Here is a 43,755-nt window from a genome sequence, read left to right on the forward strand (position 1 = left end):
CAGATCCGGTGAAGTTGGCGGGGGGGATCAATGGGTACCGGTATGTGCCCAATCCGACGGGATGGGTAGATCCCTTAGGGCTGAGCTGTAAGGTTGGAATTTGTCCTGGCTCAAAAATCGACGCTCCAGCAAAAAAAATACCCAGCGGCGTACTAGACGGGCATGAAAAAGCAGGCGGACATCTGATTAAGAAGCACGTAGAGCGGACTGACTATCAATTGGTAGAAAGGCTTGAGGTGGAGCCACATATACCTGCAGCGTCTACGTTCAAAACTTTAGAAGACGCAGAAGCACTTGTATCCAAAAGCTTGGCTTCGCACAGTCAGGAAATATCCAAATTCCTACAAGGAACGAAGGACAAGCATATTATCAGAGAGCATTCGAGCCAACCCGTAGGGTTGAGCGTTATAAGAGGCACCACAGAATCCATACCTGTTTATAAGTTTATGCTAGTTTTAATTCGAAAACCAAAAATGCCAGACGGCTACCTTTTACTGACAGGATACCCAATAGAAAAATGAACAACCAACTAACTGAACTTCAGCAATTCTTTGGAGCTTACTTCCATCAAGACTGGGTAGATGAGCACGCCACAGCTGACGAGGTCATTGATGCTTTTCTACTAGTCTCATCTACGGATGTAATCACCACCGTAAAAGAAGAAATTCTAGAACTGCTCAAATACTATACAAACGAATCAAATCTTTTGGAGAACCTGCTACACAAACAATATTGCTATTATTATTATCCGCACGAGTGGGCATCAGGGCCGCTTTGGCTGAGCCACATCGTAAGAAAAATTGAGAACTACTTACTCCTCAAACAATAATCGATCGCCCCCCTAAACAAATCAGCACCGCCACTAAAGGAAAAATCCTATGCAGTTAAGTACGCAGTTTAAAAGTCATCGAGCGCAACTCGCTGTACTAAATGAGGTAACCACCAGAGCAGAACGCAACCTACCGCCTTTTACCGGGGAAGATTACTACGGCAACCCAGTTGTCCGAATCGAAATGCAGGGTTGCGGAAGAGGATACATACCAAACCCTTCTGACCGAAACAATCCAATACTTGATGAAAACATGGATGCAGCGATCGCAAAATTTGATCGCGAAACCAAAGAACTTTATACCGTATTCCCTGTGGGTAATGACCAATGCTGAAACACCCTTTTCTAGATATCCCGTACGCACCGAAACTTCGGCACTTACTCAGCCCGTTCGATATTTATGATCGCGAAGAGACTTTAGGTGAAGAGTTTGCACGTTACGACATCAACCTTGACACAGACAGAAGACGACTGATCGAAAAATACATAATTGAGAAATCTTCAGATCTAAGCTATCGACATCGCAAGGTTTTATGCGACAAATTGGGGGCTGCACTTAGCGACGAAACCTTTGATTTTTCGCACTTATTGAGACAGGCTCCCGGCTATTATTGCACCCTGCCGTGGGGATGGAGTGAAATGGACAATCCAAAAGGTTTTTTCGAAGAAATTTATAGATTAACTAATGAATGGTGGAAAGAAGACCTCCAAAAAGCCAGCCTCGAAGACCCTGCCACATGGTGACTTCCACATTGAATACACCGAGTACTCAATGTGGGACGGGGCAAGCCCTAATGCCAATCAGTCAAGCGAACACAACGCTCAAATCAACAAATACCAAATGTGGGAGCTGGCTTGCCTGCGAAAGCGGTACTGCAGTAACACATGCAGCGACTGACGCGCCGCCTTCGCGGGCAAGCCCGCTCCCACAGGGGGATCTGCGCTTACCTGGAACTCCTCCCACATTCAAACCCGCTTCGCTTTGCAATTCAATGATCTGTATGGAGAAGTTTATAGGTGAAGGGTATAAAAGGGATAAATCAGAATATGGAAAACAGAGATAAGCCTTTGCGCATTTGAATGAAGACAGAAACCTCTTTACTGCTTACATGGACTTTTAAACATGAAAAGTCAACCACAGCTATCAATACTTAAAGGATTATTATTTACCTACTGCATCGAAAACACCAGAGATGCGGACCGAGAAGAGCTAATTACCTCTATAAACGTGAACCATCACGAGGAACTCACATGGTTATTCAACCAGCTAACCAAGCCTGAATTCATCAAATATAAGCAAGATGAAAGAGAATGGCACATCAACACACTCCAGCATTTTCTCAGCACGGACGAAAATTTTAAGTCCGTATTTTATCTATTTGACACTTACTTCGAAGATGAAATCGTCGACAACAGAGCCTTTATGAAAACATTGCTTGAATGTCTAATTCGTTATCACGCTCAAGCGACAGCAGACGAATAATCCAACAAAACCAAGCGAACACGATCAAATGTGGGAGCTGGCTTGCCTGCGAAAGCGGTAGTGCAGTAACACATGCAGCGACTGACACACCGCCTTCGCGGGCAAGCCCGCTCCCACAGGGGATCTGCGTTTGCCTGAGGGGCATTCCTCCCCCATTCAAATCTGCTTCGTTCGATCATCCAGTGTTCTGATCAGCGCTTGGACAACTCCATAATCATCCGACTCAACAAATAAACCCGCGGCACCACACTCTCCACCTCGGCATATTCCTCCGGGGTGTGGATATTGCCCCCCACTATCCCAAACCCATCCAACGTCGGCGTGCCTACCCCGGCGGACAAGCTGGCATCCGCCGCGCCGCCGCTGCCTTCGATGGTCAACTTGCGTCCCAGTTCGCCATAAATCCCTTGGGCCATCGCCACCAACTTATCCGACTCGGCCGTCTGCGGCATCGGTGGCAGGCCGCGCTGCAGGCTGGTGTTCACTTCGGTTTCCGGGATCAATTTGTTGGCTGAAACCCGGGCCAGGTCTTTCTCGATCCGGTCGAACTCTTCCGGCAAGGCCGCACGCACGTCGGCCTTGGCGGTGGCTTGGTCAGGGATGACGTTGGTGCGGTCACCGGCCTTGAGCACGGTGAAGTTGATGGTGGTTTTCTTGTCTTCATCGCCGAGTTTGCCCAGTTGCAGGATCTGGTGCGCGGCTTCCATGGCGGCGTTGCGTCCCAGTTCCGGGGCGACGCCGGCGTGGGCGGCCTTGCCTTTGACTTCGACCACCGCGGTGGCGCTGCCTTTGCGCCACACCACCAGGCCGTCGGCGGGGCGGCCGGGTTCAAGGTTCAGGGTCACGTCGTGGCCCTTGGCAGTGTTGCGGATCAGTTCGGAGGCGGCGTCGGAGCCGGTTTCTTCGCTGGCGTCGAGCAGGAAGGTGATCTGCGCGTAGTCCTTGAAACCCTGGCTTTTGAGGACTTTGAGCGCATAGATGCCCGCGACGATGCCGCCCTTGTCATCCATCACGCCGGGGCCGTAGGCGCGGCCGTCCTTGATGTGGAAGGGGCGCTCGGCAGCCGAGCCTTCCTTGAATACGGTGTCCATATGGGCCATCAGCAGGATCTTGGCCTTGCCGGTGCCTTTGAGGGTGGCGACCACATGGCTGTTGTTGGCGGCTTTATCCGGCACCAATTCGATGGTGAAACCCAACTGTTTCAACTCGTCCACGGCGATATCGCGCACTTGGGTCAGGCCCGGCTCGTAGCCTGAGCCCGAGTCGATATTCACCAGGCGCTCCAGCAGCTTCAAGGCTTGGGCCTTGTATTGTTCGGCCTGTTGCTGGATCTGTTTATGAGGCTCGGCGCTGTAGGCCGGCAGGCTGAAAGACAAGGCCAGGGTAGCGGCCAACAGGGTACGCGGGAAGGTGAAGAACATGGACCGATCCTTGTTTTTTGTTGGAGGGTGCCCCGCCACCCTACCCCACTAAACTGACCGCAACCAACTGCCCTGTACCGAGCTGACCCGGTTGCGCCCGCTGCTCTTGGCTTCATACAGCGCCTGGTCGGCATCGTTGAGCCAACTGATGGAGTCGGCGTGGCTCGGCTGGTACGGCGCCAGGCCGATGCTCAGGCTCACTCGCAGTGTTGGGTCCTGGGCGTAGGCCAAGGCGTTGAAGCGACCGCGCAAGGCCTCCATCACCTCGGTGGCACGGTTGAGGGGCATATCGGGCAGGATCACGCAGAACTCATCACCGCCATAACGGCCGGCCAGGTCGGTGGTGCGCAGGTTCTGGCGCAGCACCTTGCTCAGTTGGCGCAGGACGATATCGCCGGTCACATGGCCGTAGGTGTCGTTGATGGTCTTGAAGTGGTCGATGTCGATCAACGCGATGGCGGCACCGGCCGGGCCACGGCGGCAACGTTGAAATTCGAGGTCCAGATGGTCCTTCCAGGCGCCGTGGTTGAGCAGGCCCGACAGGCTGTCGGTGCGGCTCAAGGCCAGCAGTTCACGTTTGTGCCGGGCCAAGGTGACGGCCTGGCGATAGCAGATCCATCCCAGGGCCAGGGGATACAGCATCAGGATCGGCAGGCAGGCATACAGCTGGGCTTGGGTGGTCAGGGCGACAAACCCAGGTGTGAACAGCAACAACGCGGTGCCCAGTCCCAGTGCCTGCGCCACCCAACCCGCGAACAGGAAGCGCGGCCCGCCGATGGCGACGTTGTTCATGCTCATCATCGACAGGGTGGTGACGCTGGGCAGCGGGTTGAAGTGCATCGCGCCAACCCAGAACCCACCGCAAAAGGAATCGAACAGCAGGCTGCGGCGTTCGCTGCGCAAGGTATTGGCCGAGCGCAACGAGCATTGAAAAGCCAGGTGCGGCCACGCAAAGGCATTGACCAGCATCCAAGCCCATACCCACAGGGAGGGGTTCAACGGATACATGCCGAACGCCACGCACACAAAGCCGAGCGTCAGCCCCAGCAGGCGAGATTTGTACAAGCGCAAAGCGAGCGGAAGTCCTTTTCCTCCGACGGCTGGCATGGTGGGGGCGATCCTGGGTGAATGCCTGGAGTCTAACAGGGCGACGTCAAATCGCCACTACCGCTTATTGGCTAATACTTCAGTGCGAAAACCCGCGTGCCAGCATCAAGGCGACGCCCAACAGCAAGACGGCCGTGACCCGCTGCAACAACACCCGGCGCTTGGGGTTTTCCAGCACGTGCTTGATGCGCTGGCCGAAATAGCAATACAGGCAGCCGCTGGCAAATTGCAGCAGCAGGAAGGTCAGGCCAAGGATGGCGATGTCCGCCGCCGAACTGTGTTCACCGGCGCCGGCAAACTGCGGGAACACGGCGCTGAACATGATGATGGTCTTGGGGTTGGAAAACCCGGTCAACAGCCCTTTGCCAAACAGGCTGCGCGAACCCTCCACGGCACCTGCGTTGTTGATCGACACGCCGCTGCTGGTCCACTGCTTGTAGGCCAGGTAGAGAATATAGGCCACACCGACAAACTGGATGGTCTGGGTAATGGCAAGGTTGCCCTTGATCAGTTCCGAGAAGCCCACGGCAAAGATCAGGATGGAAATCAGGTAAGACACACTGGCGCCGATCTGCGCGGGGATCGAACTGCGCAGGCCGTCCTTCAGGCCCAGGCTCAACAACAACAAGGTCATGGGGCCGGGGCTGAAGGTCATGGTGGCGCAAAACAGCAAAAAGTAGAGAAACGACGACAGGGTTAACGCACTTGTCATGGCCAGGGACCTTGAATTAAGAGAACAACAGCAACGAGGCGAGCGCCTCAAGCGCCCGCCCCAGGCCGGTCAGGCGACGGCGATTTCAGTCGTCAGGGACTCGCGGTACATCACCGCAAGGTCAGCCAGCGCGGCCTTGGCGGTCTGGTTACGGGTTTCAAACGCCACCAGGCCCTTCCAGTTGGTCTCGACAATGGCCTGCACCACATCGGCGTAATCACAGTTACCGTCATGGATGCCGAAGTGCTGGTCTTGCACGCCGTTGTTGTTGCTGAAGGAAATGCCCTTGATCAGGTGGTGGTATTTGCGCACCACTTCTGCCGGCAGGCCGTTCTCGATGTTGGCGTGGCCGGCATCGAGGAAGAAATACACATTGCTATGGGCTTGCAGGCGCTCGAACACAAAGGCGTATTCGGCTTCATGGGTAAAGATGTAGTGGAACGGCCGATAGTTGACGTAGTTGGACAGGTTCTCCAGGTAGATATCCGTGCCCTTGGCCTCGGCATAGCGCGCCAGTTCCTGCACCGACTTGAGGTAATGCTCCAGGGCGACCTTCTTGGCCATCAGCACCATTTTCGGCTCGACGATGCAACCGCCGTGAATGATCAACGGCGCGCCCAGGCGGCTGGCGATGTCGATTTCCTTTTTCACATACTCCACGGCAGCGCTGCGGAAGGCTTCTACATCACTGCCCAACGGTGCCTTGAAGTTGCCGTGGAAAACCGGCTTGACCCCAGTCGCCGTGATTTGCGCCTGCAGGCTTTCGATACGCGCCTCGGTCCAGTCATCGACCATTTCGCCGAACAGGCTGCCGTCGATGTACCAGTGGGTGCAGTCACCTTCGATGGCGGTTTGCAGGCCCTTTTCGGCGCCCAGGTATTTCTGGTGGGCCACACCGGTGCAGAACGGGACGGTGGCGTTGATCAGTTTGCTTTCCATGGAGCGATTCCTTTCGTTGATGGAGTGTCAGGCGAATTGACGTTCAGGAAGATTGATGGCCATGAAGTCGGCCTTGGTCACGCCGCAATCCGGGCATGTCCAGTCTTCAGGCACCTCTTCCCAAGGGGTGCCTGCGGGAATTCCGTCCTCCGGAATACCCAGTTCTTCTACGTACATAAAACCGCAGGGTGCGCACATATAAGTCTTCATGGAAATGCAGAATCCATTGCTCAGGTGTAGGAAATATCGCCATCTCCAGGCGAGATGCCGCGCAGTCTAGGGGAGTGGCATTGCGCAAGGCAGGTAAAGTGATGCCTAATCCGGCCTCACTTCACCGGTAAAATCACCTGCAAACACAAGGACGCGTCATGTTTGTATCCGCCATCGCTTTCGTAGAAGGCACGCCCAAGGTCCAGCAGATCGTCGAGGCGTTCAGCCACGCCATCGAAAATGGCGAATGGGCACCGGGCAGCAAACTGCCATCCGTGCGTGAGCTGACCCAGATCCTCGGCGTCAGCAAGTTCACCCTCAATGAGGCTCTGGACCGCCTGCGCGGTCGCCACCTGCTGACCTCGAGCCAGGGCCGCGGCTACTTCGTGGCGATGGACAGCACACGCCCTGCTTCGGCGACCTGGGTCGATCTACTGCCCCAAGACCTGCTCAGCGTATTGCGCCGGCCCTTGGCCACCGCCAGTGGCGAACTGCGGCCCGGTGGCGGACACCTGCCGGAGGACTGGCTCAATGGCGAAGCGATCCGCCAGGCCATGCGCAGCGTGGTGCGTGCGCCGTCGCTGCGCATCGCCGGGCTGGGCACGCCGGCGGGGCTGTTGCCGTTGCGCCAGGCGCTGCAACAGAAACTGCATGGCGAAGGCTTGTCGGTGCCGGTGGAGCAAATCATCACCACCCCCAACACCGTGCAGGGCCTGGACATGCTCATGCGCCTGCTTGCACGCCCCGGCGACACGGTGTTGCTCGACGCGCCGTGCTATTTCAACTTCCACGCCAACCTGGCGCTGCATGGGGTCAAGGTCGTTACCATTGAGCGCCGCCCCGATGGGTTCGATTTCGCGGCCCTCGAACAGTTGCTGGCCGAACACCGCCCCAGCCTTTACCTGACCACTAGCGTTCTGCATAACCCCACCGGGCATTCCTTCAGCCCCAGCCAGGCGTTTCGGCTGCTGCAACTGACCCAGCACTATCACTGCCATATCGTCGAGGATGATCTTTATGGCGACCTGCATCCCAACCCTCCTCCACGCCTGGCCGCCGTCGCCGGGCTGGAGCAGGTCACCTACTTGTCGGGGTTCTCCAAGAGCCTCAGCGCCAACACCCGCGTCAGCTACGTCGTGGCCGCGCCGCAACTGGCCGCCAACCTCACCAATATGAAATTGATGAGCGGCGGCGTCACCTCCGAACTGTTCGAACAAATCGTCTACCGTATGCTCAGCGAAGGCAGCTATGCCAAGCATCGCAAGCGCATGGCGCAACGCCTGATGGAGGCCGGAGGGCGCGTCGAACAATGGCTCAAGCGCTGCGGGTGCGAACTGCCGATGGCGTATGAAGGCGGGATGTTCATCTGGGCACGCCTGCCGCCTGGCGTGAACGGCGAACTCCTGGCTCAGCAAGCCCTGAAACGCAGCATGGTGCTGGCGCCCGGTGCGCTGTTTGGCTATGACCCGGCCCATCGCGACTCGATGCGCTTCAATGTGGCCCACAGTGATGAGCCACGGGTGCAGCGGGTATTTGAGGCGCTGTTGTTGCATGGGGTGGCACACAAAAGCAAAAGCGGCCCAACGTAACCACGATGCGAAGCGAGTAGCTCTTGCTCTTGCTCTGATTTTGATCTCGGTATAACTGCGTCGGCTGTCAGGCCGCCTTCGCAGGCAAGCCAGCTCCCACAGTTGGATCGCGGGGCGTCGGGTGGATACGCATCGGCTCGCGCCGTAAGCCTCCCGTCAACCCGGCAACGGAATCACCCGCAACGGCCGCACCGACTTGTAGGAAAAGCTCGAATAGATCTCCTTGACGCAGGGCAACGTCTGCAAAACCTCGCGGGCAAACTCGCCAAACGATTCCAGGTCTTTGGCCACCACTTCCAGCAAAAAGTCATAGCGCCCCGAGACGTTATGGCACGCCACAATCTCCGGAATCGCCAACAGGCGCTGCTCGAACGCGCGGGCGATTTCCTGGGTGTGGCTTTCCATCATGATGCTGACAAACGCGGTCACCCCATAACCCAGCGCCTTGGGAGAAAGGATCGCCTGGTAGCCACTGATCACCCCGCTCTCCTCCAGGGTGCGCACCCGGCGCCAGCACGGTGAGGTGGTGAGGGCCACCCGCTCTGCCAACTCGGCCACGGTCAGGCGGGCGTTGCCTTGCAACGCGTTTAAAAGGGCTTTGTCCGTACGGTCCAGCTTGATGGGCATAACGTGCCTCTAATCATTATTTTTATCGATGTTTGATCCACAAACGCGGGTTTTTGCAGGCTTTTTCGCAAAGTTCATCTGTGGTTATGAGCATAGCATTGTAGGAAATAAGGAGCGCCCGACATGCACACTCAACACACCAGCTTCGGCTTTTGCACCCGTGCCATTCACCATGGCTATGACCCTGTTGACCATCACGGCGCCCTCGTTCCGCCCATCTACTTGTCTGCCACCTTCGCCTTCCCCACCGTCGAATACGGCGCCGCCTGCTTTGCCGGCGAAGCCAGCGGCCACTTCTATACGCGCATTTCCAACCCCACCCTGGCCCTGCTGGAGTCACGCATGGCCAGCCTGGAAAACGGCGAGGCCGCCGTAGCATTCAGCTCCGGCATGGGCGCGATTGCCGCAACGTTCTGGACCCTGTTGCGCCCGGGCGACGAGATCATCGTCAGCCAGACCCTCTATGGCTGTACCTTCGCCCTGTTGCACCATGGCCTGGGCGAATTCGGTATCAAGGTGCGGCATGTCGACCTGACCGACCTGGCCGCCCTGCAAGCAGCATTCTCCCCGGCCACGCGCATGCTCTACTGCGAGACGCCGGCCAACCCCAACCTGCGCCTGATCGACATCGCCGCCGTGGCCGAGTTGGCCCATCAACAGCCGAATGTCACCGTGGTGGTCGATAACACTTATTGCACGCCCTATCTGCAACGCCCCCTGGAACTGGGTGCCGATGTGGTGGTGCACTCGGCCACCAAATACCTCAGCGGCCACGGCGACATCACCGCAGGTGTTGCGGTGAGCAACCAGGCGCTGGCACAGCGCATCCGCCTGCAAGGGCTCAAGGACCTGACCGGCGCAGTGATGTCACCCCAGGACGCGTCGTTGCTGATGCGCGGCCTCAAGACCCTGGCCCTGCGCATGGACCGTCATTGCAGCAATGCCCAGGCGCTGGCCGAAGCCTTGCAGGCGCACCCGGCCGTGGAGAGTGTGATCTACCCCGGGCTGCGTTCCTTCCCCCAGTACGAACTGGCGACCCGGCAAATGAAACTGCCCGGCGGCATGATTGCCTTTGAACTCAAGGGTGGGATCGAGACGGGCCGGCGCTTTATGAACGCACTGCAACTGTTCACCCGTGCGGTCAGCCTGGGAGATGCCGAATCACTGGCCCAACACCCGGCGAGCATGACCCACTCCACCTACACCCCCGAGCAACTTGCGCAGCACGGTATCAGCGAGGGCCTGGTGCGTTTGTCGGTGGGGCTTGAAGACGTTGCCGACCTGCTGACGGATATCCAACAGGCCCTGGCCAAGTGCAGCGGTGCCAACCTGCGGCCAGCCCCCACAGCGGTTTATGCCATGAAATAGCGCATCAAGCCGTACGTTTTGCGGTGCCTGGGCGGCGGTCGGAAGGATCCGACTGCCGTTCTACATGTTTAATGCTTTTTTTCGCAGATTGGATCCCCCTCCTTTAGCCAGCCTGTACTAGCATGTCCGCAGCGGGACGCACTATCACTGCAGGTTATTCACATTCGTTACCTTCTTAACCCCCGTCGCTATAAAACCGAACACCTGCACGAAACTCATGGACGAATTGATGAACTCACACCTGTTCCCACAGATAGGCAAGGTCATCGCCAGCACCGGCAGCCGCCATTTTCCACGCATGCTGCATGACCTGATCCTCACCCAACTGGCAGTGGACGCCACCCATATCACCCAATTGCACGTCAGCCGCGAAGGCCTTGGCCGCCGCAAGATCAGCCCGGTGTACACCGATTCGGTGGCGGCCTTGGGCAGCGAGCAACTCGCCGCACAACTGCACCTCACGGGCCGCAAGGACGATGTGCGCTATGTACTGTCGGTGTATCGCTCGCACCCGTCCGACAGCTTTTCCGCGCAAGAACGCAGCATGCTCCAAGACTTCTCCGCGCTGTTGCTGCCCATGGTGGAAAAACACATCACCGCGCTGCAGCCATCGCTCCCAGACAGCCCGTGCGCAGTGCCCCAACATCAGGGCATCGACACCTTGCACCGACGCATTCAGGAGCGCCTGGTGCAATCGGGGCTGACCCTGTCCAACCGTGAACTGCAAGTGTGCGTAGGCCTGCTGGCCGGGCGCACCGCGCCGGAGTTGGCCGAACAACTGGCGTTGAAGGTCAACACCATCGAGAGCTACCTCAAGCGTGCGGCGATCAAGTTGGGGATCAGCGGGCGGCATTCGTTGTTGCGGTGGATGTACTCGACCGAAGACGGCACCCGTTTCTGAGCTCACGCCAATCAAACTGTAGGAGCATGCTCGCTTCTACACGGGGTATTCGAGCAAGCCCAGCTTTCAGCAAAAAAAACCGCCCTTGCGGGCGGTTCAAGAAAACTCGGCCTTGATCAGAAACCGAGGGAGAAACTCACCGTCACGGCGTGGTCCTTGTCGTTGCGCGAGAGTTGGCCGGAATAGCCCAGGCCCAGTCTGCCGTTCTGGCTGATCTGGTAATCCAGGCCCGCTTCCACCACCGCGCTGTCCTTGGCAATCGGCACGCCCTGGGTGCTGAACGAGCCACCGCCATTGATAAAGCTCAGGTCGGCGTCGGGCTTGGTGTCACCGAAGGCATGGCGCCAGCCGATGCTGCCCCGTGGGGTGATTTTCGAGCCGTTGCCCAGGGTGATGGTCTGGCCAATGCGCACGCCCAAGGTCGAGTAGGTGATGTCCTGGTCGGCATCGCCACGCAGGGCTGCCGAGCCGCCTTTTTCCTTGATGGTGTCGCTGTCGTAGTTGACGTAGGCCAGGCCGGCGAACGGTTCCAGGGCCACGGTAGGGGTTTGAATGGTGTAGCCGACTTCACCGAACACCTGCGCACTGCGTGCCTTGTAATCGGCTTTGAGGCGTTGGCCCTCGCCACCGACGGCCACGTTGCGTTTGCTTTCAACGTCATGCCAGCTGTACGCCACGCCCATGCGTGCGGCGAAGGCTTCTTGCTGGTAGGCGGTGTAGGCCATCAGGTGGTAGCTGTCCACATCAGCGCTGGAGTTGCGGCGCTTGGCGTCCAGGTCGCTGCGGGTATAGCCGGCGGCCACGCCCACGCGCCAGGCGTCGTCCACTTGCTTGTCGGTACCGAGCAGGAAGCCGCTGAGGTTGCGGTCCAGCTTGGCGCTGTTGCTGTCACCGCCCATATGGCCCCAGGTGCCGAGCACGCGCATCCAGCCGACCATTTCGCCGTGGCAACCGGCGCTGCTCAGGTGGTTTTCGCTGGGTGCCAGGGCATTGCGCGGGTCGTCCTCGCGGTAGCAACCGGGTTGGCGCAGGCGCTCGTTGACCGCATCACGCACGTAACGCGAGTCTTCAAGCATGGCGCTGGCGGTGCTGGCGTGGATTTCGCCGGACAAGCTGTCGAAGGCCGCACGTGCCGCCGCTGCATCACCGTTAAGCAGTGCATTTTGCACCGCTGCGCCACCGACTGCGGTGCCTGTGCCCAACGCCGCCGCTACGCCGCGCTGGTTACCGGTGGCCGCCACGCTGGCGTAGCTGACGTCGTTGCGGCTGACCGCCAGGGCCACTTGGGTTGGGCTGTAGTTCAACGCGGTAGTGAGGAATGCCAGGTTCTCCAGGTTGGTGGTGGCAAAGGTGCCGTTGACCGCGCCCGCCGTCAGCAGGGTGTAGGTGGTGGCGCCGGCATAGGGTGCCAGGTTGACCACATTCAAGGTGCCGCCCAGGTTGGCGGTGCCGCCCACGGCCAGGGAGCCGGTGGTGGATGGGGTGATCACCAGGTTCAGCGCACCGGTGCTGGCGTTGGTGAAGTTGCCGGCAACGGTCAGCTTGCCACCGTCGGGCGTCACCGAGCCGTTGTTGACCAGCGAACCGACACTGCCGCTACCGGTCAGCCCCGCACCGTTGGCCACAGTGACTTGGCCGCCAAGCACCGCGCCTGGGTTGGCCGCGTTACCCACTTGCAACACGCCCTCTTCCACCGCCACGGTGCCACTGAACGGCTGGTTGCCGGTCAGCAACAGCGCGCCTGCGCCTTGCTTGATCAGCGCACCGGTGCCGCTCAAGGTGCCGCTGAACTGGCCATTGGTGCGCTGGGTAAACAACAACCGCGCGTTGTTGAGGATCCTGCCACGCAGGCTGGTGGTGGTGCCCGCCAGCGTACCGCCACTGACGGTGGTGCCGCCGGTGTAGGTATTGGCGCCAGTCAGCAGCAAGGTGCCCGCATCCAGCTTGTTGATGCCGCCGGTTCCCACCAGCGGTGCATCAATCTGAGCGGTCACGCCGGAATTGACGCGCACTGGCGCCAGGCTGCCATCGGCCGCATTGGTCGGGCTCAAGCTACCGCCTGCGCCGGCGACCAGCGTGTAGCCGGCGTCCAGCACTTGCAGTCCAGTGAAGCCCTGGTTGCCGACTACGGTCACGGTGCCGCCCTGCCCGCCAAATACCGCGAACTGATTGGTGGACGCCTGCCCTTGAGTGCCGGTGGGGTCGGTCCAGTTGGTGCCTGGGCCCCAGGTACCACTGCCGCCGGTGATGCTGCCATCGGGGTTGGTGGTGCCGCCGTTCCAGAACTGGATCTGCCCTGGGGTGGTTTGCACCACCAGGTTGAGCTGGTTGGCCAGCGCCGTTTGCAGGCTCAGGTTACCCAGTGCCACCGGCAAGGTGCCAAAGGTGAGGCCGTTATCGGTCAAGCTGCCGCCGTAGCGGAACAGCTGGTACACGCCGACACCGAAGCCGCCGGTATCGCTGACGTTGAGGGTGCCGTCCAGGGTCAGGTTGCCCGCCACGTTCACCGCTGTACTGGAGGCACCCGGCGCACCGAGGGCGAAGTCCAGGGTGGTGCCCGATGACAAGGCCAGCGAACCCACCGACAGCGGCGTCGCGGCACCGGCCTGGAGCACCGAGCCGTCAGCCATGTTCACCGCACCGCCCAGGGTACCGCTGCCGCCGAGGGTCGCGCCGCTGGCGACTTGCACTGCGGCGCTGTTCAAGGTGCCGTTGACCAGCAGGCTGCCGGTGTTGACGTTGGTGTTGCCGGTAAAGGTGTTGTTGCCGCTGAGCAACAACGCGCCGGTGCCGGTTTTGTTCAACACACCGGTACCGGTGAGGTTGCCGGTGTAGGTGCCGTCGCTGGCTTGCTCAAAGGTCAACGCCGCGTTGTTGGCGATAGCGCCTTGCAGGCTGATGGTGTTGCCCGTGGTGCTGCCGCCGTTGAGCGTGGTACCGCCACTGTAGGTGTTGGCCGCGGTCAGCAACAAGTCGCCGTTGCCATTTTTCACCAGGCCGCCGCTGCCGCTGACCACGCCGTTGAGGGCCAGGTCGTGGCTGCCGGCCAGGGTCAGCGCGCCACCCAGGTTGAGGGTATTGGCCAGTTGCAGGTCGGTGCTGCCATCCAGTTGCGCCGCGCCGCCGACCGTCAAGGCACCACTGCCCAGGGCAGCATTATTGCCAAGGATCAATTGACCGGCGTTCAGGCCAGTGCCGCCGCTGTAGCTGTTGACGCCATTGAGCGTCAGCGCTGCCGCACCGTTTTTCACCAGGCTGCCGCTGCCGCTGACAACCCCATCAAGGGTCAGCGCGTTGCTGCCTGCCACCGCCAAGGCACCGTTGAGCACGGCCGCATTGGCCAGGCTGACCGCCGCGTTGCTGTCCAGGGTAGTACCACCGGCCGCCGTCAGAGCGCCTGTGCCCAGGGCACTGTTATTACCCACCACCAGGGTGCCGCCATTGAGCGCGGTACCGCCGGTGTAGCCATTATTGCCGTTGAGTACCAGGGTGCCGCTGTCGAGCTTGGCCAGGGTGCCAGCGCCGTTGAGGGTCACGCCCAGGGTCGCGGTGGCGTTGGGGTCGACGCGTACCGCGGTGTTGCCGGTGCCGCCATTGACCAGGTTGAGCACGCCCGCCGTGCCGGAGCCCAGGGTGTAGCCATCAGTGACGAACTGCATGCCGGTGATGTTTTGCGTACCGTCCACCGTCACGTTGCCCGCCGCGCCTTGGAACACCGCGAAGCTGTTGGCCCAGCCTTGGTTGAGGGTGCCGTCGACATTGGTCCAGTTGGTATTGCCGGCGTTCCAGGTGCCGTTGCCGCCGTCAATCGCACCGTTGCCGATCAGGCTGTTGCCATCCCAGAACTGCACGGTGGTGTTGGGCGCAGTCACCAGCAGGTTGACCTTGTTGGTGATCGCGGTCTGCACTTGCAGGTCGCCCGGCACCACGCTGCCTGGCAGTGTGCCAAGAGCCAGGCCGTTATCGGTCAAGGCCCCGGTGTAGTTGATAAGGTTGTAGACGCCGCTGCCAAAGCCGCCGATATCAGTGACATTGAGGTTGCCGTCCAGGGTCAGATTGCCGCCGACATTCAGCAGGCCTGTGCCGCCACCCAGCACCGGAGTGCCGAGACCGACATCCAGGTTCGAGTTGCCACCCAGCACCAACGAGCCCACCGACAGCGTGCTGCCGGTGGCCAAGCCGATGTGCCCACCGTCGGCCACGGTCACCGCGCCAGCCAATGAACCGCTGCCGGCCAGGGTCGCGCCGCTGTTCACTGCCACCGTGCCGCTGGCCAGGGAACCGGTGACATTCAAGGTGCCGCCGTTGACGTTGGCCGCGCCGCTGATGGCATTGGTGCCGCTCAGGTTGAGCACCCCGCTGCCGTTTTTATCCAGATTGCCGGCACCGTTTAGCGCACCGCCAAAGCTGTTATCCAGGTTGCTGCCACCCACCGCCAGCGTGTTGCCGCCAGCCACCTGTACCACGCCGTTGCCGGCCAGGCTGTTGAGGTTGGCGTTGCCACCCAGGTTGAGGCTGGCGCCGCTGCCGACAGTGACGCCGGAGGTGGTGCCTAGCGCACCATTACCCGTCGTGGTCACGCTGCCCGCCGCCACGGTCAGTGGGCCGCTGAAGCTGTTGTTGCCGGTCAGCAGCAGGTCCGCCGCGCCATTCTTGATCAGCGCTGCATTGCCAGCGAGTACACCGGCCAGGGTCAGGTTGTTGCTGCCTGCGACAGTGAGGTCGCCATTGAGGTTGACCGCATTGGCCAACACCAACGGCGTGCTGTTGGCCAGGGTCGCCGTACCGCCGACGGTCAATGCGCCCGAGCCCAGGGCCGTGGTGCTGCCGACGGTCAGCGTGCCGGCATTGAGGGCCGTGCCGCCGCTGTAGGTATTGGTGCCGTTGAGGGTCAGGTTGGCGCCACCGGCCTTGGTCAACGAACCACTGCCGTCCACTACACCGTTGAGGCTCAGATCGTTGCTGCCGCCGACGGTGAGCGCGGCGTTCAGGCTGGTGTTATTGGCCAGGGCCAACGCCGTGTTGGTGTCCAGGGTGGATGCCCCATTGACCGCCAAGGCACCGCTGCCCAGGGCTGTCGCATTGCCTAGGGTCAAGGAACCGGCATTCAATTGCGTGCCACCCAGGTAGGCATTGGCACCGTTGAGCGTCAGGTTGCCCGCACCGGTTTTGGTCAGCCCACCGCTACCGCTGACCAAGCCGTTCAGGCTCAGGTCGGCGGTGCCCAGAATGCCCAGGTTGCCGGCCAGATTCACCGTGTTGGCCAGGGCGACCGCCGTGCTGCTGTCGAGGGTGGTGCCGGCGGCCGCGTTCAGGGCACCACTGCCCAGGGCCGAATTGGAGGCCAGGATCAGGCCGCCTGCGTTGAGTGCGGTTGGGCCAGCATAGGTGTTGTTGCCACTGAGGGTCAGGTTGGCGATGCCATTCTTGATCAGGCTGCCCGTGCCCGCCACCGTGCCGGCCAGGGTCAGGGCATTGCTGCCGCCGAGGGTCAGGCTGCCGTTGACGTTGAGTGCATTGGCCAGGCTGACCGCGGTGTTGCTGTCCAGGGTGGTGCCGTTGGCGGTGGTCAAGAGGCCGCTGCCCAGGGCACTGTTATTGCCGACCACCAGGGTGCCGCCATCCAGGGCAGTGCCGCCGGTGTAGCTGTTGGCGCCGTTGAGCACCAGGGTGCCGGTGTCGAGCTTGGCCAGGGTGCCGCCGCCGTTAAGCGCCACGCCCAAGGTGGCAGTGACGCCTGGATCGACACGTACGGCGGTGTTGCCGCCCACGCCATTGAACAGGGTCAGGGCGCCCGCTGCCCCGCCGGCCAGGTTGTAGCCATCGGTGACGAACTGCAAACCAGTGATGGCTTGCGCGCCGTCAACCGTGACGGTGCCCGCCGTGCCTTGGAACACGGCAAAGCTGTTGGGCGTCCAGGCGGTATTGAATGCACCATTGACGCCGGTCCATTGGCTGCCGCCTGCACTCCAGGTGCCGCTGCCGCCTTCGATGGTGCCATTGCCCGTGGTTTGGCTGCCGTCCCAGAACTGCACGTTGGTGCTGCCGTTGACCAGCAGGTTGATCTGGTTGCCGATCGCAGTTTGCAGGTCCAGGTCGCTGGCCGGGATGTTCACCGGCAGGCTGCCCAATAGCAGGCCGTTGTTGGTCAGGCCACCGGTGTAGTCGATCAGGCGGTAGATACCCGCACCGAAGCCGCCGATATCCGTGACGTTAAGGGTGCCGTCCAGAGTCAGGTTGCCGTTGACCTGCACCAGCGCGGTGCCGCCCGTCGCGGGCGCGCCGAGGCCCGCATCCAGGTTGGCGTTGGCATTGAGCAGCAGCGAACCGGTGGTCAGGGTCGCGCCGGAATTGACGGCCAGGTGGCCGCCGTCGGCGATGCTCACGTTGCCCAACAAAGTACCGGTACCACCGAGGGTGGCACCACTGCCCACCGCCACGTTGGCGCTGGCCAGGGAACCATTGACGAGCAAGCTGCCGGCGTTGACCTGGGCGTCCCCGGTCACCACGCTGAGGCCACCGAGGGTCAAGGCGCCTGTGCCGTCTTTGGCCAGGTTGCCGAGGCCTGCCACGACGCCGTTGAAGGTGCTGTCCAGATTATTGTTGCCGACGCTTAAGGTGCTGCCGGCCCCTACGGTTGCAAGCCCGGTACCCGTGAGTGCGCCCAGGCTGGAGCTACCGCCCAGGTTGAGGGAAGTACCGCTCGCCAGGTTGACCCCGGCGCCGACACCCAGTGCTCCGTTGCCCAGCGTGGTGAGGCTGCCTGATTGCACATCGAACAGGCCGTTGAAGGTGTTAGTACCGGTCAGGCTCACATCCGCCGTGCCGGTTTTGACCAGGCTGCCGCTGCCGGCCAGCACGCCGGCCAGGGTCAGGTTGTTGTTGAGACCGCCCACGGTCAGCCCAGCGTTGAGGTTGACCGCATTGGCCAATACCAGCGGTGTGCTGTTGGCCAGAGTAGCTGCACCGTTTACGTTCAAGGCGCCGGTACCCAGGGCTGCTGCCGTGCCCAGGGTCAGCGTGCCGGCGTTGAGGCTGGTGCCGCCTTGGAAGGTGTTGACGCCATTGAGGGTCAGGTTGGCCGCGCCGTCTTTGCTCAGGCCAGCCGTGCCGGTGACCAGGCCACCCAGGGTCAGGTCGTTGCTGCCGGTGACGGCGAGGTTGGCGTCAAGCACGACGCCATTGCCCACACTCAGCGCTGCCGTGTTATCCAGGGTCGCCGCGCCGCCAACGGTGAGGTTGCCCAGGCCAAGGGCGGTGGCGCTGCCCAAGGTCAGCGTACCGGCGTTCAGGGTGGTGCCACCCAGGTAGGCGTTGGCGCCGCTGAGGATCAGATTGGCCGTGCCCTCCTTGGTCAGGCTGCCTGCACCGTTGATTGCGCCGCCGAGGGTCAGGTCAGCGGTGCCGCCGATGCCCAGGTTGCCCGCCAGATTGATCGCGTTGGTAGTGGTGACCGCCGTGCTCGCGTCCAAGGTGGTACCGCCTGCGGCATTCAACACGCCCGCGCCCAGCGCCGTATTGCTGGCCAGGATCAGCCCGCCTGCGTTCAAGGCCACAGGGCCCAGGAAGGTATTGGTGCCGCCGAGTGTCAGGCCTGCCGTGCCATTCTTGACCAGGCCACCGGTGCCGCTGATGGCGCCATTGAGCGCCAATGCGTTGCTGCCGCCGACCGTCAGGCTGCCGTTGAGTACCGCATCATTGCCCAGGGTTACAGAGGCGTTGCTGTCCAGGGTGGTGCCCGCCGCAGCGGTCAGCGTGCCAGTGCCCAGCGCGGTGTTGCTGCCGACCACCACCGTACCGCCATTGAGCAAGGTGCCGCCGGTGTAGCTGTTGGCGCCATTGAGCACCAGCGTGCCGGTATCGAGTTTGTTCAGCACGCCCGCGCCGGTGATATCGACGCCGAGGGTGGCAGTCGCCAGTGGGTCGACGCGCACGGCGAAGTTGCCGCTGCCGGTGCTCAACTGCCCACCGGTGCCATTGACCAGGCTGTAGCCATCGGTGACGAATTGCAGACCGGTGATGGTTTGCACGCCATTCACGCTGACAGTGCCCGCAGCACCTTGGAACACCGCAAAGCCGCCGCCCCAGGTCTGGTTGGAAAGGCCGTCGGCCGAGGTCCAGTTGGTGCCCCCCGCTGTCCAGGTGCCGTTGCCACCGTCAACAGTGCCGTTGGCAAGGGTGTTGCTGCCGTCCCAGAAACGAATATTCGGCGCCGCTACCACCAGGTTGACCTGGCTGCCCACTGAGGTCTGTACCAGCAGATCACCCAGCCCATAACCCAGCGGCACCGTGTTGACGTTCAATGCGCCGGTCAAGCCGCCGGTGTAGTTGATCAAGCGATACACACCAGCGCCAAAGCCACCGGCATCGCTCACATTAAGGTCGCCGGCCAGATTCACGTTGCCGCCGACATTCATCAGCGAGGTCAGCGACGGTGCGCCGAGGGCCACATCCAGACTGGCCCCGGCACTCATGTTCAGGCCAGCGGCCGACAAGGTCGTGCCACTGCCCAGCGCCAGGTGCCCGCCGCTATTGATATTCGCCGTACCCAAGAGCGAGCCACTGCCGGTGAGGGTGCCGCCGCTGTTCACGTTGACCAACGCGCTGCCCAGAGAACCATCGACATCCAGAGTGCCCGCGTTGATCGCCGTGTTACCGGTGATGCCATTGATTCCGTTGAGCGTGAGCGTGCCGGTACCCACTTTAATCAAGCTGCCCGCGCCGCTGAGGTCACCGTCAAAAGTACTGCTGGTGTTCACCCCTCCCACGGTGAGATTCAAACCGCCGCCGACTGCCACGCCACCCGCACCGCTGAGGCCGGCCAGGCTGGAATCGACGCCCAGGTTCAGTGCGGCGCCGGTGCTGACATTGACGCCAGAGGTGTTGCCCAATGCACCGGTGCTGCCGGTGGTGACGCTGCCGGAGACAATATTCAATGGCCCGGTGAAAGTGTTGTTGCCGCTCAAGGTCAGGTCAGCCAAGCCATTTTTGATCAGCGCACTGGCGCCGCTGAGCACGCCGCTGAGGTTCAGGTCATTGTTGCCCGCGAGCGTCAGGTCGCCATTCAAGGCAATCCCGTTGCCCAGGGTGAAGGTCGCGCTGGTATCCAGAGTTGCCGCACCACCGACCGTCAAGGGGCCTGCGCCCAATGCGCCTGCCGTGCCCAAGGTCAACGTACCGGCGTTGAGGCTGGTGCCACCGGTGAACGTGTTGGTGCCGTTAAGGGTCAGGTTGGCCAGGCCATCCTTGATCAGCGCACCCGCGCCGCTGACCACACCGCCCAGGGTCAGCCCATTGGTGCCGCCGACGGTCAGCCCGGCGTTGAGGGCAATACCATTGCCCAACGCCACCGCCGAGGTGCTGTCCAGGGTGGCGGCGCCGCCGACGGTCAAGTTGCCCAGGCCAAGCGCCGTGTTGCTGCCGACGGTCAGCGTGCCGGCATTCAGCGTGGTGCCACCCAGGAAGTTATTGCTGCCGCTCAGTGTCAGGCCGGCTGTGCCGTTCTTGGTCAGGCTGCCTGCACCGTTGACTGTGCCGCCCAGGGTCAGGTTGGCGCTGCCACCGATTCCAAGGTTACCGGCCAGGTTGATCGCGTTAGTCAGCGTGGCACTGGTGCTGGCGTCCAGGGTCGTGCCTGCAGCTGCATTCAACGTACCCGCACCCAAGGCACCGGTAGCGCCAATCACCAGCTTGCCGCTGTTGAGTGCCGTGTTGCCCAGGTAAGTGTTCGCTTGATTGAGGAGCAGATCCGCCGGGCCGTTCTTGATCAACCCACCAAGGCCCGCCACCACACCGCCAAGGGTCAGCGCGTTGCTGCCGCCAAGGGTCAGGTTACCGCCCAGGTTGAGGTTATTGCCCAGGCTCACTGCTGCACTGGCATCCAACGTGGTACCCGCCGAGGCGTTCAACACACTGGCGCCGAGCGCAGTATTGGAGCCCACCACCAGCGAACCGGCGTTGAGGGCCGTGGCGCCGGTGTAAGTATTGTTGCCCGTAAGCGCCAGGCTCGATACGCCCTCCTTGATCAACCCGGAACCACCGCTGACAACCCCGCCAAGGGTCAGCGGGTTCACGCCGTCTACGGTCAGATTGGCGTTCAAGGTAATCGCATTGCTGGTTGTCAGCGCAGCATTGCTCTGCAAAGTACCTGCACCCGCCACGGTCAAGGCACCGGAACCTAGCGCCGCGGCATTTCCCAATGTAAGCGTGCCGGCGTTCAAGGTGGTACCACCCTGGAAGGTGTTGGTGCCACTGAGGATCAATTCGCCGGTACCCGCTTTGCTCACACCCGCGGCGCCCGAGATCACACCACTCAGGTTCAGCCCGGTCGAGGCGCCCTGTACCGTTAAACCACCGGTACCCAGGGTCATCAGGTTGGCCAGTGTCAGGCCGTTGCCGGTGGCCTCGATAGCGCCGCCGTTGGACGTGAGCACACCGCTGCCAAATGTCGCGTTGTTATTGAATTGCGCCACACCGCCATTGAGCGTAGTGCTGCCGCTGACCAACGGCCCCTGCAACGTCCAGGTGCCACTATTGATGGCCAGGTTGTTGAAGTTGACATAGTTGGCGCTTGAAGCCGTGCCGGTGCCTGTACTGCCACCACCGACGCCCGTCGTGTTTTCAAGGATCAGCGAGTTGCTGCCGCCTGCGCCGCCGTCCACCTGGCCGGTGGGGGCGAACGTCAGGTTCACGCCGATCAGTCCGCCAAGGCTTAAGCCGAGGCCGCCGCCGTTGGTCACTTGCGAGCCCGTGACTGCCGTAAAGGTGTTGGTACTGGCGGCCCCCATCGACACACCGCCAGAGATAGTGCCGGTGTTGCGGAACGTGTTCCCTGTAGTGGAGCTCTCGAACGCCACGCGCCCGGTCAGGGTGCCGTTATTCGTCATATTGACCTGCCCGCCACCCTGTACCGCCACCACCGGGGTGTCGGAGGAAAGCAGCGAAAGGCCGAGCAAGAAAGACGAACCAATGGTGCCGTCGTTGACAATCGTGGTGGTGCCGCCTACGCCGTTGGTGGCATTGAGTGCCATGCCGCCCAGCGAGGCCAGGTTCAACCCAAGCAGCGCGCCGGTACCGTTAATAACGCCGGTGGCCGCGTTGGTGATGTTCAGCGCATTGGCTGTCGAGTTGCCGATCACCACACCACCGCTCAGGGCTGAAACCAACCCAAGTACTGCCGGGTCAATGGTGCCGGCGTTGTTCAATGTCGTGTTGTTGCCCGTCAGGCTCAGCGCGACACCACCCACCAATGTATTGAGCTTCGTCCCGGCGGTGACGTTGACCGTGAGGGTGTTGACAGCGCTGTTGAAGGTGTTGGGAATCAGCAGCAATGTCGGCACACCCGTACAGGTCACCGTCGCTCCAGCGGTGGGACTCGCCGGGCTACAGGCGGCGAACACATCCGGGCTCGCCAGCCCCATCACCAGCCCGGCCACGCCCAGGCGGATCGCAAGAGAAAGCGCAGAAATACGAGGTAAAGCGGCAGTCGCAAGTCTTCTATCCACGTTCTACTCCTTGTGGTCCAAGCCTTTCATCCGTGACTGCGTGCACGCCTTGTTTCAACGATCCACACGCATCGAATTCGAAACACCTGACCGTGGTGACTACTGGTTCAGTTTTTCGAAACGTTAGTAGACCTGCGCGAAAGCCATTGAATTAAATGGTATTAATACTTTCGTAAAACCGGTGTAAGAATGGGATGAGCGCCAACATCCATTGACTGTCGCGTCAAAAATACAAGTTTCCAAATGTGAAAAAGCGCTCTAATAGCGCCCTATCCTCCCCACCGTAGGAGCGAGCCTGCTCGCGAAAATCCTCAACGATGACGCGACAAACCAGACACAACGCGGTGCCCTTGCGTTCTTCGCAAGCAAGCTCGCTCCTACCGTTGATCGATGCAAATGCTGGAGTTCGTAATGCCCCATGAAGGCAATCTGTTACAAGCAGCCGTGGTGTTCCTGTTCGCCGCCGTGCTGACCGTGCCCCTGGCCAAGCGCCTGCAATTGGGCGCGGTGCTGGGCTATCTGTTTGCCGGTGTGATCATCGGCCCGTCTGTTCTCGGCCTGATCGGCAACCCGCAAAGCGTGGCGCAGTTTTCTGAACTGGGCGTGGTGCTGTTGCTGTTCATCATCGGCCTGGAATTGTCACCCAAACGTTTATGGGTGATGCGCAAGGCGGTGTTCGGCGTCGGTCTGGCCCAGGTCCTGCTCACCGGTGTGGTGATGGGCGCGGTCGCGCTGTGGCTGTTTGGCCAGTCGTGGAACAGCGCCATCGTGCTGGGCCTTGGCCTGGCACTATCCTCCACGGCGTTTGGCCTGCAAAGCCTGGCCGAACGCAAGGAACTCAACCAACCCCACGGGCGCCTGGCCTTTGCCATCCTGTTGTTCCAGGACATCGCCGCCATCCCGCTGATCGCCATGGTGCCGTTGCTGGCCGGCAGCGATCATCCGACCACCGAGGCCCAAGGCCTGCAACATGTGCTGCAGATCCTGGGCAGCATCGCCGTGGTGATCATCGGCGGGCGCTACCTGTTGCGCCCGGTGTTTCGCATTGTCGCCAAGACCGGCCTGCGCGAAGTGTCCACCGCCACCGCGTTGCTGGTGGTGATCGGCACCGCCTGGCTGATGGAGTTGGTGGGCGTGTCCATGGCCTTGGGGGCCTTCCTCGCCGGCCTGCTGCTGGCGGATTCGGAATACCGCCACGAACTGGAGTCCCAGATCGAGCCGTTCAAGGGTCTGCTGCTGGGCCTGTTTTTTATCAGCGTGGGCATGGGCGCCAACCTCAGTCTGCTGCTCAGCACACCGCTGGTGGTGATCGGCCTGACCCTGCTGCTGATCGGCTTGAAGCTGCCGCTGCTGTACGCCGTCGGGCGGATGGTGGGCGACCTCAACCGCGAAAGCGCTTTACGCCTGGGCGTGGTGCTGGCGGCGGGGGGTGAGTTCGCCTTTGTGGTGTTCAAGATCGGCCGCGACCAGGGCCTGTTCGAACCGCAGCTGTACGACGTGCTGGTACTCACCATCACGCTGTCCATGGCCGTGACCCCGCTGCTGTTGCTGGTGTGCCCGAAGCTGTTCAAGCCCAAGGTCAAGCCGGTGGAAGTACCCGAGGAATACCGCGCCATCGAAAGCGATGCGCCCCGCGTGGTCATCGCCGGCATGGGCCGTATGGGCCAGATCGTGGCGCGCATCCTGCGCGCGCAGAACATCTCGTTCATCGCCCTCGACACCTCGGTGGAAACCATCGAGCTGACCCGCAGTTTCGGCGGTATGCCGGTGTTCTACGGCGACCCCCAGCGCCCGGAAATCCTCCACGCGGCCAAAGTCGATCAGGCGGAATTCTTCGTGATCGCCATGGACGACCCAGAGATCAACATCAAGACCGCCGAGTTGGTGCGCAACCTCTACCCGCACATGAAGATCATCGCCCGTGCGCGTAACCGCCAGCACGTACACCGCCTGGTGGACCTGGACGCTTCACCGGTGCGCGAAACCTTCTACTCCAGCCTGGAAATGAGCCGCCGTACCCTGGTCGGCCTCGGTTTGAGCCAGGCCCAGGCCGATGCGCGCATCAACCGCTTCAAGACCCACGACCAGCAGGTACTTGCCGCCCAACACGCGGTGTACGACGACGCGGCCAAGGTCATGCAAACCGCCCAGGAAGCCCGTGCGGAACTGGCGCGCCTGTTTGAAATGGACAGGCTTGAGGAAGAGTCTTCCGACAAAGTGTGACGGGGCCGATGAACGAGATTGCGAATTTTCTGACAGAATACGCCGCAATTTCGTTCATCCCCGGAGTGCTTCATGGCCACGTTCACCAAGACCGCAATGCTGCTGGCCCTCGCGCTCACCGCCGGCAGCGTATTCGCTGCTGCAAAGCCCACCACCCAGACCATCGCCACCTTGGGTGGCAAGTTCACCTTCAAACTGCCCAAGGCCTACAGCGCCGACACCCTGCCCTCCGGCACAGCGCAAGACGGCACCGCTGACACCCAAGGCACCCTGTACGCTAACTCAACGACGAAAAGTGTGGTGATCGTCGCCGAAACCGTGCGCAACGATGGGGCAACTATCCAGGATAACGACCCGCAGTTCCTAGACGACGCCGTGGCCGATTTCGTCAAGGACCAGAGCGCTGCGCTGCCTGACTTCAAGAAACTGGGCGAGAAGAAACTCACCTACAAGGGCCTGGGCCTGCGCCAAGTGGACAGCAGCGCCACCCAAGGTGGTGGCAAGACCTTGAACTCCACTTTTCTGGGGGGTTCGGGCAACCATTTGCTGGTGATCCAGGCGATTTCCCGGGCGGATGATGTGAAGGGGCATGCGCAGTTGGTGAAGCAGATTACAGGCGGCAAATGACCCTCCTCTTTACAGCCAACACAAAACCCATGTGGGAGCGGGCTTGCCCGCGATAGCGGTGTGTCAGTCACTCATTCTTTTACTGAGCCACCGCTATCGCAGGCAAGCCAGCTCCCACATTTTCAAGCGCATTTCACTTCAGGCTTTTCTCAAGCCAGGCTTTTAAGTCCTGGATTTCCGCTTCGCTGATGGTGTGATTCATCCCCGGGTACTCATGAAACTCCGGCTTGAGCCCCAACCCTGTCAGCACCTTGTTCGCCTGCGTGGCCGAGCTGAAGGGCAGCGCCTGGTCCAAGGTGCCATGGCCGATAAAGATCGCCAGCTTGCCCATGGACGCATCCGGTTTCAGCGCAGACCTGAGCCCCGGTAGCACGCTGCCACTGAGTGCGGCGATACCGCGCACCCACTCGGGTTCACGCAAGGCCACCTCGTAAGACATGATCGCGCCCTGGCTGAACCCCACCAGGAACACCCGATCACTTTGGGTGTGGTACTTGGCGGTGGCCTTGAGCACAAAGTCCTTGATCAGCCGGGCGCTGCTGAACAGTTCATCGGTCTCGCCGTTGTACTCAGGCTCATCGGTCTTGGTAAACCAACGATACCCCTGCGGCTCCACCGGCAGTGGCGCACGCACTGATAGGTAGGTCCAGGTAGACGGTAACGCGTCCTTGATGCCAAATAAATCTTCCTCGTTGCTGCCAAACCCATGCAGGAAGATCACCAGCGGCTGGTTGCGCGCATCGCCCTGGGTCTGTTCCAGGTAGGACAACGGCAAGTCGGTGTGCAAGCCGGTGTCGGCATGAGCGGCGCCGGCCACCAGGGCCAAGGCGAGGGCAAGCTGTTTGAGCATCGGGTTTACCTCAGGGTTTGCGCAGCAAATAGGTGTCCATGATCCAGCCGTTTTCCAGGCGTGCCGCCTTGCGTACCCGTTCGATCTCTTCTGCCACGTGCGCCACTTTACCGCTGATCAGGATCTCGTCCGGCGTGCCCAGGTAGGCGCCCCAGTAAATATCCAGGTCCTGATCCGCTACGCTGCGGTAGGAATCTTCGGCGTCGAGCATCACCACCAGGGTATCGGCATCACTCGCCTGCCCCGCCGCCAGCCGTCGCCCAGTGGTGATTTCGATGGACTTGCCGATACGGTTGAGCGGCACCTTATGCTGCGCCGCCAGGGCCTGCACGCTGGTGATACCGGGGATCACTTCAAACTCGAACACACAGCGGCCACTGGCAAGAATCGCCTGCAAGATACGAATGGTGCTGTCGTACAGCGCCGGGTCGCCCCAGGCCAAAAACGCCCCGACTTCGCCGTCGGCCATTTCTTCGTTGATCATGCGTTCGAAGGTCTGCTGCTTATCGCGGTTGAGGTCTTGCACGGCGGTGGTGTAGTCGATTTCACCACGCACCCGCTCCGGGCAATCGGCCTCGACAAAACGGTAGCCGGGTTCGGTGATGTAGGTGTCGCAGATTTCCCGGCGCAGGTCGATCAGCTTGTCCTTGCTCTGGCCCTTGTCCATCAGGAAGAACACGTCGGTACGGTTCAGCGCCTTCACGGCCTGCATCGTGATGTAGTCAGGGTTGCCGGCGCCAATGCCGATGATCAGGATGCGTTTCATGGGGTGCTCTCAGTACAGGGCGTGAAATGTTGCCATGTTACTGGGTTGCCCTGCTGGGTCAAATCACCTTGAACTGCCGGGCGATGTCAAGTTTGAGCTTACCTGCGATCACATTTTTATAACTGTCGTTCGTTTCATCAAAGCCCAAGGGGTGTTTGTCAGAGAAATTCAACTTTGTCAGTATCTTGGTCAACATCCTATATCTGCCCCCCAGTCTGGAGCGTTTCGCCACTAATAGCGCATCGGGTACACAGACTTGATAACGAGGGACTAAGCGAAAGGTCGCAATTGAATTATCCACTTTCAGGCATGTGCCATTGGTTGCCATCACCTCAATTTCGTAGGACGTACTGTCAGCCTGAAGTCTCAATTTATTCAAGTCTAGCCCCCCGCCCTTATATGCAAGCCTGAAAGATATATTCTCCGCATCCACCAAGGGGTGCAGATGAGGTGTCAAGTCAAACCGGGTAGTGCCTTTCATTTGTGGCCCGTTACACTTTTCGCAGCAGGGGATGAAATTCCCCATGGTTAACGCTAGTAAAGGAAATTCGGCCTGCGGGTAATAATGATCAATATTTGGCCTGTACGCTTTCAACCCATCAGGACTTACATAAGTGTCAATGGGCGTTATATGGCAATAAGGGCAAATTTTCGATCGGATGGATGTACACAATGCATAGGCGTCCCATCTTTTTAACAGGACCACCCTCTCTTTAGCTGAAAACTCCTTATAGCACAGATACTTTTTGAAAAAACCATTCAAATAGTCAATATCAACAACACGGGCAAAAGTCTGACTAAAGGCAACAATCACACCCGGCAGCGCCAACGGGTCACACCCACATATGGCCTCCCTGTGTTTATCCAAGAACTCGACAAGACGATGCTGAGTCATGGCCGGCCCGACGAATCCTTTTAAGGCATCAGTCAGTCCTTGCAGCTTCCATAGCATGAATAATTTGTGCCTGACTGCGATGTCCTCCCACACCCGCGCGATGTTAACAATCATGAATATCGCCTCTCCGGAGCACGATATAACGCTTCCTTGATGCCAATATCGCCAATGCTCTCAAGCAATAATTTATCCAAGGCCGAAGAAATGCCCTGTTCAAGACGCTGATGGAGTGCATTTATCTTTTCCGCCGCAAACTCACCAATGGCAGCAGTCCCAAAAGAGTTCAGGATAATGTCTTCCAATGGAGCTGCAAACGTATTCTGAGGTGTGACCCTGTCATCCAGGTTAGTTACCATGCACGCTGGAAAATCACCCGTTATCACAGGGGAGTGCGTGGCAACCACTACCTGCACAATCTTCATGTCAAACTCCGCTTTCACCCCTGCCAGGAATTTATTCAGCAAGGAAATATAACGGCGCTGCCACTCAAGATGAAGATAGGCATCGCCCTCATCGATAAGCACCATGACGTGCTTTAATTTCTTTCCCGCCATGGTTATAAAACCTTGGCGGAGCAAAAAAAACTGGTCAACCAGGGCCCTTACACCCGAGCTTTGATCTGTCCAACGCACTTCGACTGCAGCGGTCGACATTTTTATCTGCTTGATTTCCTCTGCCGAGCCTATAGCAAATGAATAGGACCGGGGGTGTTTGCGGATATCATCCTTCGCCCCAACCTTTATAAAATTGAGCGTGGCACGATAAGTCATCATCAGCAAATCGAACACTTCCTTATCTTCGTCGTAACGTCCATCGCTGGCGAGTTCAAAAAAATTAAAGAAAAATCGCCCAATACGATCATGATCAGGGATTTTTTTTGCCACCGACGTTAAGGCAGCGAGCATTACTAACTTATTGCTTTTACCACGGGGAAGTTTCGATAGAGCAAAACGCTCCAACCTGAGCACGCAGGTATCAAGCAAACGCTCAATCTGGATGTTCAAACGTTCATTCTCATAGTAATCCGAGCTTACAAACTGGCGCTTTTTTTGAATTTTCGCGTATTCAGATAAAAATGTAATCACCGGCTTGTGCGCCGTTTGAAACCCGGCAAGATTGCTCATGACGACAAGCGCAGGCGCCAACACGGTCTTGAACAGCTCAAATTCATAACATACTTCTGCCCTCAAACTTGCGTTCAATTCCAGATCGCTGGCCACTTGGTAGAACTGCTCGGCTCGCGCAGAATTCTCTACCTTTCCAAACCGAGGAGAAGCATCGACGAATCGGTTACGAAAAGGTAGCCGGCGCCGGTAGGGAACGGGAGAGAAGTAAATTACACCAATACGTTCAAGCTCTTCGTCAGACAGTTTCTCCGAAGATGTTTCGCGATCATCATAAACGGCTCTTCGAGGGGTAGAGACAGGCGATGAAATATACGCTGCCATGTCACACAACAAGGCAGTTTTACCAGAACCGTTATTACCCAGAATCAAACGAATCGTGTCCACATCAAAAAAGCCATTCCATTTCAGGCTCTCTTGATTTTCGAATTCAAATTTATTCGTACCTGTCTTGACCGCAATCAACTTGTTCATCTGCATAGAATCCCTTACGCAGCCCGTCAATCATTAGGGCAATTCAAAAAGTCGTGTGTCGTGGGCCAGACAATGGCACCAACAAGTGATGCCATTTTGCCACATGTCTGTGCCCTGCGGTAAGGCATGCGTACTTCACGCCATTAACCGCAACCGCCAATACCCATTGAACCGCAACTCCACCGACGATAATGGCTCAACATCAATCCGGTAGAACATCAAGACAGGCAACTGCATGACGTACAGCATCGCCGCGCGGATGACGAACGGGTGGGTCACGGCGATGACATGGCCGGGTTGGGTTTTGAGGGATTTAAGCCATTGGCCGACCCGCATGCACAACTGACCCACCGACTCGCCGCCGTGGGCTGCGCTGGTGCTGTCGGTGGCCCAGGTGTTCAAGGTTTCGCTGTCGAGCTGGCCGATAGCCTGGCCTTTCCATATGCCGACATCCAGGTCGCGTAAGGCGGGTTCGACCTGGGCGTTATTGCCGAACAAGCCCGCGGTTTGACGGGCTCTCACTTCAGGGCCGCACACCAGGCGTGCCTGTTGTTTGTAGCGCCCGGCCAGGGACAAGGCCGCGCCCTGCCAGTCCATCGTGACGGACTCGTCATCAGAGAAACGCCCCTGCTTTTGCAGGGGCGTGATGGCGTGGCAGATCAGGGTCAAGCGGGTGGCCGGCATGGCAATTCTCTGTACCTGTAGGAGCGAGGGGGACGCCTAGTTCTTGCTCGCGAAAAGCGTCAACGATAACGCGTGCTGCCTGAATAAGCGCGGCGCCTATGAGTTTTTCGCGGGCAAGCTCGCTCCTACGGGGTGTTCGTGCTTCAAGCCAGCGCAGCGCTGGCGGGCACGGCCGTGGAGTGACCGCTGGCGACAAAATCCTCCTTGCGCAACACCACCAACGCCAGCAACGACACCACCCCGGTCGCCACGTAGAAATACCACGGCGAGGTAATGTCGCCTGTCACCTTGATCAGCCAGGTGGAAATCAACGGTGCGCTGCCGCCAAATACCGCCACCGGCACGTTATAGGCCACCGCAATCCCGGTGGAACGAATGCGCGTGGGCAGCAGTTCACTCATCAGCGCATAGGTTGACGACGCGTACAGCCCGAACAAAATCGCCACCGCCATCAACGGCGCGAAGAAGGTCGCCGGGGTGGCGGTGGGGGCGGATTTGAACAGCCAGAACATCGCCAGGGTCGCCAAGGTGCCGATCACCATCAGGAACGGCTTGCGCCCGTATTTATCGGTAAAGGCCCCGCCAAATGGCATCACGAAAGCCGCCGAGAAGCTGGCGACGAACACGTACAGCAAGGTGGTGCCGCTGTCGAACTTGAGGATCTTGGCCATGTAGGTCGAGGCAAAGGTCAGCACCAGGTAGAAAATCGAGCTGTGCAAAGTGATGATAAAGAACACCAGGGCAATCGCACGCTTCCACTGCCAGACCTCGCGCAGCGGCGCCCGCGACGTTTGCCCGGCGCGTTGCAGGGCCAGGAACTCGGGGCTGTCTTCGAGCTTGAGGCGGATGTACATGGAGATAAAGCCCAGGGGCGCGGCGATCAGGAACGGTACGCGCCAGGCCCATTCCTGCATGACCTCGGCGCCCAGCACCCAGGTCATGCCATTGGCCACGGCGCCACCGAGCAGCAGGCCAAGCACGGCGGTGACCATCAGCCAGCAAGTGGCGAAGCCGCGGCGACCGGGCCCGGCGTATTCAGAGATGAAGCTGGTGACGGTGCCGATTTCGCCGCCCGCCGAGAAGCCCTGTACGCAGCGCACCAGAATCAACAGGATCGGTGCGGCGATGCCCAGGCTGGCGTAGGTCGGCAACAGGCCCAGCATCACCGTGGAGCCGGTCATCATCACCAGCGCCATGATCAGGGTTTTGCGCCGGCCGATCTTGTCCGCCAGCGGGCCAAAGAACAGCCCACCCAGAGGGCGGATAAAGAAGCTCAGTGCAAACGCGGCAAAGCTGGCCAACAGGCTGGTGGTGGGGTCATCGGAGACGAAGAACGCCTGGCCGATATAGACCGCGAGAAAGCCATACACGCCGTAGTCGTACCACTCGATCAAGTGGCCGGAGGTGGCGCCCAGAAACGCCCGGCGGCGCTTGCGGACGGTGTCTTGTGCGGGATTGCCCATCGTGGGGACTCCTTGTCTGATTATCGATCCATGTTAAAGCGCGGCGATACTCGCGGTTTGCAGCCAATGCCGCAAGTCGGTCTTGAGAATCTTGCCGTAGCTGTTCTTCGGCAAATCGCTGCGCCACACATATTTTTTCGGCTTTTTGAACGAGGCCATGCGCGCCAGGAACCAGGCCGTCAGCTCGCTTTCGTCCAGCGGCTGGCCGCTGCGCGTCACGACAAAGGCCACCACCGACTCACCCCATTGCGCGTCCGGCTCGCCCACCACGCACACTTCGAACACCTCGGGATGCTGGGCCAGCACTTCCTCGACTTCACGCGGGTACACGTTGCTGCCGCCACTGATGATCACGTCCTTGGAGCGATCCGTCAGGGTCAGGTAGCCGGCCGGGTCGAGGTAGCCGATGTCGCCGGTCAGCAGCCAGCCGTCCACCAGCGTCTGGCGCGTGGCCTGCGGGTTGCGCCAATAGCCTTGCATCACCGTGGCGCCACGCACCGCGATTTCACCGCGCTCGCCGGTGGGCAGTGGCTGGTGCTCGGCATCAAGAATGCGGATCTCGACACAGGCTTGCGCGTGGCCCACCGAGGCGGCCAGGGTGGCCCAGTCGGGACGCTGGCGCTCGGCGATCAAGGCGCGTGGCAAGACGCTGATGGTCATCGGGCTCTCGCCCTGGCCGTAGATCTGCACTAGGCGCGGGCCGAAGGTGTCGACTGCTTCGCGCAGGTCGGCCAGGTACATGGGGCCGCCGCCGTAGACGATGGTCTTGATGCCGGCGCCGTGATAATCCTGGCGCCGCGCCTGCTCGACCATGCGTTTGACCATGGTCGGCGCAGCAAACAACGACACATCGCCCATGTGCTCGGCCAGCCCGAACAGCTCGGCGGCATCGAAGCCATGGGAGGCCGGCACCACATGGCGGGCGCCGCAGCGCACATGGATGAAGTTGTACAGGCCGGCGCCGTGGGACATGGGCGCGGCATACAGCGCCGCATCGTCGGCGTTCACTTGATCGACATCCGTGGCGTAGCACAGCGACATGGCGATCAGGTTGCCGTGGGACAGCATCACGCCTTTGGAGCGCCCGGTGGTGCCGGAGGTGTAGAACAGCCAGGCGAGGTCGTGATCCTGGCGGGGCACCGGCTGCTCCAGGCCGGGCCAACCATGGCTGGGCGGCAGCGGGTGGCCGTCCAGTTCCGTGCAATGCACGGGCAAATCCCGCGATGAAAATACCTGGCCGCCGTCGGTAAAGATCAGCCGCGCCTCGGCATTATCGGTAATCCACGCCGCTTCGCTGGGGTGCAGCTTGGCGTTGATCGGCACCGCCACCCCGCCCATCCACCAGATGGCGTAGAGCAGTTCCAGGTAGTCGCAGCTGTTTTTCATCAGCAGCGCCACCGCGTCTCCCGGCACCAGGCCATGCTGCTCCACCAGGTGCGCGGCGCGTTGGCGCACGTGGGCGGCGAAGGTGGCGTAGTCGGCCACTTGCACGCTGCCGTCGAACAAGGCCGGGCGTTGCGGGGCCCGGCGCTGGGTGTCGTGCAGCCAGTTGGCAATGTTCATGGCTCAGCTCCGGCGTGCCTGCAGGACCGAGGCGTAGTTGGCCACCGCCATGCCGCCCATATTGAACACCAGGCCAAACTCCGGGTTGGGCACCGCCAGGCCAATCGGTTCGCCGGTCAATTGCCGGAACGCCAAGGCATGCATGGACACCCCCGTGGCACCGACGGGGTGCCCCTTGGCCTTGAGCCCGCCGGAAAGGTTCACCGGCAAGCGCCCGCCGGCGCGCACCACGCCGCTGTCGAGCACGCGATGGCCTTCGCCCTTGGGCGCCAGGCCCATGGCTTCGTAGATCAGCAACTCGGCAATGGTGAAGCAGTCGTGCACTTCGGCGAAGCTCAGGTCGGCCAGGGTCACATTTGCGCCGCGCAATGCTGAGTGAATCGCCCGCTGCGGGCCCTCGAAGGCGAGGATGTCGCGTTGGGCGATGGGCAGCGTGTCGTTGACCTGGGTCATTGCACGTATCTGCACCTCGCGACGAAACTCCCGCGCACGTTTGGGCGAGGCGAGGATGATGGCGGCGGCGCCATCGCTGATCAACGAGCAATCGGTCAGGCGCAGGGACTCGGCCACGAACGGGTTGCTTTGGGAGACGTTATTGCAGTGCTCGAAATTCATCTCCCGATGCATCTGCGCCAAGGGGTTGGCCATGGCATTGGAGTGGTTTTTGGTGGCGATGGCCGCCATCGAGCCCAGCGGGCAGTGGTAACGCTCGGCGTATTGGCGGGCGGCGCGGCCGAACAACTGCGGGAAACTCAGGCCGGCTTCGGCCGGGTCGTTCTGGTAGCCGGCCCCGGCCAAGGCTTGGGTGACTGCGGCGGTGCTGGTGTGGGTCATCTTCTCGGCGCCCACTACCAATACCAGCTCGGCGCTGCCGGAGAGAATCGCATTGACCCCCGCCTGGATCGCTGCCGAGCCGGACGCACAGGCGTTTTCACAGCGGGTGGCAGGTTTGAAGCGCAGACCGGGGTCGGCTTGCAATAGCAATGAGGCGGCAAACCCGTCGGGCACCAGCCCCGAGTTGAAATGACCGAGGAACAACGCATCGATTTGCGACGCGTCAATCTCGGCGTCGCTCAGGGCTTCCCGGGTCACCTGGACGATCAGGTCTTCCAGCGTCGTGCCTTCCAGGCGACCAAAGCGGGAGTGACCAGCGGCAACAATGGAGACGCAATCAGCAGGCATAATCAATTTCTTCTGTTCTTGATTCGGACTTTACTTACAATGACCCACCCCTGATCGTGCGCCAATTCGTGTAACTACTTACACGGGTAAGTAGCGCCCCAGGGCATTGAACAACGAGGCAGGATGCCCCATGACCGCGCTAGCCCAGCAATTTCCCGACCTCGAACGCCTGGCGTTCAAGCTGTCCCCTGCCCCGCAGATCGTCACCAGCGACCGCGTGATTCTCGACTGCAACGACGCTTTTCTGAAGCTGTTCGGCTACGCGCGCGACGCACTGGTCAACCAGCTGACCCTGCTGATCTACCCGTCCCAGGCCGACTACCACGCCATCGGCAAGCGCAGCCATGACTGGCTGCTCGACAGCGACAACGGCTTTTATTCCGATGAACGCTTCATGCAGCACCACAACGGCGAAGTGTTCTGGGCCAAGTCCCACGGTTACACCCTCACCCCCAAAGACCCATTCAAACTGATGATCTGGCACTTCGAACGCCTAGACCGCATGCACCAGGGCACCGGCGACCTCACGCCCCGTGAGCGGGAAATTGCCATGCACATCGTCAACGGCTTCAAATCCAAGGAAATCGCCCTGCGCCTGGCGATCTCCCACCGCACCGTTGAGGTGCACCGGGCGCGGCTGATGAAGAAACTGCAGGCCAAGACGGTGGTGGAATTGGTATCGAAGATCATCATGGTGGCCTGACCTCAATGCCCAAAGCAGCGAAGATCAAATGTGGGAGCTGGCTTGCCTGCGAAAGCGGTCGTGCAGTCATAGATGCAGTGACTGACACGCCGTCATCGCAGGCAAGCCAGCTCCCACATTTAAATTGAGGGGCGTCAGGTAGCTGAAACGTTCAACCGAGCACGTCCATACAATTCCCCACCGCCCTGCCCCCCTAACCTCACGGCTTTCGAACCCTCAGAAGCGCTGGAGAACGGGCATGGGTAACACAACAACCAAGGTATCGCTGGCATTGACGCTGCTGGCAAGCGCGATGATGAACAGCGCGTTCGCCGCCACCCCAAGCGTGGCCGTGGCGCCGCAATACGACACCAGCCATGTGTATGTGGCACCGGCCGATGTGGACCGTTTTGCCCAGAGTTTCCTCGCCACCTTCGGCGGCAAAAGCACGCCACAGGTCGTGGTCAATGTGCTGCCGGTACCGAGCAGCACCACCTCGCAACTGCTGCAAACCCCGGCGGGTACGGTGTCGTTGTTCGGCTTTACCACCCCCGTACCCCACCCGTTCGGCCAGGAACGCAACGGCTATCTGGTCAAGGACATGGACGTGGCCCTCAAGGCCGCACGGGAAAATGGCGCCGATGTGATCGTCAGCGATTTCCCCGACCCCATCGGCCGTGATGCCGTGGTGCAGTGGCCGGGTGGTGTGAACATGCAGCTCTACTGGCACACCAAGACCCCGGATTACACCGCCTTCGACACCGTGCCGGAAAACCGTGTGTATGTGTCTCACGACAGCGCCGAGCGGTTTATCAAGGCGTTCCTGGGTTTCTCCCACGGCAAGGTAGTGAGCGACGACAAGCACGCCCCAGGGGTTGATGTCGGCCAGGCCGGCGGCCACTACCGCCGCGTGGATATCGAATCGCCGTTCGGGCGCATGGCGGTGCTGGTCACCAACGGCCAACTGCCCTACCCGTTCGGCCACGACACCACCGGTTATCAGGTCAACGACCTCGCCGCCACCCTGGGCAAGGCCACCGGGTCTGGTGCCACCGTGCTGGTGCCGGCGTTCGACAGCAAAGGTCGGCGCAGTGCGTTGGTGGAGTTCCCCGGCGGTTATGTCGCAGAAATCCACCAACTCAGCGCGGCAAAATGATTCGTCACGCAGGCTGGAGCCTGGCGGTGGTGTGGCCGTTGCTTGCTGGCAGCGTGCAGGCCGACGACCCGCCGGTACGCCCGGTGATCAAGGCCAACCGCTGGCAGGAGGACTGGTCTGTGCTCAAGGACCCGGCGTTGCGCACGCAACCGCTGGACAACCTCAAGTACATCCCACTGTCCGCCGCCAACCCGTTCACCTACTTGTCGTTGGGCGCAACCTTGCGTGAACGCTTCGAGATGAACGACGCCAGCGGGTTCGGCGTGCGGGATGTACCGCGTGACCGCTACCTGATCCAGCGCTTTCAGGTGCACGCCGACTTGCACCTGAACGAACACTGGCGGCTGTTCACCCAGCTGGAAGATGTGCGGGCCTATGACAAGACCACGATTGGCGGTGCCGACCAGAACCGCGTCGACCTGCGCCTGGCCTTTGCCGAATACGTGAAGACCTTCAGCGCCGGCACCTTCAAGGCACGGGCTGGCCGCCAGGATTTCGCCTTCGACTTGCAGCGCTTCATCTCGTCACGGGACGGCCCGAATGTGCGGCAGTCCTTCGATGCGTTGTGGGCGGACTGGGAAACGCCGCAATGGCGCTTTATCGGGATCGCCAGCCAACCGGTGCAGTATCAGGATGGCCGGCATTTCGACGACAAGTCCAACAGCGACGCGCGCTTCCACATGCTGCGGGTCGAGCGGCTGGTGGGCGGCACCAATGAGCTGTCGGCCTATTACGGCGTGTACGAGCGCAGCGCCGCTCATTACCTGGACGCCGACGGCGAAGAGACGCGCCAGTTGCTGGACGCCCGCCTCGGTGGCGCAGCCCAGGGTTTCGACTGGGACGTCGAAGCCATGCTGCAACGGGGCTCGGTGGGTAGCAAGACGATTCGCGCCTGGGCCGGTGGCAGCCGCACCGGCTACACCTTTGACACGCTGGCCTGGAAGCCGCGTATCGGCCTGCAACTGGATATCGCTTCCGGTGACCGCCAGGCCGGTGACGGCCGGGTCGGCACCTTCAACCCGCTGTTCCCCAATGGCTATTACTTTTCCCTGGCGGGCTATACCGGCTACAGCAACCTGATCCACGTCAAACCGTCGATTACCGTCAAGCCCCTCGCCAAGCTCAGCGTGCAAACCGCCGTCGGCCTGCTGTGGCGGCAGACCACCGCAGACGCCGTCTACACCCAGCCCAACCTGCCCGTGGCTGGCACGGCGGGCCAAGGTGAGCGCTGGACCGGCGCCTACGGTCAACTGCGCACCGACTACGCCTTTACGCCCAACCTCAGCGGTGCGGTCGAGGCCGTGCACTACGCGGTCGGCCAGACCCTGCGTGATGCCGGTGGACACGACAGCAATTACCTGGGCATGGAGCTCAAGTTCAGTTGGTGAGACAAGCACACCCATACAAGCCTCGGCTCAGGTTTACGGCAATAGTGATGCGGTTTTTTCACCGCCCTTTTTCAGCCCTGCAAGGAGTTTCAGATGAGCACATTCGTTGCCAAAGACGGTACCCAGATCTACTTCAAGGACTGGGGCAGCGGTAAGCCCGTGCTGTTCAGCCACGGCTGGCCGCTGGATGCGGACATGTGGGAATACCAGATGGAATACCTGAGCAGCCGTGGCTTTCGCACCATTGCCTTTGACCGTCGTGGTTTTGGCCGCTCGGACCAGCCCTGGACCGGTAACGACTACGACACCTTCGCTGACGATATCGCCCAGTTGATCGAACACCTGGACCTGCAGGACGTGACCCTGGTGGGCTTCTCCATGGGTGGCGGTGACGTGGCGCGCTACATCGCCCGCCACGGCAGTGCCCGTGTCGCCGGCCTGGTGTTGTTGGGCGCGGTCACGCCGATCTTCGGCCAGCAAGCCGACTACCCCCAAGGCGTGCCTGGTGAGGTGTTCGATGGCATCAAGGCCGGCCTGTTGAAGGATCGTGCGCAGTTCATCAGCGACTTCAACACGCCGTTCTTCGGTCTCAATAAAGGCCAGCACGTTTCAGAGGGTGTGCTCAGCCAGACCCTGCAGATCGCCATGCTTGCCTCGCTCAAGTCGACCGTGGATTGCGTCACCGCGTTCTCGCAAACCGACTTCCGCCCGGACATGGCCAAGATCGACGTACCGACCCTGGTGATCCATGGCGACGGCGACCAGATCGTGCCGTTCGACACCACCGGCAAAGTCGCGGCGCAGATGATCGAGGGCGCACAACTGAAAGTGTACAAGGATGCGCCGCACGGGTTTGCCGTGACCCACGCTCAACAGCTCAATGAAGACCTGTTGGGGTTCCTGAACCGCTGAACCTTGAAACATCCTCTCCTTGTTTGGCCGGGCTCGCCCGGCCTTTTTTTGTTCAAGCAAAGCGCTGAGCCAATACCAGCCGGCCCGGCCCGGCAATGAGGATGCTGGTAAAGATGATCAACAGCAGCCAGCCGAACTGACCTTCGAACAGCGTCCACTCCGGGTGCACCACCAGCAACGCGATGACCAGCACCGCCAGGATCGGCAGGCACGCCAGGCGCACCAGCACGCCCGCGATGATCAGCAGCGGGCACAGCACCTCGGCAAAGATCGCCAGCAGCAACGTGACATGGGCGCCCAGGTGAAACGGGTCCTCGATCAGCTTCAATTGCTCGCTGTAGTGGAACAACTTGGGCAACCCATGCACCCACAGCAGGAACAACGCCCCGCTGACCCGCAGAAACAACAGCCCGATATCCTGATTTCTTGCTTGGTTCATATGCCACCTGTTTGCGTCGAAAATGACCGGCAGTCAGTGTGTCCAACGTCGCGTCGCCGCACTTGCAGGCTTGTGCTGAAATCCTGCGTTTGCATTGCCCAAAGAACCCGGCATGATCTTGCTGAACTGCCGACCCCGCGCTACGGTCCCAACCCATACGCTCATCGCTACAGGAATTTTTCCATGACGCTTCCCCAAGAAATGACCCTGATCGAAATCACCACCCCTGGCGGGCCCGAGGTCTTGCAGCCGCGCAGCGCCGACGTGCCAGTGGCCGGGCCAGGCGAGATTCTGATTCGCGTGCACGCCGCCGGGGTCAACCGCCCAGACGCCTTGCAGCGCGCGGGCAAATACCCGATGAAGCCCGGCATGAGCCCGATCCCGGGGTTGGAAGTGGCCGGTGAAGTGGTGGCGCTGGGCACTGGCGTGAACGAATACAGCCTGGGCGACAAGGTCTGTGCCCTGACCAATGGCGGCGGCTATGCGCAGTATTGCGCGGTGCCGGCCAGCCAGGCGCTGCCGATCCCTGCGGGCATGGACTGGATTCAGGCCGCTGCCGTGCCAGAAACGTTCTTCACGGTCTGGGCCAACCTGTTCGGCCTCGGCGGTGCCCATAAGGGCCAGCGCGCATTGATCCACGGCGGTACCAGTGGCATCGGTACCACCGCGTTGATGCTCTGCCAGGAGTTCGGCATCCAGGCATTCGCCACGGCGGGCAGCGCCGACAAATGCGCGGCGATTGCCAAGCTCGGTGCCGAGCCGATCAACTACCGCGAACAGGACTTTGCCGAGGTCATCGCCAAACAGACCGACGGCAAAGGCGTCAACGTGATCCTCGACATCATGGGTGCCTCATACCTGAACAATAACCTCAAGGCCCTGGGCATGGACGGCCACCTGGTGATCCTCGGCTTCCTCGGTGGCGGCAAGGCCAACGACGTCGACCTGCTGACCATCCTCGGCAAACGCGCGGTGATCACCGGCTCACTGCTGCGCGCCCGCACCCGGGAAGAAAAGGCCGAGATTGCCCAGCAACTGCGCGAACACGTGTGGCCGGTACTCAGTGCCGGGCGCTGCCTACCGATGATCGACCAGGTCTACGCCTACACCGACGCCGCCCAGGCCCATGCGCGGATGGAAGGTGGGGACCATATCGGCAAGATTGTGTTGCGGGTGGAGTGAGGCGATTCGACTTGCTCGCGAAGGTGGTGTGTCAGTCACTGTATCTGTTACTGCACGACCGCTTTCGCAGGCAAGCCAGCTCCCACATTTGATCTTCATTGCTTCGAGCATAGCGTTCGTTTAACTGACCGGCGTTAGGGCAAGCCTCCTCCCACACTGGATAAAACACAGGCCATCATGGGCTATCACGGCTGTTGGGCATACACCGGATAGTCCACATACCCCGCCTGTGTCCCGCCATACAGGCCTTCGGCCTTCAACGCATTCAATGGCCAGCCATTGAACAGCCGCTGGGGCAAGTCCGGGTTGGCAATGAAGGGCCGTCCAAAGGCGATCAGGTCCGCCAACCCGGTCTCTACCAGCCGTGCGCCGCGCTCGGCGGTGTAGCGGCCGGCGTAGATGATCCTGCCGCTGAAGGTGCGGCGCACGGCCTGGCGGAAAGTCTCGGGCAGGTCGGGCGCGTTGTCCCAGTCGGCTTCGGCGATGGACACATAGGCGATGCCCGACGCTTCCAGCACTTTGATCGCTTCGATATAGGTAAGGTGCGGGTCTTCTTCCACCAGGCCGATGTAGACCCGGTCCTGGTCGGTGCCACTGAACAGCGGCGAAAAGCGCACGCCCAGGCGCTCCGGCCCCACCACCTTGCACACCGCTTCGACAATCTCGCGCAGCAAGCGCAGGCGATTGTCCAGCGAGCCGCCGTACTCATCCTCACGCAGGTTGGAATGGGCCGAGATGAACTGGTTGACCAGGTAGCCGTTGGCCGCGTGGATTTCCACACCGTCGAACCCGGCGTCCAGGGCATTGCGTGCAGCCTGGGCGTAGTGCCCCACCAGCTCTTCGATTTCCAGCGCGGTCAAGGCGCGGGGTACCGGTGGCTGCACCAGTTTACCCACACCCGGCCCGGTTTCAATGAAGGCTTTGGCTTGCAACGCCGCCAGTGCAGACGGCCCCACCGGTGCACCACCGTCAGGTTGCAGCGCGTGATGGGACACCCGCCCCACATGCCATAGCTGGGCGAAGATCACACCGCCCTCGTCATGCACCGCTGCGGTGACTTTGCGCCAACCCTGGATTTGCGCCGGTGTATGAATGCCCGGCGTCCACGCGTAGCCCTGGCCCCGGGGTTCGATCTGCGTCCCCTCGCTGACCATGAACCCGGCACTGGCCCGTTGACGGTAATACTCGGCCATCAGGTCGGTGGCGATATTACCCGGCTGGGCGCTGCGCTGGCGGGTCAGCGGCGGCAGTACGACACGGTTGTTCAAGCGGTGATTCCCCAGCTTGATCGGGGTGTTCAGGATGCAGTCAGGCACGGCGATATTCCAAATTCAGGACGAACGAAAACCGTGGCAACTCCTGGGAATCGCCACCGTGTAGATCGGTTGATTAACTTAAGCGCAGAGTGTCAGCAGGGCCTTGGCCACTTCGCTGGAGCTGCCTGGGTTTTGCCCAGTCACCAGCAAGCCATCGACGAGGACGAAGGATTGCCAGTCAGCGCCCTTCTCATACTGGCCGCCCAGTTTTTTGAATTCATCTTCAATCAGGAACGGCACGACTTCAGTCAACTGCACAGCGGCCTCTTCCGAGTTGGAGAACCCGGTGACGCGGCGGCCCTTGATCAACGGCTCACCGTTAACCGCCTTGACGTGACGCAAGGCACCCGGTGCATGGCAGACAAAGCCAATGGGCTTGCCGGCCCGCTCGAAGGCTTCGATCAGCGCGATGGACACCGGCGACTCCGCCAGGTCCCACAGCGGGCCGTGGCCGCCTGGGTAGAACACGGTGTCGAAGTCGGCGGCGTTGACCGAGTCCAGCTTCACGGTGGTCGCCAAGGCTTGCTGCGCAGCCGAGTCTTTACCGAAGCGCTCGGTCTGCTCGGTTTGCGCATCCGGTTCATCGCTCTTGGGGTCCAGCGGCGGCTGGCCGCCGGCCGGGGAAGCCAACACCACTTCGGCGCCAGCGTCCTTGAACGCGTAATAAGGTGCGGCGAATTCTTCGAGCCAGAAGCCGGTCTTGCGCCCGGTATCGCCAAGCTGGTCGTGAGAGGTCAGTACCATTAATACTTTCATTTTCCAGTGCCTCGGTCGGTGTGAATAACAGTTGTCTCATGTTAGGCAGCGAGGCAGTGGCTCACAATGTCATATCCGCAAGGATTGCGGACATGCACCAAAGTCGGTTGCCGTTTGCCGGGCACGCGCCGACAATCGCCTCTCCCCCGCCCCTTGGAGAGATGCAATGCACAGCGTTGCGCTGATGGTTTACCCGAATTTCCAGTCGTTGAGCCTCAGCCTGGGCTCGGTGTTCGAGTGCGCCAACCTGCTGCGCGGCGAGCCGGCCTATGAGTTTCACCTGGTGTCGGAAAGCGGCGGCGCCGTGATGACCTCCCAGGGTTTTTCGGTGAACACCAGCGCGCTGCGCCCAGAGGGCTATGACACCTTGATTGTCAGCGGCTACCTGGAGTTTCGCCTGCCCGAAGCCAACCTGCTGGAGCTGGTCAAGGCCGCGTCCGCGCAGTCGCGCCGGGTGGCGTCCTTATGCATGGGCATCTTTGTACTGGCCGAGGCAGGCCTGCTGGCGGGCAAGCGCACCACCACCCACTGGATCCATGCGCCGGCATTTCGCAAACGCTATCCGGATATCCACCTGGAAGAAGACAAGTTGTTCATTGTCGACGGCCAGGTGTGGACCGGTGCGGGCATGAGCGCCGGGGTCGACCTGGCGCTGGCGATGGTGGAGGACGACCTGGGCAGCGGCCTGGCCCGGCGCATTGCACGCAAGCTGGTGATTGCCCAGCGCCGCGGCAGCGAGCAGTCGCAACTGTCGGCCTTGCTGGAACTGGACCCAAAGTCCGACCGCGTGCAGTTGGCCCTGGCCTATGCCCGTGAAAACCTCACCCATGATTTGTCGGTGGACGCCCTGGCCGACGTTGCCCGGCTCAGCCCCCGCCAGTTCAGCCGGGTGTTTCGCGAAGAAACCGGTCAAACCCCAGCCAAAGCCATCGAAGCCCTGCGGGTGGAAGCTGCGCGGGCGATGATGGAAATCAGCCGTCACCCGGTAGAGGTGGTGGCCCGCGAAACCGGGTTTGGTGATCGCGAACGCATGCGCCAGGCGTTCCTCAGGGCGTTCGGGCAGCCGCCTCAGGCGATGCAGCAGGTGCTGTTCAACCCGGGCTAGGCCCGTGACGGCCTGACAGCCGACGCCTATCTACCTGAAGTGCCATGATCCAAATGTGGGAGCTGGCTTGCCTGCGATGGCGGCCTACCAGCCGACACTTACCTACCTGACACCCCGCGATCAAACTGTGGGAGCGGGCTTGCTCGCGAAGGCGGCCTGGCAGCCGACCAGAATCTTGGATCAGACCGTGTACATATCCGTTATTTGGGTAACGGCTGCTTATGGTTCCGCTTTTACAGCCAGCCCTTTCAAGGTCTTCTGTAAAATCCCCTGAAATT

The 43,755-nt window shown here is 60.8% G+C and carries 34 protein-coding genes and 1 pseudogene; 17 read left to right on the top strand and 18 right to left on the bottom strand.

The features are described from left to right. The 5 genes from AC4PS6_RS14205 to AC4PS6_RS14225 all read left to right on the top strand — a co-directional run. A partial coding sequence (locus AC4PS6_RS14205) for an RNase A-like domain-containing protein (RefSeq protein ID WP_492180863.1) occupies positions 1 to 521 on the top strand: 521 nt, incomplete at its 5' end. Further along, the gene (locus AC4PS6_RS14210) at positions 518 to 829 is read left to right on the top strand and encodes a contact-dependent growth inhibition system immunity protein (RefSeq protein ID WP_336827485.1); all 312 of its coding nucleotides are present in this window, start codon (positions 518 to 520) and stop codon (positions 827 to 829) included. The genes AC4PS6_RS14205 and AC4PS6_RS14210, both read left to right, overlap by 4 nt. A 49-nt stretch (positions 830 to 878) precedes the next feature. Then, entirely contained in the window at positions 879 to 1,163 is a 285-nt protein-coding gene (locus tag AC4PS6_RS14215; protein WP_074059145.1) for a hypothetical protein, read from the top strand. Beyond that, a complete protein-coding gene (locus tag AC4PS6_RS14220; RefSeq protein ID WP_014718120.1) occupies positions 1,157 to 1,573 on the top strand; it encodes a hypothetical protein in 417 nt (138 codons plus the stop codon). Before AC4PS6_RS14215 ends, AC4PS6_RS14220 begins: the two co-directional genes overlap by 7 nt. Before the next feature lie 379 nt (positions 1,574 to 1,952). Further along, complete coding sequence (locus tag AC4PS6_RS14225; RefSeq protein WP_198833801.1) at positions 1,953 to 2,312, top strand: hypothetical protein; 360 nt, start codon at positions 1,953 to 1,955, stop codon at positions 2,310 to 2,312. 191 nt (positions 2,313 to 2,503) lie between these two features. On the opposite strand, the gene AC4PS6_RS14230 is transcribed toward AC4PS6_RS14225, so the two are convergent. The 5 genes from AC4PS6_RS14230 to AC4PS6_RS14250 all read right to left on the bottom strand — a co-directional run bounded on the left by AC4PS6_RS14230 (position 2,504) and on the right by AC4PS6_RS14250 (position 6,701). Then, complete coding sequence (locus AC4PS6_RS14230) at positions 2,504 to 3,733, bottom strand: M20/M25/M40 family metallo-hydrolase (protein WP_014718119.1); 1,230 nt, start codon at positions 3,731 to 3,733, stop codon at positions 2,504 to 2,506. A gap of 48 nt (positions 3,734 to 3,781) precedes the next feature. Beyond that, positions 3,782 to 4,840: a diguanylate cyclase gene (locus AC4PS6_RS14235; RefSeq protein WP_014718118.1), complete on the bottom strand. Its 1,059-nt coding sequence runs from the start codon at positions 4,838 to 4,840 to the stop codon at positions 3,782 to 3,784. A 79-nt stretch (positions 4,841 to 4,919) separates the two neighbouring features. Continuing rightward, entirely contained in the window at positions 4,920 to 5,552 is a 633-nt protein-coding gene (locus AC4PS6_RS14240; RefSeq protein ID WP_014718117.1) for a LysE family translocator, read from the bottom strand. Positions 5,553 to 5,621: 69 nt separating this feature from the next. Next, a complete protein-coding gene (locus AC4PS6_RS14245) occupies positions 5,622 to 6,491 on the bottom strand; it encodes a sugar phosphate isomerase/epimerase family protein (protein WP_014718116.1) in 870 nt (289 codons plus the stop codon). Positions 6,492 to 6,518: 27 nt separating this feature from the next. Beyond that, positions 6,519 to 6,701 (bottom strand): rubredoxin, encoded by a 183-nt coding sequence (locus AC4PS6_RS14250; protein ID WP_014718115.1) that lies wholly within the window; start codon positions 6,699 to 6,701, stop codon positions 6,519 to 6,521. Between the two features lie 158 nt (positions 6,702 to 6,859). Here AC4PS6_RS14250 and AC4PS6_RS14255 point away from each other — a divergent pair, with 158 nt between their 5' ends. After that, entirely contained in the window at positions 6,860 to 8,290 is a 1,431-nt protein-coding gene (locus tag AC4PS6_RS14255; RefSeq protein WP_336827487.1) for an aminotransferase-like domain-containing protein, read from the top strand. Between the two features lie 156 nt (positions 8,291 to 8,446). Here AC4PS6_RS14255 and AC4PS6_RS14260 read toward each other — a convergent pair whose 3' ends face one another. Next, entirely contained in the window at positions 8,447 to 8,917 is a 471-nt protein-coding gene (locus AC4PS6_RS14260) for an Lrp/AsnC family transcriptional regulator (protein WP_014718112.1), read from the bottom strand. Between the two features lie 123 nt (positions 8,918 to 9,040). Here AC4PS6_RS14260 and AC4PS6_RS14265 point away from each other — a divergent pair, with 123 nt between their 5' ends. Both AC4PS6_RS14265 and AC4PS6_RS14270 read left to right on the top strand, forming a co-directional pair. Continuing rightward, complete coding sequence (locus tag AC4PS6_RS14265; protein ID WP_106111773.1) at positions 9,041 to 10,285, top strand: methionine gamma-lyase; 1,245 nt, start codon at positions 9,041 to 9,043, stop codon at positions 10,283 to 10,285. A gap of 229 nt (positions 10,286 to 10,514) precedes the next feature. Further along, entirely contained in the window at positions 10,515 to 11,186 is a 672-nt protein-coding gene (locus AC4PS6_RS14270) for a helix-turn-helix domain-containing protein (RefSeq protein ID WP_072435738.1), read from the top strand. 116 nt (positions 11,187 to 11,302) lie between these two features. Here AC4PS6_RS14270 and AC4PS6_RS14275 read toward each other — a convergent pair whose 3' ends face one another. Then, complete coding sequence (locus AC4PS6_RS14275) at positions 11,303 to 22,690, bottom strand: autotransporter-associated beta strand repeat-containing protein (protein ID WP_336827488.1); 11,388 nt, start codon at positions 22,688 to 22,690, stop codon at positions 11,303 to 11,305. 271 nt (positions 22,691 to 22,961) lie between these two features. Here AC4PS6_RS14275 and AC4PS6_RS14280 point away from each other — a divergent pair. The 3 genes and pseudogenes from AC4PS6_RS14280 to AC4PS6_RS14290 form a co-directional block, all read left to right on the top strand. Continuing rightward, a pseudogene (locus tag AC4PS6_RS14280) lies at positions 22,962 to 23,075 on the top strand (outer membrane lipoprotein carrier protein LolA); the annotation flags it as partial. A 26-nt stretch (positions 23,076 to 23,101) separates the two neighbouring features. Beyond that, on the top strand, positions 23,102 to 24,913 hold the full coding sequence (locus AC4PS6_RS14285; protein WP_019817299.1) for a monovalent cation:proton antiporter-2 (CPA2) family protein: 1,812 nt from the start codon (positions 23,102 to 23,104) through the stop codon (positions 24,911 to 24,913). 72 nt (positions 24,914 to 24,985) lie between these two features. Then, complete coding sequence (locus AC4PS6_RS14290; protein ID WP_492180864.1) at positions 24,986 to 25,540, top strand: DcrB/PsbP domain-containing protein; 555 nt, start codon at positions 24,986 to 24,988, stop codon at positions 25,538 to 25,540. Between the two features lie 133 nt (positions 25,541 to 25,673). Here the strand turns inward: AC4PS6_RS14290 and AC4PS6_RS14295 are convergent, their stop codons facing one another. The 8 genes from AC4PS6_RS14295 to AC4PS6_RS14330 form a co-directional block, all read right to left on the bottom strand. Beyond that, the gene (locus AC4PS6_RS14295; protein ID WP_020303169.1) at positions 25,674 to 26,390 is read right to left on the bottom strand and encodes an alpha/beta hydrolase; all 717 of its coding nucleotides are present in this window, start codon (positions 26,388 to 26,390) and stop codon (positions 25,674 to 25,676) included. Positions 26,391 to 26,400: 10 nt separating this feature from the next. After that, positions 26,401 to 27,156, bottom strand: a complete 756-nt coding sequence (gene cobF / locus AC4PS6_RS14300; RefSeq protein WP_019817301.1) for a precorrin-6A synthase (deacetylating) — start codon at positions 27,154 to 27,156, stop codon at positions 26,401 to 26,403. Between the two features lie 58 nt (positions 27,157 to 27,214). After that, positions 27,215 to 28,165, bottom strand: coding sequence for a hypothetical protein (locus AC4PS6_RS14305; RefSeq protein ID WP_019817302.1), 951 nt, complete (start codon positions 28,163 to 28,165; stop codon positions 27,215 to 27,217). Beyond that, the gene (locus AC4PS6_RS14310; protein WP_336827490.1) at positions 28,162 to 29,649 is read right to left on the bottom strand and encodes an AAA family ATPase; all 1,488 of its coding nucleotides are present in this window, start codon (positions 29,647 to 29,649) and stop codon (positions 28,162 to 28,164) included. The genes AC4PS6_RS14305 and AC4PS6_RS14310 overlap by 4 nt, the downstream gene beginning before the upstream one ends. A gap of 135 nt (positions 29,650 to 29,784) precedes the next feature. Then, complete coding sequence (locus AC4PS6_RS14315) at positions 29,785 to 30,333, bottom strand: histidine phosphatase family protein (protein WP_336827491.1); 549 nt, start codon at positions 30,331 to 30,333, stop codon at positions 29,785 to 29,787. 143 nt (positions 30,334 to 30,476) lie between these two features. Then, positions 30,477 to 31,796, bottom strand: a complete 1,320-nt coding sequence (locus tag AC4PS6_RS14320) for an MFS transporter (RefSeq protein WP_275968540.1) — start codon at positions 31,794 to 31,796, stop codon at positions 30,477 to 30,479. 33 nt (positions 31,797 to 31,829) lie between these two features. Further along, positions 31,830 to 33,359 (bottom strand): class I adenylate-forming enzyme family protein, encoded by a 1,530-nt coding sequence (locus AC4PS6_RS14325; protein ID WP_014718102.1) that lies wholly within the window; start codon positions 33,357 to 33,359, stop codon positions 31,830 to 31,832. A 3-nt stretch (positions 33,360 to 33,362) separates the two neighbouring features. Next, the gene (locus AC4PS6_RS14330) at positions 33,363 to 34,541 is read right to left on the bottom strand and encodes an acetyl-CoA acetyltransferase (protein ID WP_103451852.1); all 1,179 of its coding nucleotides are present in this window, start codon (positions 34,539 to 34,541) and stop codon (positions 33,363 to 33,365) included. 130 nt (positions 34,542 to 34,671) lie between these two features. Between AC4PS6_RS14330 and AC4PS6_RS14335 the strand changes: the two genes are divergently transcribed. From AC4PS6_RS14335 to AC4PS6_RS14350, 4 genes are all read left to right on the top strand, one after another. After that, the gene (locus AC4PS6_RS14335; RefSeq protein WP_019817306.1) at positions 34,672 to 35,244 is read left to right on the top strand and encodes a LuxR C-terminal-related transcriptional regulator; all 573 of its coding nucleotides are present in this window, start codon (positions 34,672 to 34,674) and stop codon (positions 35,242 to 35,244) included. Between the two features lie 238 nt (positions 35,245 to 35,482). After that, entirely contained in the window at positions 35,483 to 36,379 is an 897-nt protein-coding gene (locus AC4PS6_RS14340) for a VOC family protein (RefSeq protein WP_019817307.1), read from the top strand. Further along, on the top strand, positions 36,376 to 37,767 hold the full coding sequence (locus AC4PS6_RS14345) for an alginate export family protein (RefSeq protein ID WP_336827492.1): 1,392 nt from the start codon (positions 36,376 to 36,378) through the stop codon (positions 37,765 to 37,767). Before AC4PS6_RS14340 ends, AC4PS6_RS14345 begins: the two co-directional genes overlap by 4 nt. A gap of 93 nt (positions 37,768 to 37,860) precedes the next feature. Further along, positions 37,861 to 38,679, top strand: coding sequence for an alpha/beta fold hydrolase (locus AC4PS6_RS14350; RefSeq protein ID WP_014718098.1), 819 nt, complete (start codon positions 37,861 to 37,863; stop codon positions 38,677 to 38,679). 52 nt (positions 38,680 to 38,731) lie between these two features. Here the strand turns inward: AC4PS6_RS14350 and AC4PS6_RS14355 are convergent, their stop codons facing one another. Continuing rightward, positions 38,732 to 39,118, bottom strand: a complete 387-nt coding sequence (locus tag AC4PS6_RS14355) for a DoxX family protein (RefSeq protein WP_014718097.1) — start codon at positions 39,116 to 39,118, stop codon at positions 38,732 to 38,734. Positions 39,119 to 39,301: 183 nt separating this feature from the next. Between AC4PS6_RS14355 and AC4PS6_RS14360 the strand changes: the two genes are divergently transcribed. Beyond that, positions 39,302 to 40,300 carry an NAD(P)H-quinone oxidoreductase gene (locus tag AC4PS6_RS14360; protein WP_072435719.1) on the top strand — a complete coding sequence of 333 codons (999 nt, stop codon included), beginning with the start codon at positions 39,302 to 39,304 and terminating at the stop codon, positions 40,298 to 40,300. A 185-nt stretch (positions 40,301 to 40,485) separates the two neighbouring features. Here the strand turns inward: AC4PS6_RS14360 and AC4PS6_RS14365 are convergent, their stop codons facing one another. Together AC4PS6_RS14365 and AC4PS6_RS14370 are read right to left on the bottom strand one after the other, a co-directional pair. Continuing rightward, a complete protein-coding gene (locus AC4PS6_RS14365; protein ID WP_336827493.1) occupies positions 40,486 to 41,616 on the bottom strand; it encodes an alkene reductase in 1,131 nt (376 codons plus the stop codon). Positions 41,617 to 41,694: 78 nt separating this feature from the next. Next, a complete protein-coding gene (locus AC4PS6_RS14370; RefSeq protein ID WP_019817311.1) occupies positions 41,695 to 42,372 on the bottom strand; it encodes a type 1 glutamine amidotransferase domain-containing protein in 678 nt (225 codons plus the stop codon). A gap of 166 nt (positions 42,373 to 42,538) precedes the next feature. On the opposite strand from AC4PS6_RS14370, the gene AC4PS6_RS14375 reads away from it, so the two are divergent. Continuing rightward, complete coding sequence (locus AC4PS6_RS14375; RefSeq protein WP_014718093.1) at positions 42,539 to 43,477, top strand: GlxA family transcriptional regulator; 939 nt, start codon at positions 42,539 to 42,541, stop codon at positions 43,475 to 43,477. The last annotated feature ends 278 nt before the right edge of the window (positions 43,478 to 43,755 follow it).

The organism is Pseudomonas sp. DW-iso17 (assembly GCF_058725345.1).

What these genes read in the sequence shown, in the direction of transcription:
- AC4PS6_RS14210 (WP_336827485.1), top strand. Translation starts at nt 518, where the DNA reads ATGAACAACCAACTAACTGAACTTCAGCAATTCTTTGGAGCTTACTTC.
- AC4PS6_RS14215 (WP_074059145.1), top strand. Translation starts at nt 879, where the DNA reads ATGCAGTTAAGTACGCAGTTTAAAAGTCATCGAGCGCAACTCGCTGTA.
- AC4PS6_RS14220 (WP_014718120.1), top strand. Translation starts at nt 1,157, where the DNA reads ATGCTGAAACACCCTTTTCTAGATATCCCGTACGCACCGAAACTTCGG.
- AC4PS6_RS14225 (WP_198833801.1), top strand. Translation starts at nt 1,953, where the DNA reads ATGAAAAGTCAACCACAGCTATCAATACTTAAAGGATTATTATTTACC.
- AC4PS6_RS14230 (WP_014718119.1), bottom strand. Translation starts at nt 3,733, where the DNA reads ATGTTCTTCACCTTCCCGCGTACCCTGTTGGCCGCTACCCTGGCCTTG.
- AC4PS6_RS14235 (WP_014718118.1), bottom strand. Translation starts at nt 4,840, where the DNA reads ATGCCAGCCGTCGGAGGAAAAGGACTTCCGCTCGCTTTGCGCTTGTAC.
- AC4PS6_RS14240 (WP_014718117.1), bottom strand. Translation starts at nt 5,552, where the DNA reads ATGACAAGTGCGTTAACCCTGTCGTCGTTTCTCTACTTTTTGCTGTTT.
- AC4PS6_RS14245 (WP_014718116.1), bottom strand. Translation starts at nt 6,491, where the DNA reads ATGGAAAGCAAACTGATCAACGCCACCGTCCCGTTCTGCACCGGTGTG.
- AC4PS6_RS14250 (WP_014718115.1), bottom strand. Translation starts at nt 6,701, where the DNA reads ATGAAGACTTATATGTGCGCACCCTGCGGTTTTATGTACGTAGAAGAA.
- AC4PS6_RS14255 (WP_336827487.1), top strand. Translation starts at nt 6,860, where the DNA reads ATGTTTGTATCCGCCATCGCTTTCGTAGAAGGCACGCCCAAGGTCCAG.
- AC4PS6_RS14260 (WP_014718112.1), bottom strand. Translation starts at nt 8,917, where the DNA reads ATGCCCATCAAGCTGGACCGTACGGACAAAGCCCTTTTAAACGCGTTG.
- AC4PS6_RS14265 (WP_106111773.1), top strand. Translation starts at nt 9,041, where the DNA reads ATGCACACTCAACACACCAGCTTCGGCTTTTGCACCCGTGCCATTCAC.
- AC4PS6_RS14270 (WP_072435738.1), top strand. Translation starts at nt 10,515, where the DNA reads ATGAACTCACACCTGTTCCCACAGATAGGCAAGGTCATCGCCAGCACC.
- AC4PS6_RS14285 (WP_019817299.1), top strand. Translation starts at nt 23,102, where the DNA reads ATGCCCCATGAAGGCAATCTGTTACAAGCAGCCGTGGTGTTCCTGTTC.
- AC4PS6_RS14290 (WP_492180864.1), top strand. Translation starts at nt 24,986, where the DNA reads ATGGCCACGTTCACCAAGACCGCAATGCTGCTGGCCCTCGCGCTCACC.
- AC4PS6_RS14295 (WP_020303169.1), bottom strand. Translation starts at nt 26,390, where the DNA reads ATGCTCAAACAGCTTGCCCTCGCCTTGGCCCTGGTGGCCGGCGCCGCT.
- cobF (WP_019817301.1), bottom strand. Translation starts at nt 27,156, where the DNA reads ATGAAACGCATCCTGATCATCGGCATTGGCGCCGGCAACCCTGACTAC.
- AC4PS6_RS14305 (WP_019817302.1), bottom strand. Translation starts at nt 28,165, where the DNA reads ATGATTGTTAACATCGCGCGGGTGTGGGAGGACATCGCAGTCAGGCAC.
- AC4PS6_RS14310 (WP_336827490.1), bottom strand. Translation starts at nt 29,649, where the DNA reads ATGAACAAGTTGATTGCGGTCAAGACAGGTACGAATAAATTTGAATTC.
- AC4PS6_RS14315 (WP_336827491.1), bottom strand. Translation starts at nt 30,333, where the DNA reads ATGCCGGCCACCCGCTTGACCCTGATCTGCCACGCCATCACGCCCCTG.
- AC4PS6_RS14320 (WP_275968540.1), bottom strand. Translation starts at nt 31,796, where the DNA reads ATGGGCAATCCCGCACAAGACACCGTCCGCAAGCGCCGCCGGGCGTTT.
- AC4PS6_RS14325 (WP_014718102.1), bottom strand. Translation starts at nt 33,359, where the DNA reads ATGAACATTGCCAACTGGCTGCACGACACCCAGCGCCGGGCCCCGCAA.
- AC4PS6_RS14330 (WP_103451852.1), bottom strand. Translation starts at nt 34,541, where the DNA reads ATGCCTGCTGATTGCGTCTCCATTGTTGCCGCTGGTCACTCCCGCTTT.
- AC4PS6_RS14335 (WP_019817306.1), top strand. Translation starts at nt 34,672, where the DNA reads ATGACCGCGCTAGCCCAGCAATTTCCCGACCTCGAACGCCTGGCGTTC.
- AC4PS6_RS14340 (WP_019817307.1), top strand. Translation starts at nt 35,483, where the DNA reads ATGGGTAACACAACAACCAAGGTATCGCTGGCATTGACGCTGCTGGCA.
- AC4PS6_RS14345 (WP_336827492.1), top strand. Translation starts at nt 36,376, where the DNA reads ATGATTCGTCACGCAGGCTGGAGCCTGGCGGTGGTGTGGCCGTTGCTT.
- AC4PS6_RS14350 (WP_014718098.1), top strand. Translation starts at nt 37,861, where the DNA reads ATGAGCACATTCGTTGCCAAAGACGGTACCCAGATCTACTTCAAGGAC.
- AC4PS6_RS14355 (WP_014718097.1), bottom strand. Translation starts at nt 39,118, where the DNA reads ATGAACCAAGCAAGAAATCAGGATATCGGGCTGTTGTTTCTGCGGGTC.
- AC4PS6_RS14360 (WP_072435719.1), top strand. Translation starts at nt 39,302, where the DNA reads ATGACGCTTCCCCAAGAAATGACCCTGATCGAAATCACCACCCCTGGC.
- AC4PS6_RS14370 (WP_019817311.1), bottom strand. Translation starts at nt 42,372, where the DNA reads ATGAAAGTATTAATGGTACTGACCTCTCACGACCAGCTTGGCGATACC.
- AC4PS6_RS14375 (WP_014718093.1), top strand. Translation starts at nt 42,539, where the DNA reads ATGCACAGCGTTGCGCTGATGGTTTACCCGAATTTCCAGTCGTTGAGC.